The following is a 57,671-nucleotide window of genomic DNA, read 5'->3' as shown; positions in this document are numbered from 1 at the left end:
ACGGTGTAGCCCATGCCGTAGGATCGCGTAGCCAGGAAAGTGCCGATGAGTTTGCCCAAAAGCACGGTATCCCGCATGCCTACGCTACCTATGAGGAATTGGTCAACGATCCGGCGGTGGATGCCGTGTACATTGGTACTCCACATCCGTTCCATAAGGACAATGCGCTGCTGGCACTGCGTGCAGGCAAGGCGGTGCTCTGCGAGAAGCCGTTTACTGTGAACAGTGTCGAACTGGGAGAGCTAATCTCTTATGCCCGTGAGCAGAAGCTGTTTCTTATGGAGGCGATGTGGAGTCGTTTCCTTCCGGTGCATGCCAAAATTCGGGAGTGGATTGCAGAGGGGCGAATCGGTGAAGTGCGTCTGGTGAAAGGCGATCTGGGCTTCCGCGCTGACTGGAACCCATCCAGCCGCCTGCTTGATCCCAAGCTGGGCGGGGGTGGACTGCTCGATGTCGGCATTTATCCGATTTCCCTGACCTCGATGATCTTCGGGCCGCACCCTGAGCGTATTCAAAGCACGGTCCATATCGGCGAGACAGGCGTAGACGAGCATTTTTCGCTGCTACTCTCCTATGGAGATGGCAAGGCGGCGTCCATCAACGGGGGCGTTCGATTGAAAATGCTGGAACAGGCCTATATCTTCGGCACGGAGGGTTATATTGTCATTCCCGACACACTGGTCAATCCGAGATCTGTCGAGCTGTATGTCAATGATGTTAAGGTGGAGACCTTCCAGGACGATCGCGCCTCCAACGGCTATGCTTTTGAGGCTGAGGAAGTCGGTCGATGCCTGGCAGAGGGACTGACAGAAAGTCCGATTCTGCCATTGGAAGAATCATTGGCGATTATGAAGCTGCTGGATGATATCCGCGCCCAGTGGGGTCTCAAATATCCGAGCGAATAAGCAAGTAGGAGCAGAATCTTAAACATCCCTTGGGGCAGCTATTTGTGCGGCCTACGACGGATGTTGTTTGTTGTATATAGTCCACCAAGAAGAATAGATCATAAGACTGTACAAGGAGGGAATGCATGATTGCCAAAATGGACCGTTATCTGGGTTGTTTGACTGGACTCGCTGTGGGGGATGCGCTGGGCACAACTGTAGAGTTCAAACCACCGGGAAGTTTCGAGCCGCTGCAGGATATGGTCGGCGGCGGGGTCTTTGGCCTGACAGCGGGTCAGTGGACCGATGACACGTCGATGGCTCTCTGCCTGGCAGAGAGCCTGCTGGAGAAGGGCGATTTCAATCCCGGAGATCAGATGGAACGGTACGTAAAATGGTTTCGGGAAGGGCATCTCAGCAGCACAGGAGAATGCTTCGATATCGGTAATGCAACGCGTGCGGCATTGCTGCATTATGAGGCGACAGGCGAGGCCTTTAGCGGTTCGGTGGACCCTTCAACAGCCGGCAACGGACCTATTATGCGGCTGGCCCCGGCCGTGATGTACTATGCGGAGCGCCCGGAGGAGGCGATAGCGTATGCAGCGATCAGTGCAAGGACGACGCACCAGGCCCAAGCTTGTCTGCATGCGTGCCGCCTGATGGCTGCCATCCTTGTAGGGGCGCTAAGTGGGTGGAGCAAGCAGAAGCTGCTAGCTCCTGAATCACACCGGGATTGGCTGGAAGAGGGTTCATTGGCACCAGCAATAGAGGAAATCCTACAAGGTTCATACCAAACCAAGGAACCGCCAGCTATCGAAGGGTCCGGTTATGTGGTGAAATCGCTAGAAGCAGCCTTGTGGGCTTTCCATCGATCCACAAGCTTCGCGGAAGGCGCACTGCTAGCAGTGAATCTGGGCGACGATGCTGACACTACCGGCGCCGTCTATGGACAGATTGCCGGAGCCTACTATGGGCTCTCCGGCATTCCTGCAGCGTGGCGAGACAAGCTCGCCATGCGTGAGGTCATTACGGACTATGCCGAAAGGCTATACCGTGAGCGTGCCTGGGCATAAGCGCGGAGGCCGAGAGAATGGGTGTTGATCTAGCAACTGCCAGGCAAACCCAGCACCCGCATTTCACAGTAATACTATCCGTCGCGCCAAAACAAACAGCCAGACCCCTTTAACGGGGCCTGGCTGTTTGTTTTTTATCCGATATATCTTAAAACTGGAAGTCTTCGTCTCTCAAAGGCTCCACGTTCATGGCGCGAACGTAGCCGTTACCTTTTTTGGAGAAGAAATCATGCTGCTTCGTATGGGTACTGATTCCGTTCTGAACAATCGGGTTGATCTCCTCTTCATCGAAGAGCGGATCATGTCCGAGGTTCATCATGGCCTTGTTAGCGTTGTAGCGAAGGAAGGTCTTCACTTCTTCTACTAACCCGATGGAGGCGTAGATCTCCTCGGTGTATTTTTCCTCGTTCTCGTGCAGGAAACGTACTAATCCCACAAGGGTCTGGTGCAGATCGCGCTGCTCGTCTTCTTCCAGCTCCTCAAAAATCTCCTGGGCCAATACGCCGACGTATACGCCGTGAATGCTCTCGTCACGCAGGATCAGGTCGATGATCTCGCCGCTGCAGGTCATTTTGCCTTGACCGGCCAGATAGAGCGGATAGAAGAAGCCGCTATAGAACAGGTAGCTCTCCAGTAGCACGGAAGCCGCCATGGCGAGGTAGAGGTCTTTTTTCGATTCGATAGCCTTGTAATATTGGGAGATTGTCTCTGCTTTGGTCTGGAGGCGAGGATTCTCTTCCACCCAGCGGAAGACGGAATCAATCTCTTCAGTGCTCGCCAGGGTTGTGAAAATACTACTGTACGACTTGGCGTGAATCTGTTCCATCATCCCCATGAAGCCTAGCACCGCTTTGCGTTGCAAGCCGTCCACATGCTCCATAATCTGTGGCATGCCCACGCCGCCTTGTACGGTATCGAGCAGGGTCAGTCCGCCGAGCACCTTCATGTAGGCATCCTTCTCCAGCTCACTCAGGGTCAGCCAGGACATTTTATCATCGGATAGCGGAATTTCGTCATCGGTCCAGAACTGCATAATATTCTGATTCCAGAACATCAGGGTGAAATCATCGTCCGGTCGGTTCCAGTTTACGGCTTGGATAGCGCTCATATCTTGTAATCTCCTTTTCTGTTCACAAAAAACCTATGGTTACACCGAGCAGGTGATACATTCCTCGACAGATAGCTTCTTGGTCCGTGTGTAATACAGCGACTTCAGTCCTTTGTGTGCCGCGTAGAGATAACAGCGGGCCAGTTCGCGGGTGGTAACATCACTGTTCACGTGCAGGACGGTGGAAATCCCTTGGTCAATATGGGGCTGGATCTCGGCAATCAGATCAATGACCTTGAACTGGTCCATCTGATAGGCGGATTTATAAAAGAACACATTGTCAGGCTGCAAATAAGGCATCGGATAGTATGTAGTGGAGTTGGCATAGGTCCGGGTCTCGATTTGCTCCACAATTGGCATTACGCTGGAAGTAGCGTTCTGGATATAAGAAATGCTGGCCGTTGGCGCGATCGCCAGACGGTACGCATGGTACAGACCATTTTTGATAACAGAATCACGTAATTGCGCCCAATCCTCTTGGGTAGGGATATAGATATCCTTGAACAGTTCTTGCACCTTAGGTGTCACCGGACGATAATCCGTAGTCAGATAACGCTCGAAGTAGACGCCTGTGGCATAATCCGATTCCGCAAAGCCATGGAAGGTCTCACCAGTCTCAGCGGCAATCTCCATACTCTTCTCCAGCGAGTGGAAGTTCATGGTCATGAAGAAGGTGCGGGCGAAATCGCGGGCCTGTTCACTCTCATAGGCAATCTTGTTCTTGGCAAAATAACCATGCAGGTTCATAACGCCCAATCCTACGGAGTGCATCTCCTTGTTCGCCTTTGCCACGCCTGGGGCATTGGAGACGGTGGTCATATCGCTGACAGCCGTCAGGGCCAGCATGCCTTCATGTACGGATTCACGGATTTTGCCATGCTCCATAACGTTGACGATGTTGAGAGAAGCCAAGTTACAACTGATGTCCCGGCGGATGGTGTCTGCCTGACCGTAATCCGTGATTTCCGAAGTCTCCTGCAATTGGAAAATCTCTGTGCAGAGGTTCGACATCTTCACTTGGCCGATATTTTTCAGTGCATGTGCCTTGTTGGCATTGCTCTTGTTCATAATGTATGGGTAACCTGATTCTAACTGAATCATGGCGATCTTGGTCAGCATTTCGCGTGCGCCCATGGCGACTTTTTTCTTAACGCGCGGGTCAGCAAGCAGCTTGTCGTACATTTCGTCCAAATCCATATCGTCCAGATGGGTGCCGTATGCCTGGTACACACTGTATGGCGCGAATACATGCAGCGGCTGATTATCCTGAGCCAGCTTGTAGAAGCGGTTCGGCACGATTAGCCCGATGGATAATGTTTTGAGCCGCAGTTTTTCGTCAGCGTTGATTTTTTTTGAATCCAGGAACTCTAGTACATCCCAGCCAAAAATATTATAGTAAGCCGCCCCGGAGCCTTTACGCTGCCCCATTTGGTCGGCATAGGAGAATCCATCTTCCATGAGCTTCAGCACGGGTACGATACCTTTGGCCGCATCTTCCACGCCTTTGATCGTCTCGCCGCGCGAGCGCAGCTTCGAGAGGTTAACCGCCACACCGCCACCAATTTTGGAGAGCTGCATGCAAGTATTGAGTACATAGTTGATCGAATTCAGCGAGTCATCCATTTCCAGCAGGAAGCAGGAGACCATCTCGCCCCGGCGGCTCTTGCCTGCGTTCAGGAAGGTCGGCGTAGCGGGTTGAAGACGTTGCTCCATCATGGAGCGAACCAGCACACGGGCGGTGGCGGCATTGCCGCGGCCCAGGTGCAGAGCTACCACTGCTACACGGTCTGGATAGTGCTCCAGGTATTGCTTCCGGTCGTTGGTCTTCACCGCGTAGTCTGTGTAGAACTTGGAAGCTGCCATATAGGAAGGGAACTGGAAGCCATATTCATGCGCGATTCGGTAGACATCCTCGATCTCCTCAGCACTATAGCGTTCGTACAGGTTCTCGTAATAGTCATTCTCTATCATATAATCCACTTTGGATTTAGTATTTGCAAAAGTAAGACTGCGCCGCTCCACTTCTCGCATAAATTCTACAACCGCCTCGCGGTCCTTATCCAATTGGAAGAATCCTTGTTCGTCTCTCTTCAAAAGCATGTTGTTCAGCTCAATATGCCGCAACTCGGTTCACCTCCTGTTTAATCCGTTCTACATCGCCAAAAGTTCCCGACAACTCGAACTTGCCAATTACCGGCACATTGTACCGCTCTGCAATCAAATCTGCGCTATTCGCGAACAGTTGACCCCAGTTTTTATTGCCGCTGGCGGCGATTCCTTTTAGCCTTGTATGGTTGTTCTCCAAAAAAGAAGACACCTTCTCTGGAATTTGTCCAAATCCGGTGGTGTATGTAACAAGTACATAAGGCTCGTCTATCGTCATATGCTCTTCGATCTGTACGGCCGGCAGCTTCAGCTTGCCGATGAACCGCTTGACGTTGCCTGTTTTGGAATCATAAGCGATCAGCATGGTTGTTTTCCTCCTTAGTGGAAGCATTGTTCCAGCTTATTAAAACTAGATTTTGGGACAAACCGCGCCCTGATAGGGTTTATCCTGTATATAAACCGTTTTCCTGGTAATAACACTATATTTAGAGACGCTTAATCATTTTATCACTAGATATGGATAAGTCAATAGATCTCAAGGGGTAGGGAGAACGCGCAAATCGCAAGATTTTATACTGAAAAAAGCGCTAGATTGAGAAGAAATATCAGCGAAAGAGCAGGTGGAATAAGGGATTTGGATCAGGTCCAGAATGCGCAAAAATACGAGATCCAGAGGGTAAAAAATTTTTAAAAGTAATCCTTGTCTCTTTTGTGAATGGAGGGAGTGGATTTGGCAATAAACACCCCCCTGAACGGAATTCAGGAGGGTGCCTGTGCTATCTTGATTCACTTAGTTCACTATACTCAGACTCCCGACAGAAGTTACCACAAACACCGGAACGCTCTCCTCACCAGTTTCGGTCTGCAGTATACCGTAGCCGCTCTGGAATTGACCGCTCAGCAGTACGGAGCCTGTTACGTCGGCTTGATAGCCCTGAAGCAGGAGGAAGCGACCATCGGTGTATATAATGAAATTGCCCGAATTGTCGAATTGAATTTCACCTTTTATCGATACATTCTGGAAAGGATGAAGCTCCAGTTCCGAAGCCTGAATTAGCGGATACTGTTGTACAATCTCTGAGAATTGGTAGGTTTCCCCGAATTTTCGATAGATGGCTGTCTGCCCCACATTGCCATTTCCGGCATCAGCACCAACATTGTGTACAAGAATGGAACCGTCAGGCTGAAGTTCGTAGCTATCTCCGCTAAAGGAGAATAGTTGTGAAATTCCTTGCATCTGCAGCGCATAACCTGTAAAAAGTGTCCTGCCATTATCGTCCGTGCTATCAGCTTCAGCGACGACTACAAGCTCTCCGGTGACTGTCTCAAAAGCTTTCTCAAAGAAGAGCCGGTGCAGAGAGGAGAATCCGGGAATAACACCCATAGAGAAAGATGACACAGCGTTGTCCTTGTTCATAACAGCATAATGGAGGGAGCCGTTGCTGTCAGTTGCCGCGACATAGACCTTGGCTCCATATTTTCCTTTACCGGAAATTACATTATTGTAGCGCCCCTGATCCCCACCTCCAGGGAGTAAGCGTACAGGTTCAGCTATATTCCAGGCAAGACGGACCGCCGATATCTCTTCGGAGTGGTCTTTTAATGGAGATAGCTCGGTGTAGAGCTTAATTGCGTCCTCGTATGCTCCGTTTTTGGCTTTGCTTGCGGCATTTTTAAGTAGTTTGGCATTTTGAGTATCTATGTACTTCAGCACTGGGGTAGCCGCGAAGCCTGCGCTGCTTACGAACTTGCGGTAGGCGGCAGCATGTTCTGCGAAGGCGGCGATGTTCTTGCCCTCCAGGTCCTTCTTCAAGATAGTACGTCCGCTGCTTTCCACCTGCTCCTTGAGCCAGGGGGCTGCATACTTATGGCTGCCGTACGCCTGTTGCATGGACAGGGTGCTTTCCAGCAAGGGACCGAAGCTTCCGGCGGCAGCCAAGGCCTTTAGCTGAGCGGTATCGTGGCTGCGAAATGCCTTGTTCAGTTGCTCCTGCTTGGCGGCCGAACCGCCGAAGAAGGCATCCGGTATCTGCAGCAACTTCCATTTCACTTCCTCCCCGCTCCCGTCACTGTTTAGGGCAAGAGTGTCCAAAAACTGTTTTTTGAAACGCTGAAAGAAAGTTGTCCATTCCTCTGAAAGACCCGATGCCGCAGACAGCTTCCGATAATAGGCTTCGTAAGGGCCTCCGGGCTTCATATACTGAGCTTTTAGCTTGAGAAGATCATCATAACTTTTCATAAATCCTTCAAAATCAGCTGCCAGAGCTTGTGAGCTGGCGTAACGGGCAACGCTGTCCAGGCCAGTACGGATGGCTGTGATCGGGGCCAATCGCTCCAATTGGGCTGCTATCTCTTGCTCTTTGTATTGAAAGGAGTGGTTATCCCTCGCCTGACGATACTTTTCTTCTGCGCCGATAAGGTCGCCTGCTGCATACAGACGGCTGCCTTCCTGCAGGGCATTCACCTTGTGGGACATGTGCTGGGCCTTCTGTCCCAGTAGCACAACCATCAGAATACACAAAATGATCATAAAATTTCGCAGTGATATTACTTCTTTGATCGTCATATAGTATAGCCTCTTTTTTGCCATGCGATGGTTTATTGAAATTCAGGGTCCCAGCGGTACTTGAATTCACGAATTTCGGCTACGGTCTGGTCAAGCCCGTTCCATGGCTCATAAGGATTGGCCTCGATCAGCCTTGATAATCGCAAGAAGCGATCCTTGGGCAGCTCATGTACGTATCTCCCGATGAAACGGGAGTGCAGCAGCGCATAACGTTTCATGCGGACAGCTGCCCCAGCCACACCGGTCAGGATAGCGATCCCTTTATCCATTTGCCGGATCTGAGTCTCATAGGCCTGAACATAACGCAGCGTACGATCCTTAATTAAATCCCGGCGCACCTTGGCAATCTCTCCTATGTATTCGGCTAGAAGCGGCTCGAACTCTCTCAGTAGAAGCTGCTCCATTTCAAGATCCATATCCTTGCGCAGCTGAAAGCCATGCAGGAGGGCAACCCGCTGCCGAGCTACCCGATCGCCACGCAGGAGAATCGCAACCTCGCGCAGCTTCTCATAGGCCAGCACATCATTTTCGCGAAGGACAGATACGGCTTCCTGGCGGTTAAGCTCCAGCCCCTCCTTGATGATTCCGATGTTGTAGGCCAGCAGATGCTCTAGTGCACGCAAATTTTCGTTCTGCCGGACTTTTCGCTGCGTATAGTAGAGAAGCCCGGTCAGCAGGAGTCCGCCTGCACCACAGAGGGCCATTTGCAGCGTACTATCGCCAAAATAAACCGCGACCAGGGTAAGCAGTAAGACCAGCAGCAGCCGGGTGTGCATTTTGCGTCCTGCACGGGCGCTGGCATAGTTCTCCACCGATACAAGAGAGGCTTTGCCACATTTCGTGCAGCGTTCTTCGTTAAGAGCGGTATAGCGGCCACAGCGCTTGCAGATGCGAAGCTTGTCGAAGGAGTAGCGGGGCGCCTTGAAGGGCCGGAACGTGACAGGTTTCTTTTTACTCATGGCCCTTGTCACCTCCATTTAGGGTGGCGAGCAGCATCTCATCCATATCATCGCGGGTCAGCGGGTTCCGCTGGCGAGAGGCATAGATAGCAATGTGAATTACGACATATAGGAACGTAACTCCAAGAATAACGTATGAAATCATGGGACTTTTCCTTTCTTATGGAAGATAGGGTAGCGAAAAAAGTGAATTACAGCGTTTTTCGTTAACGGTCCATCAGTCCTAAAAGTTGAAGTTTACAAGGTTTAATTATATCATAATGGCATACTATTTACAGATTTTAGCTTTTTGGCTGATTCCCCATATTTGCCTACTATAACACAAGAGGAGCCATCTTTATGCTTCATAACTATCACCGTAGAAAAACATCGAGGATTGTCTTTTGGCGCCTGATTCCGGCGCTGCTGCTGGCCCTGTGCATTGCGGTTGCCCCACTAGGAGCAGGTCTAGTCCATGCCGCAACCCCAGCGCCTTCTCACATTGACGCTGTGCTGCTGATTGATGTCAGCAACTCCATGAACAAGAGTGACAAGAACAAGATTGCCAATGAAGCGATGAAGATGTTCATAGATATGCTGTCCGCGCAAGGGGATAAGGTCGGGATTGTGGCCTACACCGATAAAGTGCAGCGGGAAAAGGCGCTATTACAGATAAATTCGGCGACCGACAAGCAGGATCTGAAGGACTTCATTGATGGGCTGGACCGTGGCGCTTATACGGATATTGCCGTAGGCGTGAAGGAGGCAGTGAAGGTGCTGCAGAATGGCAGCGACCCTTCCCATGAACCGCTAATCGTCATGCTTGCCGACGGCAACAATGATTTTAACAAAGCCACTGGGCGGACCCAGAGCCAATCGGATCAGGAATTGAATACAGCACTGGATGAAGCCAAGAAGAGCGGCTATCCGATTTATACCATTGGTCTGAATGCGGATGGCAAGCTGAACAAGCAATCTCTGGCTGACCTGTCCACGAAGACAGGAGGGAAGGCATTCTCTACAGATTCGGCAGATGATCTGCCGCAAATCCTGAGCGAAATTTTTGCCAGCCATCTGAAGCTCAAGATTGTACCGGTGCAGTCGATTACAGGGAACGGCAGCTTTCAGGAAGTAACGGTGAATGTTCCGAACGCCAGCGTGCTGGAGGCCAATATTTCCATTATGTCTTCACAGCCCGTAACCGCGAAGCTGAAGGATCCCACCGGGAAAGAAGTAGCTATACCTTCAGGCAATGTCCTGCTCTCGAAGTCTAAGACCTACAGCCTGATCAAGCTATTGTCTCCGCAGCAGGGAGATTGGAAGCTCCAGATCAAAGGGGTACCCAAGGATAAAATTGATATTAATCTCGTTTTCAACTATGACCTGGAACTTAAAATAGATGCGCTGCCTTCTGTCTCCTATAAAAAGGGCGACAAGATCGATATTGCATCCCACCTGTTCAGCAACGGCGCTCAGGTAACGCTCAGCAATTTGTATCAAAATATGAAGGCCGTGCTGATAGCCAAGGACCTGGATACAGGCGCTACCGAAGAGATTCCGCTGGATAACACCGGGGATGTCTTCAAAGGGACTTTTGAGGTAAAGGAGAGCCATGATTACGAGCTGAAGGTGCGTGCAGAGGAAAGAAGCTTTTACCGTGAGAGTGATCCTGTGACAGTCAGTGCTAAGAAAAGCACCGCTGGAACTGGCGGCGCCACAGCGGCCCCGGATAGCAGTAACCAGCTTACTGACAAGCCGAAATCCATGACTCTTTATTATATTATTGGCGGAATTGTGCTGCTGCTGGCGGCTGGAGTAGCCCTGTGGCTGCTGCGGAAGCAGGCAACACGGGGCTTTACCGGCCAGATTGTCATCGAAGTTCGGGACGAGAATACCGGGGAGAAGACTTATCCGCAGTATAAGAAGCTGGCTGCGTTCAGAGGCAAGTTCAACTTGCATCAACTACTCCAGCTAGCGCCCGAGCTCAAGGAAAGTGAGAAGCTCGTCTTCACTCCAGGCAAGAACGACAGACTGCTGCTCCGCAGCGGTGAAGGCATTACCGTGGAGAGATCCGGACGCGCCGCCGATGCATCGCGCGGTCTGGAACTGAAGAGCGGTGACCGCGTTTCGGTATCACTGCATAGCGTGGACAAAACGATTTTACTGGAATACCTGGTTTAGCCAGATTCTTTAGTACAGTTCAGGAGGAACGCTTATGAAACCGGTAGTACGAGAGCATATTCAGCAACTGGATGTATCGCTTGGCGGGGGAATTGTCAGCGATAAGATCAGAGTCGATACGATTGATAACCCTATACTCATCATCGGGCTGGGGGGCACGGGCATTGACGCCCTCCTCCGCCTGAAATACCAGATCAACCGCCGCTTCAAACTGCCGGAAGATCCGTTGTCCAAGAAGAAGCGGGACAAGCCGGATAATGTGGAGTTTCTAGCTTTTGAGACCAATGAACAGGATCGTAATAAAAAATATAAGGGCATCGGACTCGATTCGCAGAACGAATTCGTGCTCTTGGCCAATGCCGAAATCGGGGGACTGCTGCAGAACCGCAGTATTTTGGACCCGTATATCACGGATTGGCTGTCACCTGAACTGAGCATTACGGATGGTATGAACGGTGCTGCCGGTGTGCGTCAGGCGGGACGGCTGCTCTTGTTCACCAAGATCAACCAAGTGGTTGGCGCCATTGATAAGAAGATCAAAACACTGTCCGTAGGCACCAACAAGAAGCTGATGGTGTTCCTACTGACAGGATTGTCTGGCGGAACAGGCAGCGGTGCTTTCCTGGATATCGCCTATATCGTGCGCGGAATTATTGAACGCGACTTTGGCTCTGCGGGGATCGACCGGGTGAACACGCTTGGTTATCTGTTCACACCGGACGTGAATCTCTCGAACAAGAGTCTGAGCGAACACACCCGCGAATATATCCGCAAGAACGGATATGCAGCGCTGAAAGAACTGGATTACTGGATGAATGTCGACAGCCGGGGCGAACGATTCCGCCAGCAGTACGGCAATATTTTAACTGTAAATTCGCCATTGCCTCCATTTAATCTGTGCCATCTCATCTCCGCAACCAATACCGAGGGCAAGCTGCTAGAGAACGCCTATGATTACTGCATGAATGTCACAGCGGAGAATATTACGAACTTTATGGCCAGTGAAGAAAAGCAGTCCGGTGAAGAATTCGCCATTCATGACTATATCAGCAACATCCGTACCAATATTGCCCAGATGAATAAGGCTTATCCGGCCAATTATGAATACAATATTATCGGGGCTTCATCTGCCGTTCTGCCGATTGAGGAAATGACTACCTATCTGGCTTATCGCTTGTTCGACAAAATGGAGAAAATGTTCCAGCAAGGGCCGGGGCAGGAAGACGTGGAGAAGTTTGCGCGTAAGCTGGGCATTGATCTCGATAGCATGGTCAAGACATTTGAATCCCGTGTGCCTGAACCGTTGCCAGGCTTCGAGAACAGCGAACGGCTAAGCCATGCCAATGTGATCAAGAATCAGGTCGTCAGTATGGATACGGAGCTGGAGCAGAACTTCCTGTCACGCGCGCGTGAGGAGTATATCAAGGCGAGAAAGCAACTGCCAGGTGAAATTGTTGGCCGGTTTGGCGAGGAGCTAGAACGGATCTTTCTCCATCCGGAGCAGGGGCCATTCTATGTTTCACGGCTGTTGTATACGGAAAAAGGCTTTTGCATCCTGAAGTCGATCCAGTCATATATTGAGACGCTTCGCGAAAGCCTGTTGCGCCTGCCACGTGATATTGAGACGGCGCAGGACAGTGCGGACGAGAAGCTGGGCGATGCCCGGAGCGCCTTTGTCTCCAAGGAGAAGAAGAAGAACGCTTATATTGAAGCGAAGATCAATGAGTACTGGCTGCATGCCGATGTAGAGCGTACCGAGCGGATGATTGAGTTTTACGAGGATCTGTACGAGTTGTTGAACGAAGAGAACAGCCGAATCTATGGTGTGTTCACAGAGATTCTGAGTGCGCTCAGCTCGATTTTTGCCAAGAATGGGGACATCCTCATCAACGGTGAAGAGCAGTCTGATCATAAAGGTAACAAAACCTATTATTGGAATATCGTCAATGTACCGGACATTTCCGCAACCATCTCCAAGATTATGGACCAGAAGGATGGCGACGATCTGATCCGTGACTTCACCCGGGAAATGCTCAAGCATTCGGGGCGCTGGGTCAGAGAGCAGGAGATTGATGTTGTTCGTTCCATCTCTGATTTCCTAAGTGATAAGTTCGGCGATTTGATCACCCGTTCGATGGAAGATTTCCTTGTGATGAAATACGGCCATGAGGAGCCGCTCGACAAATTCGTGGAGCGTATTATCGCTGGTAAGCTGGACGAGGAGGCTGTGCCGACCTTCCATCTTAGCAACAGTTCCGGTAATCTTCATTTTCCATCCTGGGGTTTTGTCTCCGTGCCGGTTAAAGCGCCGGGCATCCTGAAGGGTATTCGCAATTATCAGAATAATGCGCTGGGTAAATCGCACTTTACGATCAAGGAAAGCGAAGTCAAGAACCGTATTTTCTGGCTCAACACACGCAACGGGGTGCCGCTCTTCGTATATACACCGCTGCGCGTATTTGAGGAGAACTATGAGCGGACCATTCTGGACAAGGAAGGTATTGGCCGCCATTTGGTAATGACGGACAAGAACAACTGGACTTATCTGCCATCACCAATTCCGGAAAAATCATGGGGCGACACCTATGTCAATGCCCGTGTCCGTGATTACAACGCTCGCGTTCGTGCCGATTTCGACAAGGCGCTGGCATCAGGTGTGATTGTCGAGAAGGGAACGGATGAGAACACAAGCAGCCGCTATTCGGTTATCTTCACGAAGCCGTTTGATATTGAAACCTTCTTGAAAGGTTTCGATCTTCAGCTGCAAGCGCCGCGTCCGAATCTTGGCGAGGTGAAGAAGGCTGCGGATGAACTGCGCTTGCTGCGGGAGAAGGGACTGGAACGCGAGATCGTCAAGGATATCTTCGGCAGTGTCAACCAGGATCTGGCGAAAGAGAATCTGATTCGCACTCCGCAGCTCATTACCCGTGTCCGTGAAGAACTGGCCAAGGTTGCCGAATTGGAGGCCAAGGCCGCAGAACTGGATGCACTGCTGCACCAATACCTGGACGAAGAGAAGTGGATGGACCAGTTCCTTGAAGCTTTATATACAGACAGCATCATCAAGAAAGGTGCGCTGTATGTCTATGATCGTGATGAAGAAGAAGATGCTTGGGAGCCATTCGCCAATCTGATGAAGGAGCGCAGTTATGTGGAGTATGCGGTGTATCGTCATTTCCGCAGTCTGGACGAGAAGAGCCGCAGTGTGCTGCTGCGCAAGGCAGCGCGTCGTGCAGGCGAGATGACTGCTGCTGAAGATGTATCTCCACTGCTGTATAAGCTGGAAGGTCTGTATGTCTCCTTCTTGGAGGCTCGCGACAGCCTAGAGTATGAGCGGGTAGAGCATGCCAATGGCGACGAAATGTACGGATTCTACAAGAGCATGACCGGCAAGCTTGGCAGTATCCGCAGAAAGCTGAAATAATCCTATGATTAAATCATTAGCATTATCTTATGGAGAACAATATGCGCAGCAGGAGGAAGCGCTGCGCAGCAAGGGGGATGGGCGCAGCAGTATCCATTACCCCGCTCTGTTTTTGTTTGTAGGTGACAAGATTGCCCCAGCCATCGCTCCGGTGCTGGACAGCTGTGAACGCAAATGGGATAACGCCGGAGGCGTTATGGCTATGCACGCCCTGCCGGAAGGGGGAAGTCCGGTGGGGTACGGAGCCAGTGGGAGCGCACGGGTTATGCCCTTGGCCCTGCCCTCTGCGGCAGGACATGATCCACGCACCGTCCGGGCGGATATTTATCGCTCCTTTCAGGAGGATAGCCGCTATTTGGCGGAGATGAACCGATCCTTGCGGCGGATCAGTAACAGCATAGCGGATTACGGTCGGCTGTATTCTTCCTTTGACGTCATCCATCTTTCTATCATTACGCGGGTCGATGACCCGCTTAATGTGTTCTTGCCGGAAATTACGCTGCTGGCCCGCGCTGTGCTGGGCCAATCGTTCAAATCGGTGCAGACAGACCTGTACGCTCTGATCAACGAACGTGAGCAGGGTGATAACTTCGGGTATTCCAGCTCGGTCGGGCTAGCCTTTATGCGTGAGCTGGAAGGAATGCAGTTACCAGACTACACGTTCCGTGCACCGCTGCTTGTGACTGAAGACGGGCTGTCCATTCCGGTGAGCCATGGTCCTTCCCAACTGTTTGATCTGGTCTATCTGCTATCCGACAAGAATGAGCGAGGCATGATGCCTACAGGCGGCATGCAGGACAATTACGAGATCATCTCCCACATCAGCCTGCTGAAGAACCGGGTTCGGCCTACCTCCGATGAGGCCAGCGGACATGGCGGCTATAACAATATGACGTTTAAAAGCGGCATTCGGGGCAGTTCCGGTCGGCAGGGCTATGCTACCGCAGGCTTCGCCGGCGTAAGAAGACCCAATATGCAGATTGCCCTGGCGGTTCTGTACCATGGCTTCCGGCGGCTGGCGGTGAACATGCGTGAAGGCAGTGCACCTGGTGTTCGTGAGCGGCAGGCCCTGTTCGGACTTGGCGCTGATACCCTGCGGGAGCGCTCCCTGCTGCTTCTGCCGGATGAAGCAGGGCTGCAGGAGATGACTGGACTGATGAGTCACGGTCGTCCCTCCTACAACGAATTGAAACATCTGTCGCTGCGGGAGGCAGAGGATCTGTTGTTCGGCAGCGGCGGTAGCGACTATTTCCGCAGCAATTTCACTGCCGCTGCAACAGGACGGCTGGAATCGATAGAGCCGCTGCGGGAATGGCGGCCGCTCCTGGCTGCGCAGGAAGGGGCCGTTCCAGCGGTGACCTTCTATCAGCTGGCAGAGTGGACGGCCGACCGTGACAATGCCGGCAGCCTGCTATACGGACTACGTCAGCATATGACCGGCCTCCGGTCCGTGCTGGGCAGCGCCAAGGCTGAGCTTGAGCAGCTCTATAGTGACACTGTGGAGCGTCAGCCTTTCCAGCGTGTGCCGCTATTCGATAAGCGTACGGTACGCAACTTTATCCAGTATCTTTTTACAGCCGTCTACGGCAAGAAATATGAATTGCTACAGCTTGAAACCGAACTGGGCCTATGTCAGCGCTTGGAAGCTGCGCTGGAACGGATTCATGCGGAGAGCATCGCCCGCGTAAAAATTATGGAGACGCTCGAGGAAGAGCTACGTGGAATTGCCCAGGAGAGCATCCAGCGGACCCGCGACGATATCGGGCAGAACATCATGGAGTATTATGGTGTAGTTACCGAAGAGGTGATGAAGGAGATTGAGACCCGGCGTGGTCCCGGCGTCTTCTTCAGTGAACGGTATCTAGGCAGTCTGTCGCAGCTATTGGATCAAGGTCAGGAGGCGGTTGTGGAACGCATGATCGAGCTCTGTCGGCGGGAGCTGCTGGCGGCTGAAGCCTTCGCACTTTCTTTCGAAGAGGAGCTGCTCCGGCGGGCCAATGTGGCTGTCGCTTACGACAACACGCAGGTGTTGTCTAAGGAAGAGCTGTTCAAGCGGCTCTACCGCAGCCTGGAAGAAGGGGCTGTTGTCAATGTGCGGCTGTTCGAGTATACGCAGGAGCATCGGCATGAGGAGAAATATTTCTTCGGTGACAGCACCTCCGAATTCCTGCGCTATGTCTACGGTGTGGATGAGACGACCCGGATCTACCGGTTGGGCTTTGTGCATGAGCAGCGCAGGAGCGGGGTAGAGAAGCTCAATCTTATGGGCGGCTTTCATCTGGAGGATCTGCTATATTACCGGAATGGCCGAGTGTATTACGAGACTTACGTCCAGAACGGTTACAAGCTGCATGCCATCGAAGAGGAACGTCTTCCCGAGCTGCGTTAAAGATGCATGCGTTAGTAAGGAAGAGAGAAGAACAGCTTCAAACTAGGTTTCACTTATGTTCCACCGGAAAGGATGAATGAACATGCAGCGTAAAATTAATATGCTCCTGCTCTTCTTCGCATTGATCGGGGGGGCCGTAGCTTTTCTGATCGGAGAATGGCTGCTGGGTCGCTGGCTCACAGACCTGCCATCCATCTTGCTTGTCGGCATTTACTTCGCGGTCGTAGCGTTGGGAATCGGGGTAGGCTGCCTGATCGCCGAGATCATCTCGCCAAGGCTGAACGGCGCTTCTTGGAAGCAGCGTTACTTGGGATTATCCTGGAAGCTGCTGCCCCTGACACTGGTGCTGGCCTTTGGCGTCGGTGCAGTGTCAGAGTTCGTGTATGAACTGAACTTTGGCGGCATCAGACCGATTAAAGATGTCGTCATGGTCATCGACGATTCCGGCAGTATGAACCAAAGCGATCCCGACAATCGCCGTTATTCGGCTGCCCAGAGCCTTGTCATGCGGATGGATAAGGATAATCAGGTGGCCGTGCTGACCTTCAACCAAGAAGTGACGGTCGCTCAGCCGCTTACACCGCTGTCGAATTCGGAGAACCGTGAGAAGGTGTCAGCGGCCATCCTGAACCTCAAGACAACAGAAGGCGGCACGAATATCAGCAGTGCGCTGAACGAGGCGCTGAACGTCATTAAGAGCGACAGCAGAAGCGATCGCGGCTCTATGGTCATTCTACTGTCAGACGGCTTCAGCCAGATGGATACGGCTCGGGAGTTACAGGACTTTGTGGACCGGGGCATTGCGGTCAATACGATTGGGCTGGGCATAGAGGACCCGTCTGGTCCCGCGTTGCTACAGGAGATTGCCCGCGTGACCGGGGGCCAGTATTATGATGTGACCGATGCGGGACGTCTTGGCGATGTGTTTCAGCAAATCTATGATCGCCTCGGCGACCGGACGCTTCTGACGGAGCGTAGCGACGCTACAGAGAACAGTCCTTATTATGCGGCGGTCCGGATCTTGTCGTTGCTTCTTATCGGGACTGCACTGGGCTTGGGACTGGGCATTGTCTTCGACAACCGCCATCTGGCCAAGAGCTTCGGGATCGGCGGCGCCGCATCTGGTCTGCTGGCAGGTTTGATTCTGGAATACGGTCTTAGCGGCCACACCTTCAGTGATGCGCTCATCCGCCTGCTGGCTGTTTTGGTTCTGGCTGCAATCATTGGGGTGTTCACCGGAGTCATTCCGGTTGGCGAAGGCCGATTGACCCGGAGAGGCACGAGATCGCCTGCCGCGGTTACGACATCGGACAGCTTTGAGCGGCCACGCAGAAATCGGGGAAGCAAGGGATTCTAGGAGAAGTGGAAAGGAGCTATTGTCATGAGGTATGCTGAAGCAGATTCATCCACACCCCTGATCACTGAGATCACAACACAGGTGGAGGATCGGTTCTGCACGCTGAGATGGCGCTGGCCGGATGGTGTGCAGGCCGTATGCATTCATAAAGGCCCTGCGGATAAGCCTGTGGCCGGAGACATTCCGCCCGGCGGAATGAAGCTCTATACACGTGAAGAATACAAATCTAATAACGGTTATCGTGACCGGCTTGATGATATCGGGCTGGTCGCTTACACCGTCTATGCTCGTCATACGGAGAACGGTGAGACCGTGCTGGTACAGCAGAGGGACGACGCCAACCGCGTGCTTGTCAGTGCGGGCAAGGCACGGATCTATTACTCTATTGTTCAGAAAAAAGGATTGTTCGCCAAGCAAAAGACCGTACATATGTCCATTACGGCAGAGGTCCCGGTAGCAAGAGATGTGCTGTGTTATGTTAAGAAACGTGGCGGTCATCCTGCGGGCAAAGACGATGGCATTCGCTTTCCGTTCGTACAGGACTTTGCCGCCGGACGTAACCAGCTTCCGCCGATTGAGATCGGCAAGGATGATTTTGTACGTATCTTTTTCACAGATGGACGGAAGTATGGGCTTGTCTATGAACTGGTACCGGAGTAAGGCGCTTTGCACCAGGAGCAAGGTGATTTGCAATACTTCACGCAGTCCAGGCTGGCCAGTGTGAACGAAACGGGCTTTACTGCGTAAAGCTTTAAGGAGGATGAAAGATGTCTTTTTTTAGCCGCTTTATGAAAAAGAATCAGTCGCAGCCGCGACCGCTCTATTACGATATCGTATGTCCCTTCTGCTTTACCAAATTTGCGCCGGAGGACGTGGTCTTTCGGGCTATGCATAGCCGGGAGGACGATGAGAATTACGCTCTTGGCGAGGATGATGCGCTCAATAAATACCGTGAACGCTTCGGGCTGGATACTGTGGATGACATTGAGGCTATTATTCGTCCAGCCGATATCCCTGAGGAATATCATCATTACACAGACAATGTGCTCACTGGTCTGACGGACCGCTATGGGGTGCTTACACGTAGACGGTTATGCCCATCCTGCCATAACGAGCTTCCGGTCACAGCAGGCAAGGTACCAAGCAATATTATCTCTATTATCGGTGCTTCCCAAGTAGGGAAGTCAGTGTACATGACGGCGTTGATTCATACGCTCCAGCACACCACGGCCGGGCATTTTGATGCTGCCTGCATGCCGCTGAATGCCGAGATTAGCCGCAAGTTCCGCACGCTCTATGAAGAGCCGCTGTTTGAACGCGGGGATCTGCTGGCTTCGACACAGAAGGAAAAGATGCAGGAGCCATTCATCTTCCAATTTGTCTTCAAGGATGAAAGCAAACCACCGCTGACGCTGGTCTTCTTCGATGTTGCGGGTGAAGGTATGGTCGATCAGGATTATCTGGGGCTGCACGGACAGCATATCAAGAACTCTGCGGGTATCCTGTTTATGGTCGATCCGCTACAAATCCGTTCGGTGCGTGAGAAGATTCGCATCAACCTGGGCGATCGTCCGGGGGAATGGGTCTCGCAATATGATGAGCCGCGCGACGTTGTGCTGACCATGTTCGGTGATTTTATTGCTTATCAGGAGAAGAGCAAGACGGACATTCCTACCGCAATCGTTCTTGCGAAGAGCGACATGCTGCATTCGTTAAAAGATGAAGACGGCGATTACATCAAGTCCAACAGCAACGTTTTCAATAACTATGTGCATCGTAAAACGTTAAATCTGGACGAATTTCACAACATTGACGGGGAAATTCGCCGGTTTATCGGCAAGGTGGACCGCCCGTTCAAGGATACGATGGATGTGTATTTCTCCAACACTGCTTATTTTGCCGTATCCGCACTCGGCAGCAATCCTGTGAATCAGAAGATTGAAGGAGTTGTCAGCCCGATTCGGGTGGACGAGCCGTTCATCTGGCTGCTTCACAAGCTGAAATACATCGAGGGGAGCGACGGCCCGTGAAGAATCATTCAGGGGCGATGATCACTCAGCAGATGTACACCCGGGAGCGGCGCGGGATTTTTCGCTCCACAGAAGGGTTCGATACGGTAGCAAAGTCGGAAGGGCTGGACGGCGGTTTTATCAAAAAAATCCTTCATCCCTTCTGCCTCTATGATGCTCCGGCGGAACTTACGGCGCGCGGGGAGAAGGACGAATCAGCCTACCCCTCGGCCCTACACCTGTTCCATACGGAGAACGGGGAGACCGTCATCGGCAACAGCCGCTATCAGTCGGCAGATTTCACGGGGCAGCGGAGTGCTTTTTTCGCCCATAACTTTGTTGTTCCGGCTGCTCGTGCAGAAGAGATTGTAGAGCGTTATGGGGATTGGCTGCATGCGGATTTTGCGGAGAGTTACACAGGTGAGCTGGGTGGCATTTTGCCAGAGCTGCCTTCTATTCTGGTGGCGGGGAGAACACAGGTCGACCCTGTGACAGTGCTATCTTCTCTGAACATTGGGGAGGGCTTGTTCAAGGCACTGCTGCAGGCGGTGATGACTTCCGTGGCCGGCAAGAAGAAGATCTATGTGTCGCTGGATGTACCGATTGGAGAGCTGTCGAAGCGGGCAGCAGAGCTAACAGAGGTTATTTTTGGCGCACTACCCAATGAGTTCCGTCGCAGACTGGGTGTCATTACGTACGCCAATGAGCCAAAGAGCCGCAAATATATTCATTTGACCTTTGTAGAGAAAGGTTCACTTCGCCCCGGCGACCGCACTGTGGAGAAGGATTTTACGTTCGACCTCGTCTCCGGGCGCAGCAGTAATGTCGATTTCGGGGATTCACGGCAGCCATATGCTGATCTGGCCTGGAAGGTGACGAGCAGCGGCAGTAGCATGAATGACTTTGGTCAATTTGCCGACCGGATGTTGGACGGGGAAAGCTTGGATCGCAAGCTATCGCTGGGGCTATATAACGAATTGGCTGTATTTTACGAGATTGAACAAGGCAATGAAAGCTTATATGAACAGAACAAATATGCCGTTCTCGGTGGATTGCTTGATTATCTCAAAGGGGATGGCGCGCTACAGTCGCGAGTCCGGTTGAATGATATTTTTCTAGAGCGATTTGACCGTGAATATGATCTGATCAGGCAAGGGGGGCCACTGATACCTGCGGTAATGGAGAGCTTCAAGGCTTACTATGTGCTGCCGGGACATAATTACAGGGACCGTATCGTCGATTATTTCATTAACGGGATGCTGAATAACAGCAACCAAGGGCGCGAGGACGACCTGAAGGCAGCGTATACCATTATCGAGAGTGAAGAAGAGCTGAGTGCGGCCTTTTTCAAAAAAGTGCTGGCCCAGCCGATCTTTCGCCGGAAGCTTCTGGAGCCGTATTTGGAGAATCGTCTGGCTGCCGCCACATCGGCAGCGGATATTGCCGGTTTTGTCCTCTATTGGGGGCGTACGCTGCCCGAGGTGCTTCAGCAGGCCTTTATTGAGGACAAAACCAAGGATTATTTGCTGGAAAAGCTTCAGCGTGAAGCCGATCCTGTTGCCGCTGCGGCCGGGATCCATGAGCGTGTGGAGAAAGCCGAGAAGGAACGGCGGCGCAGCGGTGGTATCCAGCCTGAGGCGCTTGAACTTCTGCGCGGACTGGCTGCAGCCGCTGACCGTTTTCTGCTGAACCGTTTGTCCCTGGCGGAACTAACAAAGGAACAGCTACTGGATATTGCCTTCCTGCGTTATCCGAAGGGTGCTGCTAAATGGTATCCGCCGCTGGATCAAATCAGCAAGCAGAAGCAGAATGCACTGCGGGCCGCTTACCGCTGGTTCGGGGAAGAGAAGCCGGATGAAGGAATCTTCGCGGAACTGACTCCAAAGGAGCTAGATGATGTGCAGCTCCTTGGACGGCGCTGGCTGAAGGAGGCGAGGTCCGTTGAACCTTTCGAACGGCTGCCGCTGGGCTTTTACTATAGCAGTCGCCGTGAGGGGGGACCGCTGGATTACGAAGCGCTGCTGGAGCTGGTTAACCAGAAAGCAGGTTCGGATAAAGAGACCGTCTACCGCTTCCTGGCTTGGACACAAGGCAATCCATTGTTTGTAATCTCGAACAAGAAGCTGCAGCCGGGGTACCGCCGAGCGATTCTGAAATATTTCCTCAGTAATGACCGAGAAGCATTCAAGAATCGCGAATTCCGCAAATCCTATCTTGCAGCTGCACATCCTGCTCTGCAAAATGTATATAATGAAGCCCGCTCCCAATTGGCTTCACCGCTGGCGCGGTGGGTCAGCCGCAGCCGATTTCAAATCCTGATCTCGGGGCTCGCGATTGGAATTGTCCTGATAATTGCAATTATAGCTGTTAGCATGCTGAGACCGGACGGGAAGGATAGTACCCTACCGGAGATTAGTCCGCAGCCAAGTCCGGCCCAAACTGCTGGTACCGACCAGCGGCCGGTCATGGCCTATCTGCTGGCACCTGACGGAGAGCAGGAGGAGGGTAGCAAGCTGCAGTTTATTTTCCCTACTGCTGCTGATTGCGAAAGCTTCAAGCCGGCTGAGATTAGTCTGCTCAATACCGATGACACCAAGAGTACGTATAAAGTAACAGCTACGACTAGTACGTGTTCATTGCCTTCATCGGATTTAGAGTCTTCCTCCGGGCAAGAAAATTCTGCTGCTGACCATGCAACTGGAAATGCAGATGGAACGGGAACGGATAATTCTCCGCATTCATCTGCTAATGCCAAGGATGCAGTGTCTGATCAAGCTAATCATGCTGCGAATCAGCAAGAGCAGTCTTCTTCAACAATTGATCCTGCCGCTTCACCTTCGCTTACGCCAGAAAGTGGACAAGTAGTTCCGAAAGAGGGCCAATATCAGGTAACCCTTGCGCTGGAGCCTGGGGCTGCGCTGGTACCGGGCGACACCATTGAGGCTGGGGACTATAAGCTGAAATTGTCCGACAAGGCTCTTGCACCAACCTCTGATGAGTCTTCGGTGAAGGACGACCCAAGCCCTGAGCCGACGGCTACAACAAAACCAAAAACGAAAAAATAGTTGCTACTCCTGAACAGCTGCTGAGTTATGACTTGGACAAGTTATGGCTATACAGCATTCAGGAGTTTTTTTCGCTGTCAATATGGAACAATACCGATTCTGGCAGTTTTTCTATGGACATACCGGGGGATTATAGCTATTATTAGGAATATTAAAATTTAATAGTAGTATATTTAATGAAGAAGGTGCAGACTCAGATATCTGAGTTTGCTTAAAAGGGAAGACCGGTTCAAAATCCGGCGCGGTCCCGCCACTGTAGATGCGGAGCGACTTTTCAAATGCCACTGTTCCTATAAAGGAGTCGGGAAGGCGGAAAGAAGCGATGAGGCATGAGCCAGGAGACCTGCCTTGTTCAAAGTGTTCCCATGCCTTCGGGGGGTGAGGTCGGGAACCAGTTGCAGATGGATTGTACTCCGGGAAAGAAATTCCCGTACGTCTGCCCTCAAGCTAAGTTTGTTCTGACCACCCTTCATAATAGGGTGGTTTTATTTTTTTACCAGAATAAACCAAATTATAAGGAAAAGAGGTTCATGATGAAAAGAATGTTATCATCCCGAGCGCTTGCGCTTGGACTGGCACTACTGCTGGTCATCTCCATTCTTGGCTCTTCGCTGGTGCCGGCAGGACAAGCCTTCGCCGAAGCACAGCAAAGCCTTACTGGACAAGGAGTTACAGAAACTAGCGTAACAGATGCTACCTACGGCGCAGCGGCGTTTGCTGCGGCTGCACAAGAACCGGTAGATGTTCAACAGGCAATTACAGACGCTATAAAGTATGTACAGAATAAAGGATATACTTCTGACTGGATTGCGATGAGCTACGGGCGGCTTGGAATTAAGATACCGGATAGTTATATTACCGGACTTGAGAAGAGCGTGAAGAGTACGATGACTGCTTCTTCTCCTCCGTATGTAACCACGTATGCCCGGTTGGCTCTGGCTGTTACGGCAATCGGTCGTGATGCAACCAACTTCGGCGGCTATAATCTTCTTGAGCCGATTTATAATAGCAAGGACGTAGCGGCACAAGGCATAAATGGCCCTATATATGCATTGCTAGCTATTACAGCCGGACAATATAATGTGCCTGATGATGCAGTCTGGAGCAAAGAGCGGATTGCGAATAATCTCATCTCGAAACAAGATCCGTCAGGTGTCTTCTCGGCTTTTGGTTCCAATGCAGATATAACGGGGATGGCTTTACAGTCTCTCTACACTTACAACGGCTTTCCTGAAGTCGAGTCTGCAGGCCAGCGTGCCGTTGATTGGCTGTCCAAGAATCAGAACAAGGACGGCGGCTATGACAGCCGTTGGGGCGTGAGTAGTGAGGCTAACTCACAGGCTATTCTTGGCTTGACTACTGCTGGTATTGACCCGACAGGACCAGAGTTCACCAAGGGCCAACACAACCTTATCACCAACCTGTTAGCTTACCAATCTACTGATGGCGGCTTCCGTCATGCTATGTCAGGAACATCTGATAGCATTGCAACTGAACAGGCACTGCAAGCACTAATCTCCTATCAACTGTTCCTTAAAGGAGATAAGTTCTATAACTTAAAGCAACCGGCTTCACAAAAACCGGCCGTTCAGGCTTCAATTACAATTGAAGGCCCTGAAGGAAGGATCACTAGCGGGGCTGTGGAAGCGCCAACGGCGTTTAAGGCTTTGGTAGAGGTCACTAAGGCTAATAATATACCGCTGGATATACAAAACGGCAAACTTAATGGCATTAACGGAATTTCGCAGCAGCAGTACGGTGCCTCTGACGGCTGGAAATATGCTTTCCAACAAGACGGGCACTGGAGAGTGTCGGATGTAGATGCTGCTGATTATGCTCTTAATGCAGGCCAACAAGTTCTATTTTTCTACGGCGATGCTGATACAAGTCTGAATAATCATGTAAACGTATTGCCGGCCATCCCTGCTCCAGGAGAAGGCTTTACGGTTCAGGTCTATAATGATGCGGTAGATTGGAACACGACACCGTCCAAGACTGTTAGCAAGCCTGCCCCAGGGGTAAAGGTAGCTATTGGGGATCATGCGGTTACAACAGATAGTGAGGGGAAAGCCAGTTTTGTTGGCCTGCCTGCAGGCACTTATGATGTGGAGCTTACAGGTTACCGTCAAGGTGCAGCACCAAGTGTGTTACCAGTTCAATCACAGTTTAGCGTAGCAGCACAAGCTCATTCTTCTATAGCTATTGAAGGTCCGGAAGGTCCTTTGGCTTCTGGCACGGTAGATGCAACGAGTCCGCTTCAGGCTTTGAGAAAACTGGCGCAAACCAGTAATCTCTCTCTGGACGTTACGAACAGTCCCATGGGAGAGTATGTCTCTGCGATTAAAGAAATAGAAGCGGGACAATACGGTGGCTGGGATGGCTGGTTCTATGCTGTGAAGAAAGATGGAGGCTGGACCCTTCCGAATGTTGGGGCAGCGGATTACTTACTTCAGAGTGGGGAACAGATATTATTCTATTATGGTGATTTCGGAGTCACTTCCTTTATTGATTCCATCCAGGCGGAGCCAAAGCAGCCTGTTTCCGGACAGCCATTTACTATTCTGGTAAAGAAGATTGTCGATGATTGGAACACGGGAGGCAGTCTGATCCTGCCGGCTGAGGGTGTTCAGGTTACGATTAAAGGTGAAACAGTAACCACCAATAATGATGGCAAAGCGACCTTTGTTTCCGGTAAGACTGCCGGTGACTATGAAATTGAAGTTACGGGCTACCAAAAAAATGCTGCTCCAACAGTGGTTAGAACGGTAAGCCCAATATCCGTTGCTAAGGATAACGGTACTTCAACACCAACGCCTACACCTGCAAAATCGCAGGTCACCTTCTTGGTGGAAGGCGATGCCATTCGCGGTACAATTGTTCCGAGCACAACAGTCAATTTGAACCCGGGTGATACGCCTTATAGCTTACTGGTTCGTCAGTTGGGAGGTAAGGTGGTTGCTACCGGTTCCGGCATGAGTTTATATGTCAGATCAATTGATGGCTTGGCAGAGTTCGACCGTGGTGAGAAAAGCGGTTGGATGTACTCGGTCAATGGAGTATTCCCGAACTACAGTGCAGGTGCCTATACTACGCTTGCAGATGGGGATACGGTTGCCTGGCGCTATACAACAAATCTTGGAGTCGATTTGGGTGAGCCATCCTTTGAGAACGATCCGAAGGGGCCAACCACCGGTACTCCAGGAACGGGCACTGCGGTTGTCATCAGCCCGGATAATGCTCTGCCGCTCAACAAGGTAGGACAGACTACAACCGTAAGCAATGCCAATGAAAAAATGACGGCTGCCCAGGCAGCGGAACTAAAGCAGACTTTGGCGGCTAATACAGTGTCCTTGTCACAGGCGATTCCAGCCGGAGCAGCAGCGACATTGAAGGATAATGCCGGAGAAGTGCAGTTAAGCATTCCGGCTGGCGCAGTGTCCAGTGGTGTTACGATTAATGTAAAAGAACTCTCATCCAGTCGTTCCGAACTGGTATCCGGACTGTATGAATTTACTCCGGATGGCACGAAGTTCGCGAAGCCGGTGGATCTGGCCATTAGAGTACCTGTTACTACGGACCATCTAGATAACTTGACTATGGCTTGGCTGAACAAGACTACTAATGAATGGATTCCAGTTCCGACTACGGTAGATGCGAAGACTGGCATTGTTACAGGAAAAGTTAGTCACTTTACCGACTATGCAGTCATTGACCGCAGTCTATGGGAGCCACAGCAAGATCAGATTAAGAAAGATATTGCCGGGGCTGTAAAATACATTACATCCGCAGAAGCAATCAGTGATTGGCAAGCCATCGGTTTGGTACGCTCTGGCAACACAGTGCCAGCTTCATACCTGAGCGGCCTGAAAGCTCAACTGGCTGAGGCTAAAGGCGAGTTCCGCAAAGTGACCGATTATGAACGAATTGCGTTGGCTGCAGCGGCTCTGGGCAGTGATCCGCAAAGCATCAGCGGTTATAATTTGATTGAGAAAATTTACAACAATGCTAACATGACGGCTCAAGGCAGCAACGGCGTGATTTTCGCCCTGACTGCACTGGACAGCGGCGCTTACAATGTACCTGTAAATGCGCAGTGGACACGTGAACGTCTAGTGGATTGGCTTCTGAAGCAGCAAACGAAAGAAGGCGGCTTCCCGTTGTCAGTTGGCGGTGCTGCTGACATTGATATTACTGCCATGACCGTAACAGCTCTATCTAATTACAAGGAGCAAGCGCTCGTTAAAGCGGCTATCGACAAAGCACTCGGCTGGCTTTCCTCTCAGCAGTTGGAGAACGGCGGTTACAAGTCGTACGGCGATGAGAACAGCGAAAGTGTGTCGCAGGTAATAATTGCTCTGACGGCTGTGGGCACAGGCCTTAACGATCCGCGTTTTGTGAAGGCTAAAGGCGGTCTGCTGAGCAATCTGGCGACATTCAGACAAGCTGATGGCGGTTATGCACATGCTTTGAGTGACAAGAACAGTAATAGCATTGCAACGGAACAAGCGCTACTGGCGCTTGCAGCCTACGACCGTTTCTTGAATGAAAAAGACAAGTTGTATAGCTTCTCAGCTACACCGGTGACTACGACTCCGGTTCCAAGCGTGACCTTTGCCGATGAAGGGCAAATCTCAGCCTGGGCTCTGAAATCGGTGCATACCGCGTTTGACAACAAGCTGATGCAGGGAGTAAGTGCTGACAGTCTTGTATTTGCGCCAAAAGCAAACATTACACGAGCACAGTTTGCGGCATTATTGCTGCGATTGACAGGTAATCAGCCTGCTGATGCATCTTCAGCTTCGGTATTCAGCGATGTGAAACCGGGGGCATGGTACTACGGGGATGTCATCAAGGCGAAAGAGCTTGGCATCATTGATGGCGTCAGCAAGACGACGTTCAATCCGAACGGCACGATTACCCGTCAGGACATGGCTGTGATGATTGCCAGAGCTTACAAGCTTGATGCTTCGGCGAATAAGCCAAGCTTCAAAGACGAAGTGAAGATCAGCATGTATGCATTGGGATCTGTGCAGTCTGTGTCTGAATTGGGCTACATGACTGGCTTCAATGGATCGTTTGACCCATCCGCACCAGTAACCAGAGAAATGGCGGCGGTGGTTGCGGTAAGACTGCCTTAGGATCTTTCGGGTAGTGTCTGAAAAAGTATTTTGGATCATATAGTGAAAATGATGGAACGGGGGAGAAGTTAGTGCCCTCGTTCTTTTCCCTTTTCTATTCAAATTCTGTATATCACTACAAGTAGCGGGTGCCGTTCTGTAACAGCGGCGAACCCGCGTTATTCTATGGAGGTGCTTAGGTTCATGTCCAACCCTTCCAAGCGCTGGCTGGCTTTTGTGGCTGCGCTGTTGACCGCAGTGCTGCTGGTGGCCGGATGCTCATCCGGGAATCAGCAAGTCCCGGGGTCCAATCAAGTCTCACATGTAAATGACAAGGATAACAAGAATAGTGAAGCTGCCAAGAGCGGTAACACCAATGAGAGTGGCAGTGCTAACGATAGTGGCGCTGATAGTAGCAACGCTGGTAGCGACGCCGCAAATGAAGACGGTGCTGATAGCGGCAGTGCCGGTAACGTCGCGAAAGCTGGGGGTGCTGACGGCAGCAGCACTGGTAAGGCCGTAAATGCGGATGGCGCAGACGGCAGTAGCACCGGTAAGGCCGTGAACCCGGATGGTGCAGACGGCAGTAGTACCGGTAAGGCTGTGAATACTGGCGGCGCTCCAGGCAGCGCTGCCGCAGGTGAGGCCGCCGGCTCCGCAGTCGCCGGCGAAGACCACGCTGCTGCGGCCAATGGCCCGCAGCAGACCCCGCCGCCGGCAGCCGCAGCTGCGCAGGCTGCCGGCAAAGCGTCGCCGGCCCCTGCGGCTGCGGCGCCGTCAGAGCAAGGCGCTGCGCTTGCAGCAGCAGCGCCCGTAACCTCGCCGCCGGGTAAGGCCACGGCGGCTCCAACCAAGCCCGCTGCTAGCGTAGCGCCGGCAGCGGGGTCCACAGCTTCGCCGAAGGCATCGGCGAAGCCTGTAGCGACCGCCGTAGCCACAGCGCCGGCGGCAACAGCCAAGCCGACGATCAAGCCGTCGGCTACTGCTAAACCGGCTTCTACAGCGCCGGTGGAGAAGCCGAATGCAGCAGCTACGGCCACCATTTCTATTGTGGGCGATAAGGAGCTAGGTACGATTTTATCCCCGGTAGCTATGGAAGTAGAGAAGGGCGATACCGTGCTGGACCTGTTGAAGCGGATTACGCGGAAGAACAAGGTGCAGATGGAATACCGTGGGACGAAAGGTTTTGCCTATGTGGAAGGTATCGATAATCTGTATGAATTTGATCGAGGCTCGGAGAGCGGCTGGATGTACCGGGTGAACGGAGTGTTCCCAGATAAAAGTGCGGGAATCTATGATGTGAAGCCTGGCGATGTGATCGAATGGTTATATACACTTGATCTGGGCAAGGACCTGGGGTCCAAATTCCCATGAGTGGCGGCTTTCGCTCCATGCACCCTACTGTAGCGATTGTGTATTATGCCGGGCTGGTGCTATTCGCAGCGCTTTTGTTTCATCCCGTGTATCTGATGACAGAACTGATTGGTGTGCTGGGTCTATTGCTGTTGCAAGGACAGGGGAAGACCCTGCTGCGCGGGCTGCCTTTTTACCTGCTGATGGCAGGATCTGTAGCTGTACTCAATCCTTTTTTCTCACATAGAGGTTCCCATATTCTGTTCTATTTCATGGACCAGCCAGTTACGCTGGAAGCGATTCTGTACGGACTGATGATGATGCTGGTGCTCCTGACGATTCTCATTGTGTTTGTGTCTTATAACTACACAGTGACAACAGACAAATTCATGTATTTGTTCTCTTCAGTGGCTCCCAAAAGCGCCCTGCTGACCCTGATGTCGATCCGGTTTGTGCCTTTGTTTCAACGGCGGCTCCGCCAGATTACTGCGATTCAGCGAACAAGAGGTATTGATACACGTAAGGGCAGTTTGCGCAAAAGAATGAAGGACGGAATGACACTACTGAAGGTTCTTCTGACTTGGTCGCTGGAGGAAGCACTGCAAACAGCCGATTCCATGAAAGCTCGCGGCTACGGGGTAAGCAAACGCAGTAGTTACGCCAACTATAAGATGGATCGGCAGGATATTATCGTCCTGGTGCTGCTAGCAGTCAGTGGCCTGATTCCACTGCTGGGCTGGCTGCAAGGGTATGGTACGATGCAGATTTATCCGCGGCTGAAGCCGCTGGAATTCACTTGGCAGGAAAGGGCAGTATACGCAAGCTTTTGCCTGTTTGTACTGATCCCGTTAGGGCTGGAAGGAAAGGAGAAATGGATATGGAGATCATCACAGCGGACCGGTTATCCTTCCGCTATCCCGATGAAGCCGAAGACTCGCTTCATGAACTCTCGTTCACGGTAAAGGAGGGCGAATTCGTCGTGCTGTGCGGTCCCTCGGGCTGTGGAAAAACCACGCTGCTGCGCCATTTGAAGCGGGAATTGACTCCGGTGGGGACCGGCAGCGGCAGTGTGCGTTATAGAGGGCTTCCGCTGGGAGAATGGTCACCTCAAGTGGCCGCTGCCGAGATCGGCATGGTCTTTCAGAACCCGGAGGCCCAGATCGTGATGGATACGGTCTGGCATGAACTGGCCTTCTCTATGGAGAACCTGGGTTATCCGCTATCGGTAATGCGCAGCAGACTAGCGGAAATCGCCGGGCTGTTCGGATTGGAGCCGCTGCTGTACAAGCCGGTGCATGAGCTTTCCGGTGGGCAGAAGCAGTTGTTGAATCTGGCCTCCGTGCTGGTTCTCCAGCCGAAGGTGCTGCTGCTGGATGAGCCAACTTCACAGCTAGATCCGATTGCTGCCCGTGAGTTCATTCAAATGCTGCATCGGCTGAACGAGGAGATGTCTGTGACAGTCATTATTAGTGAGCATCGTCTGGAAGAGGTTCTTCCACTGGCGGATCGTGTACTGATGCTGGAGGATGGCAAGCTGAAGGCCGAAGGCACTCCGCGCGAAATTGCCGTGAAGCTTGGTGGGGAAGCAGCTGCCCCTTCTGATCTGGCTTATCTTCCCGCTGCAACAAGGATATATCTCGGTTTGACTGCTGAAGCAGCCTTGGAAAGTGCCACTTCCATCCCTCTGACCGTCCGTGAGGGCAAGCAATGGCTGCAAAGAGAATGGCATACAGATGGTGAAGGAGGGAGTGCCCGTCCGTCTGTAGAGCATCACGCAGCGGCCTTAGAGGCTGGTGATAGCCAGCGATCTTCCATCCCATCAGGTAGACCTTCAGCAGAATCTGTCTTACCAGAAGGGATACTGAAGGCCCGGGAGATTACGTTCCGCTATGACAAGGAAGGACCTGAGGTGCTGAAGAAGTTATCTTTGAGTCTTTTCCGGGGAGAGCTGCTGGCTGTGCTGGGTGGTAACGGTGCAGGCAAGTCTACACTGCTTCATCTCCTGAATGGGCTGGTCAAACCGCAGCGGGGACGTATAGAGCTGGCCAAGGGCAGTTCTACGGGATATCTCGCCCAGAACCCGCTGCTATACTTTAGCCAGAATACGGCGCGGGAGGAGCTTCGGCAGATGGCGGAATACGGGGGTCTAAGCGCTACGGAAGCTCAGGGGGAAATCGATGGGCTACTGGATATTTTTGAGCTTGGAGCGCTGCTGGATCGCCATCCCCATGATCTCAGCGGAGGTCAGCAGCAGAAGCTGGCCCTGGCGATGGTGATGCTGCTACGACCGGATATCCTGCTGCTGGATGAGCCAACCAAGGGACTTGATCCTGCGGCTAAAGAGAAGCTGGCGAATCTGCTGCTTCGCCTTCGCGAACTGGGCAAGAGCATCATCGTCGTTACCCATGATGTGGAGTTTGCGGCGAGCTATGCGACCCGCTGCGCATTGTTGTTCGATGGCGGGATTACAGCAGAAGGCCCGCCGGAGAGCTTTTTCAGCGCTAATTATTTCTATACGACGGCAGTGAACCGTATGGTACGGGACTGGCTGCCACAAGCCTTAACGGTAGAGGAGGTAACCCGGCAATGGCCCGCTTTCGTTTCCCGGTCCTGATCGCCCTGGCCGTATTCATTGTTGCCCTGGCTCTGACAGCCGCACTCAAGGATAGTCATTATATTCTGTTAAGTCTGGTGCTGCTGGGGGCCGCGTTGTTTCCACTGTTTGCAGGCCTGGAACGTCGGCCGATTGAGTCGCGGGAACTGGTGCTGCTCGCTGTATTGTCAGCGGTAGCAGCGGTCAGCCGCATTCCTTTTGCTGCGTTGCCCAGTGTCAAACCGGTATCGGCCATCGTGATTCTCTCTGCCTATGTCTTCGGTGCAGAAGCGGGGTTTATTATCGGTGCTGTAGCGGCGCTGGTCTCTAATATCTACTTTGGGCAGGGTCCTTGGACACCTTGGCAAATGTTCTGTTGGGGGATGATTGGTCTGACAGCAGGTTGGCTGCGGGGAACCTGGTGGATGCGTAAAAGGACGGGGATGCTTATTTTCGGCTTTGTCTGGGGCTTCCTGTTCGGCTGGATTATGAACATTTGGTATTTGATCAGTCTGCCGGATGCGTTTAGCTGGAAGCTGGTCGTGACAGCATATATCGCAAGCTTTTACTTTGACCTGGCCCATGCGGTGTCCAATGTAATTTTCCTGTCGCTGCTCGCCGGGGGCTGGATTAAAGTGCTGGAGCGTTTTCGCAAAAAATATGGATTATTGCAAAAGGAGTGAACGATTAGTTCCTCCTTTTTTTCTTTAGACACCAACCGACAACTAATAGTTGAATTCGACAAATTATTTAAACGTAACATCAAAAATTTGACGGTTTTCGCCGATAAAATAAGTTAGTTAGTCACCAAGAAGGCGGGATGGGATAATGAGAAATTTGAAAGTGAAACAAAAAATGACACTGCTAATGATCCTGGTCATTGCCATGCAGATTGTTGTAGGTATTCTGGGGATTGTTACCACGGATCGGATGGCAGACCGCTCCAAAGAAACCTATGAAGAGAATCTGATACCGATCTCAATCGTCACCCAAATCCGTGGGAATTCACGGGCGATTGATTCCTATCTTCTGGAGAATATGCTTACAGAAGTAAACGGGAAGAGCAAGGAGCTGTCAGACAGTATCCAAGCTACGATAAAAACGAATAATGAGCTTTTCGCTGAGCTCAAGAGTGTATCTTTTAAGAATGAAGAATTCACAGCTAAAATGAATGAGTATTCTTCCATACTCCCAGACTACCGGACGCAGCGGGAGAATATTCTTCATCTCGGCGACAAAAACCTGAATGCCGAAGCTTACCGTTTATTCAACGGAGCGGAGTTCAGTGAATCCCGGCAGAGGGTTATTTCGGTACTGAATGATATGGTAGATTTGCTGCTCAAAGAAGCCGAAGCTCACAAAACTTCTACAGCAGTAAACGCAAAGAATTTTAAACTGTTGAATGGGATCCTTATTGCAAGTATTATGTTGATCAGCGTTGTACTTAGTATAATTATTACTCGCTTGATCACTGTGCCGCTAAAACAGCTACAGGGGTTAATGAAGCGAGCGGAAGAGGGCGATCTGACAGCGATGGCCGTCTATGATTCCAAAGATGAAATCGGTATTATTAGCCGTTCCTTCAATAGTATGGTGGGCAGCCTGAGGAAGATGATGCAATCCGTTTCGGAGAGTGCAGAGATGCTGTCTGCTTCTTCTGAAGAGATGAGTGCCAGTGCTGCACAGACAGCTCATGCCTCACGGATGATTGCTGAGACTTCAGGTGAGATTGCCATCGGTTTTGATGAGCAGGTTAGCAGCATTAACCGTACCGCCCAATCTGTGCAGTCCATGTCAGCGGATATTTCAGCGGTAGAACGCAGCAGTGATGAGATGGCTTCACTTATGAATGTGGCTGCCGGCTCGACAGACCGCGGCGCGGAAGCAGTAGCTGAAATCATTGACCAGATGGACCAGATTGATACCAGTGTGTCTCAGAGTCAGGAGATCGTTAGCAATCTGGGACGTCTATCCGAGGAAATCAGCACCATTATTACAACGATCAACGCAATTAGTAGCCAGACCAACCTGTTGTCTCTTAATGCTTCTATCGAGGCAGCCAGAGCCGGCGAGCATGGCCGAGGCTTTGCAGTAGTTGCTGGAGAGATCCGTAAGTTGTCGGAAGCAACCGGTAGCAGTTCCCTGAAGATTACGGATATTATTACACACATTCAGCAACAGACGGAGTTAGCAATACAGTCTATGGCGCAAGGGTCCTTGATTGTATCCCACGGTGTAAGCCAGAGTAAGCTGGTCTCCGGGGCTTTTGATGAGATTCAAAGTTCCATTAAAGACGCTGCTTCGCAGACGCAGGAGATTCGAGATTCCATTGGGCATATCTCCAGGGAGTCCCAAGGCGTAACGGAATCTATGGAACAGGTGAATGCCATCTCGCAAAAAGGGGCTGGGGGCATTCAGGAGACAAGCGCAGCCAGCCAGGAACAGTTGTCAGCGATGGAAGAGATGTCGGCCTCAGCCCAGTACCTGGCGACATTAGCAGAGGATCTACAGAAGAGTCTAGCGAGCTTTAAGTTATAAGTCACGAACTGCAAGTGGTACAATATAAGCTCATATAATAGGTGCAAGAGATACTAAAGCCGCGAATCTCCGCTACGGGAGATCGCGGCTTTACGTTTATCTCAGGTCTAGTGCAACACAAAAGGAGTGTCCCAGAAGCCATTTTCATGACTTGTGAGACACTCCTTTTTAACTATCAAACTATACCGCTATTCCTTTTGCAGGAATTAAGCGTACCAGCCCCATACGAAGATGAACAAGGTTCCGAAGATCGTTACCAAGCCGACAAACAAGGCATAGGCGATATTGAGGTACAGTTCTTTCTTGGTGTCTGCCGACTCTCCGATGTGCATGAACAGGAAGAGCTGCAGGGATGCTTGTATAATCGCCGTAACGGCCAGAATTACCAAATTTGCTGCTCTGGACAGATCCAGGTAGATCACAGCCAGCGCTGCGGCAGAAAGGACGAGAGAGGCGATATAACCCAGCACATGGCGGATTGGAAACAGTTGCTTCATCATGTCACATCAGTCCTTTCAGGTAGACGTAGCTGAAGATAAAGATCCAGACAACGTCCAGGAAGTGCCAGTACAGAGAGAAGATAAATGACTTGTTCGCTGTAGCCGGGTTGATGCCGTGACGCTTCAGCTGAATCAGGATAGCCGATCCCCACAGCAACCCGAAGGTTACGTGAGCTCCGTGCGTACCGAGCAATACGAACAGACTGGACAGGAAGGCGCTGGTTTGCAGCGTTGCTCCTTCATGAACATAGGTGAAGAATTCCGTAATTTCAATTGCAAGGAAGCCGAGACCCATCAGCAGGGTAATCCCGAAAAAGACCATCATGGCTTTCTTGTATCCATGCCGCATGGCATGAATGGCAAGACCGATCGTAAATGAGCTTGTCAGGAGCAGGAATGTTTCATACAGCACCGGACCGATCTCAAAAAGCTCACTGCCGTTTGGACCGCTAGCAAAGCGGTTCACAAGTACAAAGTAAACCGTGAACAAAGTAGCGAAGAGGGCGATTTCCGCTCCCAGGAAGACCCAGAAGCCGAAAATCTTGTTACTGTTCTCTTCTGTTGAATATTCAAGCGGCTTGGACGCATCTATTTTCATACAGTCTCACCCCGCAGTTTCTTTTCAGTAGCGATAATTTCCTTCTCAGGGATGTAGAATCCGTGGTCTCTGTCGAAAGACATCGCACAAAGCGTAAGCAGAATCCCAACTCCCGATACAATCGCAGGAACCCACATGCTGAATACCATGAAGAATCCGAAGAAGAAGAAGATTACACCAAGGATGAATGGCTTGCCTGTATTACTAGGCATATGAATCTTCTTGATTTGTTCCTTGAACAAAGGAACGTTCTCTTGCTTGGATACCCAGAATGCATCACGATCTGTTACGGTAGGAACAACTGCAAAGTTGTAGGCTGGGATCGGGCTGTTAGTCGCCCACTCCAGGGTACGAGCATCCCATGGGTCACCATTGGTATCCCGCGGCATGTAGCGTGTACTCCAGTAGATGTTGTAGACCAGAATGACAAATCCGATAGCCATACCAAGTGCTCCTGCAAAGGAGAGCATATTAAGCGGACCAAAGCCCGTCTCTGCTGAGTAAGTGTACATCCGTCGGGTCATACCCATGAGTCCAAGAATGAACAGTGGGAAGAACGCGACGTTAAAGGAAATGATAATCCACCAGAAGGCGTGCTTACCGAGACGTTCGTTGAGACGGAAGCCGAATACTTTCGGGAACCAGTAGTGGAAACCTGCGATAACGGCGAAGACCGCACCTGGAATCAGAACGTAGTGGAAATGCGCCACCAGGAACATGGTGTTATGGTACTGATAGTCGGCGCTGGCCATTGCCAGCATGACGCCTGTAACCCCACCGATCGTAAAGATCGGAATAAACGCCAGGGTGTAGAGCATCGGGGTAGTGAAGGTTATTCGCCCTTTTCGGAGAGTGAATAGCCAGTTGAATATTTTAACCCCTGTCGGTACAGCAATCGCCATCGTAGTGATGGAGAAGAAACTGTTGACCATTACGCCTTGACCCATGGTATAGAAGTGGTGAGCCCATACCAGGAAGGACAGGAGCGAGATAACGACCATACTTGCAACCATGGACGTGTATCCGTACAGGTTCTTTTTGGAGAAGGTTGAGATGATATCACTATAAATACCGAAGGCCGGCAATATAACGATATATACCTCAGGGTGTCCCCATACCCAGAAGAGGTTGGCCCATAGCATATCCATACCGCCGTTGGCCATCGTAAAGAATTGAGAGCCGAACAACCGGTCGAACATCATCAGCGCCAGTGCTACCGTAAGCACCGGGAAGGCGAATACGATGATAACGTTGGTGATCAGAACAGACCAGGTGAACATTGGCATACGCATCAACTTCATGCCTGGGGCACGCATCTTCAGGATAGTCACGATGAAGTTGACCCCTGTTAGCATTGTACCGATACCAGAAATCTGCAGTGCGAGCGAGTAGTAGTTGTTACCTACCGTTGGGCTGAACTCAATGCTAGCGAGTGGGAAGTATGCGGACCAGCCGGCATCCGGTGATCCCCCGATAACAAAGGAGATATTCAGCAGCATCGCTCCAAAGAAGAAGAGCCAGAAGCTGACAGCGTTCAGACGCGGGAATGCCACGTCTCTTGCGCCGATTTGCAGCGGTACGATAACGTTCATCAGACCGATGATAAACGGCATGGCCATGAAGAGAATCATGATCAGTCCGTGTGTGGTAAAGACCTCGTTATAGTGCTGTGCGTCGAGAAATTTCATATCTGGCGCTGCGGTCTGCAGACGCATCATAATCGCGTCGATACCGCCGCGGAATAGCATCAGCAGGGCAGCCAGGATATACATGACCCCGATGCGCTTATGGTCAACTGTAGTCAACCATTCACGCCACAGGTAGCCCCACTTTTTGAAAACGGTTAGTCCAATGATAATCGCTAGCGTGGCCAGCGCAATACTGACCATTGCTCCGTAGATTAGGACCCCACCGTGAACCTTAAACTTTTCCAAATCCATTAGGGATGACTCCTTTCAGGTATTCACACTGGCAATAAAGCCTAGTGGTGTCCTTCGTGTTTACTCTCGGCTTCCGAAGAGGTTGGCACTGGCTGAACCTCCGTATCAGGTTTGCCGTCAAATATGGTCTCACTAGAAGGCGCTGGAGATGGATGAACTTTCTTGTTCTCCTTATGCTCCATATTGCCGTTATCCATATCCATTTCCATGCCGTCATGGCTCATATGATCACCATGATTGCCTGGCGGCGGACTGAAGTCTAAGTGGGTGGAAGAGTAGGTTTTGCGTCCAACAAATTCGGTCTTCAGCAAATCCTTGAATTCATCCTCTTTCAGCGGCTGTGCGGTTTCTTTAACATCTTTTACCCAGCCATCATATTCTTTCTCTGTCATAGCCAGAGCTTCGAATTCCATGTGGGCAAAACCTTTACCGTTAAAGTTCGAGTTCTTTCCGATAAAAGAGCCAGCCGTATCAGCTACTAGATTAAGCTGGGTTAACATGTCGTTCATCGCATATTTCTGTCCCGCAAGCTGTGGAATCCAGAAACTTGAGATCGAAGTGAACGAATACAGGCGGAATTCAACCGGACGGTGTACAGGAATATTCACGTAATTCACCGTTTCGATACCTTCTTCAGGATAGCTGAAATGCCATTTCCAGTTGGAAGAGGAAGCATAGATGACCAGCGGCTTAATATTTTTATAGTCCTTAGGGACATTTTCTACAGCGCTGGTGGATTTTACTGTGATTACAGAGAGGATAGTGACGATGACGATTGGAATGGCGATCCAAACCGCCTCCAGCCATTTGTTGCCCTCTTCATGCGGTGGAACGTACCCCTCGTTGCTCTTCTTTGCGCGGTACTTCACAAGGACAAAGACGTATAAAATGTAGACAACAGCCAGAACACCGAGCATCACCAGTATGGAGAGGATGATCGTGTCTGATAGCGTTCTCGCAGCCGGACCTTTCGGGTTCAATACAGTTAGCGAACTGCAACCCGGCAGGAGGAGAATCAGGCTGAGGAACAAAGCGTATAACGGCCCTTTTTTGTTCATGTTGAACTCCTTCCTTCAATAATTCTTATCATTAGCCGAAATCATTAACCTCTATATATAGTAAGAAGTCCGAGGGTAGATTGCAAAAGACATATTTTATCATTTTTCCTATTTAAGTCCTCAAATATGGCGATATCGTTAAATATTTGTGTTAGATTTGTTACAATGTTTCTAAGGTGTGATATAGATCACTGTAGTGACGCTACTTTAGGGAGATTTTTAATTGTTCGAAATTTGTTCAATAATTCACTAATGTTACTAATTTCGCCACAATTATTTTGCTCCAAATATGCGGTTTTTAACCGCTTTTTTATTGCTGTGACAGGATTCGACGAAAGTTGCGTTATTTTTTATGAAAATATAATGAATCCGATATAGTGTCTAATTGGTAACAATTTTTTATGCGGTTGGTTACAATCTCTCAAATTTCATTCTATGTATCTATGGTACAGTAATAGAAAATATACATAGATAGGGAGATCCTGCCGGTGTCTACTAAAAAGTTGTTGCTATTATTTATTGCATTTTTCGTAAGTTTGGGATGGGTTCGTGAAGGTGAGGCCGCTGGCATGCAATCCCTGAAGCTAGGGGTTAATGATAAACTGACCGGAATCGAGGCTGTATCAGTAAAAGATTCTTATTATGTTCCGCTGCGCGATTTGGCGCAGGAATTGGGCTGGACGCTGAACGGACTATCAGATGGAATCAGTGTGGTTGCCAGTGGCTCTTCGCTCAAGCTGCTGAATAACCATACTACAGCTACTCTGAACAATGGAAGCAAGGTCGCAATGGATACCTTCGAGCGTGCTGGTAAGCTCATGGTTCCAGTACGGATTTCAGCACTGCTAGGTTATACTATTTCCTATGTGCCGGAGCAATATTTACTGAGAGTACAGAACAGTACAGCCAAACTGAGTGATACGGCATTTATTAATCAGTATAAGAAGGAACTGCAGCCGAAGACAGGGACTGGTGCACAGACCCCAACAGCTACACCTGACCATTCAGGAAAGCCGGGAACAACAGTATATATGACCTTTGACGATGGACCATCGGCTACCACTACTCAGTTGCTTGATATCCTGGCCAAATATAAGGTAAAGGCCACATTCTTCATGCTGGGTCCCAAAATGAACACCTATCCTGCACAGGTTAAGCGTACTGCGAAGGAAAGCCATGGCCTTGGTCTGCATGGAATGACGCACGTAAAGGAGAAGTTCTACGCTTCCCCGGCAGCTGCTCTTGGTGAGATGAACAATGACAATGCTATCCTGAAGAAAATCACTGGAACGGGTACTTCACTGATTCGTCCGCCTTACGGCAGCAAGCCTTATTTCACCAATGCGTTTAGAGACAAAGTGCTGACTCAAGGCTATCACCTCTGGGATTGGAACGTAGACTCCGACGACTGGAAGTACAAGGAGAATAGCGCCAAAATCTACAACACCGTTATGAGCCAGGTTCATAATTTGAAGAAATCACAGAGCAACCCGATCATTCTGATGCATGACCAGAAGGCTACACTGAAGGTGCTGCCACAGATTCTGGAGACGCTGAAGAAGGAAGGGTACTCCTTTGAGATTATTACCAAAGATATGCAGCCGCATAACTTCTGGAAGGATTATCGTTAAACAATAGTTCAGAATAAATAGGATGTTCCTGGCCATTTACAGGCTGGGAGCATCCTTTTTGTTTTAATGACCACATTTAATCGTATAAATACTTTGCAATCATATTGACCAGCTCAGATTTCAGGCGTTCCGAGGCAATGCTTTGGCTGGAATAGACGATGGCATCTACAACCGTGCTCACTGATTCGAAGACCACTATAGCAGCAGCCTCTACATCCTCGACATTGACCTCTTCCTTGTCCAACTGCAGATATCCGAGTGTAATCTGACGGCCCACTTCGTATTGCTCACCCATTAATCGGTTGATTTCATAGTCACTAAGTTGCATGATGGACAGTTCTTTATGAAATCCATTATAGACCTGGTGCGATAAAATAAGGCTGTCAACAAGGTGGTTGATGACTGCCCTTTTGTCCGAGAAATCAAAGTTAATCTCTGCGAGGGAAGCATCGACACGGCTCAGCAGTGCTTCGTTGTAATGCTTTAGAACGTCTATAAACACAGCCTTCTTATCTGTGAAATAAGAGTAGAAGCTTCCTGTAGAAACGCCTGCAGCGGCGGCTATTTGCTTGGTATTGGTTTGATGGTACCCCTTATTTGAAAACAGCTCCATAGCTGCTGTAACAATGGCTTGTTTGGTTTTGATGCTCCGGCCCTGTTGGGGCGTTCTTGTTTTATCGTCTGTGTCCTTCATAGCTTAAATTCCCTCCTGTTATAACGATTGTAGTAGAGGGGAATTAGAGTGTCAACGAAAGTTGAACTTTGGTTCAATTTTCGATTGACAAACGTGAACTATAGTTCATATAATCTTAAATGTGAACTATAGTTCAGTTATTCGGAGGGATGAGGACGATGAGTATACGAACAAAAAGGATTTTTTCTTTTACAGCAATCGTATTGGGATTTTTTATGGCCCTGCTGGACACGACGATTATTAACGTTGCTTTGCCAGAGATGACGAAGCATTTCGGAGGGAATGTCTCGCAAATTTCCTGGGTAATGAATGGCTACAACCTGGCTTTTGCCGCGCTTATCCTCACTGCTTCGCGCCTGGCGGATCAATTTGGCCGCAGAAAGTTATTTTTGCTCGGAATAGCTGTGTTTACCATAGCCTCGCTTCTAGCAGGCTTTTCCTCTTCGCTGGAAATGCTGGTTGCGATGAGAGTTATTCAGGGACTGGCCGGAGCCATTATTGTGCCGGTGACGATTCCGCTGACGACGACAACTTTTCCCAAGGAGATGCATGGTCTGATTATCGGGATTTGGGGGGCGGTAGGCGGTCTGGCGGCGGCGAGCGGCCCGGCCCTTGGTGGTATTCTTACGGAGAAATTGAATTGGGAATGGATATTCTGGGTGAATGTGCCGTTAGGCATTCTTAGTATTATTCTTGTTCTTCTCTTCATCAAGGAATCCAGAGATAGCTCGGCTGGACGCACGCTTGATTTTGCGGGAATGGCAGGGATTTCGGTAGGTATGTTTTTAATTACGTACGCGTTAATTAAAGTCCAGGATTATGGCTGGCAGTCGGGTGCATTCTATGGCCTTTTAACCTCAGGTATTTTGGTGCTGTTCTTCTTCTTTGTCACACAATGGAAGGGGAAGGAACCGATGATGCCACTGTCGCTGTTTAGAATACGTGCCTTTAATGGAGCGGCATTGACATTGTTGATCGTAGGGGCGGGGCTTATGAATCTCTCCCTGCTGACCTCCTTTTTCCTGACTCGTATTATGGGCATGACAGAGTTGAAGGCGGGTCTGGTCTTGTCTGTAATTGCTCTGGGGTCGATCTTGAGTTCAGGGGGGTCCGGACCGCTCTCAAGTAAATATGGAAGCCGTTGGTTCTCTGTTGCAGGCGTAACCGTGATGGCCGGGGCTACGTATGCTTTGAGCGGTCTTCATGGGGATGCTTCACTGTCGCAAGTGCTAATTACGCTTGGGATTGCCGGGCTGGGAATGGGGCTAGTTATGGCTCCGGTCATGTCCTCCGCCATCCGCAATGTCCCCGAAGAGAAGGTGGGGATCTCTTCAGGGATAACGAATATGACGAAAGCCCTTGGGAGTGTCCTGGGGGTAGCCATCATCGTGACGGTGTTGCAACAAAATTTCAATGATAGGATCGGGACGGCTGCTGAGCATGCTGCGCAATCTATTCGTGAGGATGCTATATTACAGCCCTTTGTGAAGCAAAAACTTGGGGAAGAGTTAGGCACTATGGTTAAAGCAGGTAAAATTTCCGCCTCAGATGGAGCAGCGGGTGGAGCAATGACACAAAGGCTTAGCAAAGATCTGGAGCAGGCAGTCTTAGCCTTGCCTGAGGAAGAACGTTCCGCTTTCAAGACTGACCAGCAGCGACAGCTAACCGAAATTCAAGTCCTGCTGCAGCAGGCGGGCGGAGGGCTGCGCGAAGCGTCGGTAGAGGCTTTCAGCCGCACTTATGCTTTTGCGAGCATTCTGCTGCTTCCCGGCATTGCCTTTGCTATGTTCAGTGATCAACGTAGAAAGCGCAGCGTGCTGAATGAGGAGCCTCTTGGAAGTGAGATTTGAGAGAATCGGAAAGGTCTATATAACTGCAGACTCAAAGGCTCTTGGCAAAAAATCTTAGTCTGCTGTACATTACAAAGGCAGTGTCTGCCTTATGTCGCTTATATACGAACACCGCCTTATGCCGTATACAATGAAATGAACTGAGGGTTTACCAGGGCCTTATCGAAAGCTTGAGCTGAGAACAGACTGAACCGGGGGGAATCTCCAGAAACAGACTGGACTGGCAAGTTAACCTCTTCAACGTTTGAAATAACGACATTTTTGCACCTTATATTCATCGTTTTAGAGTGAACAAGGAAATTAAGTGCATTATTGCACCTTATTTTCCTGATTTACCCGCGAAAGTTGGTATGCCAAGAGAATTAACATACAAAAATGCCCTTAATTTACTTATTCCTATATTTTCAGTTGAATTAAGGTGCAAAAATGCGCTTATTTTCGTATTCGTCAGGCGGGAATGATATAACTTCAATGTGACCGAAAGTCCACGCATCCACCGTAGTGACGACAGAGCCTTAAGTTTCAATCGTCAATTCTGATCGCAAGTTCGGATCTTCTGTACCGATCGTAAGTTTCAATCGTCAGCTCAGATCTCCCGTTCCGATCGCAAGGGCCAATCGTAAGTTCCGGTCTTAAGTCGCTTTATATACAAGCAGTGCAGCCTTCCTCAACGGATTGCGGCACTGCTTTTTCTTTTTTGACACAGATCACTGACTCAACTCTATCGACGACATTCATAGGCTATGTTATCATGATACTCTAATAACGTATTAACGAATTAAAGCAAAAGATGCTTTCATTTACTAGGGGGAGAACAAAGATGAAGAGAATGGGATTATGGATGATAACAGCGATGGCGGCAATTGTGCTTTTGGCGGGTTGCTCCTCATCGAATGGCAAAGCTGATAGCGGCAAGCTGGTGATCGGGATTGATGACAAATTCGCACCGATGGGCTTCCGGGACGATAAGAATGAGATTGTTGGTTTTGATATTGATTACGCAAGAGCGGCTGCTGAAAAAATGGGCAAGGAAGTCACTTTCCAGCCTATCGATTGGTCGGCCAAGGAATCAGAGCTGAACAGCGGACGCATTGATATGATCTGGAACGGCTATACCATCACGGATGAGCGCAAGGAGAAGGTATTATTCACTAAGCCTTATTTGGAGAACAGTCAGGTTGTTGTAGTCTTGGCCTCTTCGCCACTTACTAAGCTGGAGGATCTGGCAGGTAAGGAAATCGGACTGCAAAGTCTGTCCTCCGCAGCGGATGCCTTGGATGCTAATCCGATTAAGGATAAAGTTGCTGGTATTTCTGAATTCCCGGACAATGTGCTAGCCCTCACAGATCTCAAAACCTCGCGTCTGGCCGGTGTAGTCATTGACGAGGTTGTGGCTAGATATTATATGTCCAAAGAGCCTGGCACCTTCAAGCTGCTGGATGAATCTCTGGCGCCGGAGCAATACGGGGTTGGTATCAAGAAAGGCAATGAAGCGCTGTTGGAGGAGCTGCAAAAGGCGCTTGATACGATGAACAGTGATGGAACAGCAGCAGAGATTTCCACCAAGTGGTTTGGAGAGAACAAGGTGCTAAAATAAGCAGGGAGCGGGTACAATGAGTCTCGATTATATAATTAAAATCGCCGGACCTATGCTGGAGGGCGCGCGAACAACGATTCTGCTCTTTCTAATTGTTATTGTGCTGTCCATCCCGTTGGGACTTGTAGTGATGCTGATGGCCAAAAGCACGATGAAGCCGCTGGCCTGGATTGCTCACAGCTATATTTATGTCATGCGCGGAACACCGCTGCTGCTACAATTACTCTTCTTCTGCTTCGGTCTGCCGCAGATCCCGGTCATCGGCGAGTATCTGGTTATGGATCGGTTTACGGCTGCCTGCCTGGGTTTTATCCTTAATTATGGTGCTTACTTTGCTGAGATATTCCGCGGAGGCTTGCTGTCCATCGACAAGGGGCAGCATGAAGCGGCCAAAGTGCTGGGGCTTAGCAAATGGCAGACGCTGCGTAAGGTCATTCTGGCGCAGATGTTCCGGGTCGCGCTGCCTGCGGTGGCGAATGAGTCCATTTTATTGGTCAAAGATACGGCGCTGTTGTATGCCGTAGCGGTCCCGGAGCTGTTGAACTACGCTAAGACGGCGGTGAATCGTGATTTTACGGTGACTCCGTTTGTGGTGGCAGGCGTGATTTATCTGCTAATGACGTTGGTATTAACGCTGTTCTTCAAGGCGCTGGAGAAGCGTTTCAAATTCGAGTAAAGGGAATGTCCATTTATGAGCAGTATGATCGAAGTAAAAGAACTGCAAAAATCATTTGGCAAGCTTGAGGTGCTGAAAAGGGTGACGTTCGCCGTAGATCCGGGAGAGACGGTGGCAGTGATCGGCCCGTCCGGCTCCGGGAAGAGCACCATGCTGCGCAGTTTGGTGCATCTGGAGGAGGTTACCGGCGGGAGCATCATCATTCAGGGGCAGGCGCTGGTGGACAACGGCAGCTACGCCGGGCATGCCCAGATCAAGGGAATTACGGCCAAGATGGGCATGGTGTTCCAGCACTTTAACCTGTTCCCGCATCTGACAGTGCGGGGGAACCTGGAGCTGGCTCCTCGGACGCTGAAGCGGGAGGGTAGTTCGGAGATCGCAGCGAGAAGCAAGGATCTGCTAGCCAAGGTAGGCCTTGCCGACAAGGCCGACGTCTATCCTTCGATGCTGTCTGGCGGACAGAAGCAGCGGGTGGCGATTGCCAGGGCGCTGATGCTGAACCCGGACATCCTGCTTTTTGATGAGCCGACCTCGGCACTGGACCCGGAGCTGACAGGAGAGGTACTGCGGGTCATTCGCCAACTGGCCGAAGAGAAGATGACGATGATCATCGTTACCCATGAGATGAACTTTGCCCGTGATGTGGCGGACCGAATTATCTTTATGGACAAGGGAGAGATTGCCGAGTCCGGGACCCCGGAGCAGATTTTTGGTAATCCGAAGCTAGAGCGGACCCGTTCTTTCCTCAAGCTCTAGTCTGGATAAGTTTGCGCTACTCATTACTTCACAATAGAAATTAAATAGAATAGCGAGCGATGGGAAAAAGTGCATAGATTTCTGTGCGCTTTTTTCATTGACAGCTGTTAGGGTGGTAACAATAATTATAGTACAGTTCATACAAGCAGGGGGACAGCGAAATGATAGAGATACGGGGAGTCAAAAAGTCCTTTCGTGGTGAAGCCGCCGTTGATGGCATTTCGCTGACTATACATAAAGGGAAGATTTACGGGCTGCTAGGCTCCAACGGCGCAGGTAAAACCACGCTGCTGAAGATTCTGGCCGGCATCATGCAACCGGAGTCCGGAACCGTCAAGCTGGACGGTGAACCGATCTTTGAGCGGCCGGAGGTCAAGCAGCGGATTATATTTATGCCGGATAGTCCTGCCTTCTTTCCGCAGGCAACGATCAAGAGCATGGCCGATTTTTATCGCTCAGTGTATCCACGCTGGAATCAGGCATATTTCGAGCAGCTCCGTGATGTGTTCCGGCTGGATATGAACCGCAAGCTAAGCCGCTTCTCCAAGGGAATGCAGCGGCAGGCCGCATTCTGGCTGAGTCTCAGCTGTATGCCAGATGTGCTAGTGATGGATGAGCCGCATGATGGACTGGACCCTGTGATGCGGCGCCAAATCAAGAATCTACTCTTTCAAGAAGTGGCCGAGCGGCAACTGACAGTCCTGATATCCTCGCATAATCTGCATGAGATCGAAGATTTATGCGGCCCTGTTGGCATTATGCACGGCGGGAAAATGCGGGTAGAGATGGATCTTAATGATCTCAAGGCGGATACTCACAAGGTACAGGTCGCGTTCCGTGACGAACGCCATGAGCGGGCAATATCGGCCAAGCTGCAGGTACTGCACCGTGAAGTCAGAGGTAGCGTCAGCCTGCTCATTGTCCGAGGTGACCGCGAGCGGATCAAGGCAGCCTTCGGAATTTATCAGCCTTATGTATTTGATCTTCTGCCGCTGACACTGGAGGAAATCTTTATCTATGAAATGGGGGATGCCGGGTATGATACGCGCCCGCTACTTCTTTAACCTTGCGCTGATCCGCCAGAACTTCCGGCAATACGGGTGGATCGGCATCATTTATACACTTGGCTTGATCTTTACAGTACCGCTGCAAATGTTCATGACTGGCAACCCCAGCCTGTTCAATCAAAAGGTAACCAGTCTGTTTCAGCTTGGTGCCGGGATGCAAGGGCTGCTGATTGTCTGCATTCCCTTGTCTGCGGGACTTATGCTGTTCCGGTATCTTCAAGTCAAAGCACCGGCTGATCTGCTGCACAGCTTGCCACTGCGCAGAGAGCATCTGCTGACCTCCCATTTGGGAAGTGGGATAGTACTGGTGCTTGTACCGGTTTGGCTCTGTGCAGCCATTACGGCAATTACTCGGCCGTGGACCGGGGATCTTTATGATTTTACGGGCAAGGATATCTGGACATGGGCTATTACAGTTAGTGTGCTTTCCATTTTCCTGTTTTGTTTCAGTGTCTTTGTAGGGATTTGTACAGGACAAACTGTAATCCAGGGAATCGCAAGCTTTGTATTGCTCATCCTGCCTTACATGCTAATGCAGCTGATCTCTTATTACTTCTCATTGTATCTGTATGGATATCCTTACGCGATTTATACGAACAGCATCCGCAGTGATCTCTGGTCTCCCCTTGTGCATCTGTTCTCAGTAAGCAATCAGGCGTTCGAATTCAGTGAATTATGTATATATGTGGGGCTGACTGTTGTTGTCGTTGTCCTGAGTTATTTGTTGTACCGGAGGCGTCACGTGGAGATGGCCGGACAGGCGATTGCTTTTACTTACTTCAACCCGTTCTTCAAAGCCGGGGTGATGCTGTGCTGCATGCTGATTGCTGGAAACTATTTTTCAATGAACATGAGTGGCAAACTGGTCTGGACCTTTGGGGGCTATGCGATTGGAGCAGTAGTTGGCTATATCGCATCCGAGATGGTTATCCGCAAATCGTGGCATATCATGAGTCGTAAAATTCCGCTCGACTTTGCGGTCTATACGCTGCTGTTGAGTCTGCTGCTCTACATCCCTGTCTCCGGATGGACGGGATATGAGGCCAGAGTACCGGATGAAGAGCAAATATCCCAGGTATACGCTGGCAGTCTGTATAATCTATACACACAGAAGCAGAACTCTACGAATCCCTATGAGGCATACAATCCGTTCAATAAAGTCGATCCGTTCTCGGGCGACAAGGACTATATCAGGGCCGTTCAAAAGCTCCACAGTACGCTCTCAGTGATCCGTCCTACAGCGCCCACCGGGGACTCCTTCTATAAGGATTCCAGGGTGCGCAGCATGAGCATTGTATACCGACTGAAGAGCGGACACACATTAACCAGAGAATATCAGGTGCCTATTGTTGGCTTCGAGCCGGAGCTGAGAGCAATTATGGAGACGGAAGGCTACAAGAAGACGGAGTATGTCCTGTCCCAGCTTGAGCATGATGTGAAGACCATGAATATCAGCACAAGGGAGGGCGTAGTCGTCCTTACCCATTCTGCGGAGATCAACGAATTCAAGGCGTTGTTGCGCCAAGAAATTCTGGGTATGTCGTATGCTGATCAGATCGGGGATGATGTTCCGCTCGCGAGTGTCGATATTCCGATTACGATGGAAGACAGGAACGTAGTTTCCTTTTACAGCTATAGCATACTGCCCTCCTATCACAAGCTGCTGAATTGGCTGGCGAACAAAGGATATTCCGATAAAATCATGATAACGGCCAAGAATATTGACTCTGTAGAGATTGCCGCCTTTGAACCGAAAATCGTATCGGGTGACCGTTCGTACTATTACGACCCTGAGCAGTACTTGGCGATTGCCCGTAAGGAAAACCGCTCGGTGGTAACGCAGGACAAGGACGAGATTGCAGATGTTCTGAAATGCCAGAAGACGTATATGATCCGCAAGGGCACTTATCTGGTGAAAAAGAATTATGAAGATGGTTCGCCGGAATATGTCCTGATGGAAGCGGACGATTTGTCGCCTGAATTAAGAAAGCTGCTTCGCTAGAATCATAACTTGTACGGGTTAAGGAGGAATGCTGGATGAATGAAGTTGCTGACCATCTGGATGATGGACTGCAGATTGTATTTATCGGTTTTAACCCGAGTCTGCGGTCGGGAGAGGTGGGCCATCACTATGCCAATCCACGCAACAATTTCTGGCGGATTCTGCATCAGTCGGGACTGACACCGCGATTGTATGATGCCTCCGAGGACGGGGAGCTGTTGAAGCTGGGGTATGGTTTTACGAATATTGTTGCCCGTCCCACGCGTGGAGCCGAGGATATTGCCCGTGAGGAATACGTTACAGGACGCGAGCTACTGCGGGCCAAGCTGGAGAAGTACAGGCCGAAGGTTGCCTGCTTTGTGGGTAAAGGCGTCTACACGGAGTTCACCCGGAGAAGCAAAGCGGATTGGGGCTTCCAGGATGCTGTGGAGCCTGTAGTCGATGGGGTGCGGGAATTCGTGGCCCCGTCCTCCAGCGGTCTGGTGCGGATGCCGATGCATGAGATCATTGGCATCTACCGGAAGTTGTTCGAGTTCACAGAAGAGAACGAAGCTTGAACGTTAAAAGAGTAGCCCAGTAATGTAAAAAAGCAGCCCATCTCCGAAATTGGAGATGGGCTGCTTTGTCTTGGATCGGGTCTTCTTCCCCGGGTACCGGGGAGTGCAACTGCTGCCTTAAGTCTGGATCAGCAGTAGAATGATGGATGATAGCGACAGGCAGATGCTGATCAGGCACAGCACTGCAACAACCTGCTTCTGGTTCAGACCTGCTCTGAGGAGGCGATAGTGAACCTGAGTGGCGTCTGCCTCATAAATGGCCTTGCCCTGGATGAAACGGCGAATGACAACAAAAATGTTGTCGAAGATGGGTACGCCCATCGCCAGGATCGGTATAAAGATTGATAGAACAGTGGCCTGCTTGAAGGCACCGTCCAGTGCAATCACGGCCAGAATGAAGCCGAGGAAGGTGGCCCCGGCATCGCCCATAAAGATTTTGGCAGGCGGCTTGTTATAGCGCAGATAAGCCAGTGTTACGCCCACCAGTGCAATGGCCATGATGGCGGAAGACGATTGTCCTTTGGCTAGAGCCACTACGAACAGGGTAATGGCCGAGATGGTCGTCAGCGCGCCAGCCAGTCCATCCATCCCGTCTGAGAAGTTAATTACGGTCGTGACGCCAAAGATCCAGAGGATCGTCAGCAGGAACTGCAGAATCACCGGCAGCACAATATAATCGCCGGAGAATGGATTGTAAAAGCCGGTAAAGGCATTACCGGAGAGGTAGACCAGAATCGCTGCGGTGACCTGCACCAACATCTTGGGAAGTGCAGGGAAATCCTTGCCTTTGGTCTTGTACCAGTCGTCTATTGTTCCTATGGTCAGTAGCAGAACGCCTCCTGCGAACAAGGCGACGGTCTCCATGTTGAATTCACGGGCAAATGCTAAGTACGTAATAAAGAATCCAAGGAAAATAGCGTAGCTGGCAGTAAGTGGAATGGGCTCCCTATGTATTTTGCGTTCAACATCCTTCCTCGGCTTGTCCACAAAATCAAGCCTGAAAGCCAGCCTGCCCAGCGGAGGAATCAAAAAATAGACGATGAGAAACGACACCAGAAACGAAAAAACGTATAAAATAACGCTCACCACCGTTGATTATTTTGAAAACACCCATCTTTTCGAAGTATACCGTAAAAAGGGACAAGTTGTCGATTATATGCTTCATTTGACATCATTTGTTACCTTCGAATGTTGTCCAGGACCCTCGTCATTGACTTGCCCGGAACCCTATAGTACCTTTGGAAAAAGACATTTCGGGAGGACTATATGAACTACGAGGTTATTTTATTCGACGCGGATGATACGCTATACGACTACGGAATGGCAGAAAGCCATGCACTGAGTCATACCTTCACCCACTTTGGTCTGCCGACCGGAGCGCAGGATTATGCGGCCAGTTACCAGGAGATCAATCATGCATTGTGGAAGGATCTGGAGCGGGGAGAAATCAGCGCTGCAGCGCTGCGGGTAGAGCGATTCAATCGGCTGTTCACTGCTCATAGCCTGGATCTTGACCCGGAGGCGTTCAGTGAAGCGTACTTGCGTTATCTAGGGGAGGGTACCTTTCTGATTCAGGGAGCGGTGGAACTGTGCGAGGCACTTAGAGGTTGCCGTCTGGCGATTATTACGAACGGTTATAAAGAGGTACAGACGTCCAGAATTCAGGGGTCGCCGCTAAACGACGTTTTTGAGGAGATCATTATCTCCGAAGAGGCTGGATGTCAGAAGCCGGAGACAGGTATTTTCGATTACGCTTTTGCCAAGCTTGGTATTACTGATAAGGCGTCCGTACTGATCGTTGGAGATTCGCTGACCTCCGATATCCAGGGCGGCATTAATTACGGTATCGATACCTGCTGGTTCAACCCGCTGGGCAAGCCGAATACTTTAGGTATCACGCCCAAGTTCGAAATCAAGGATCTATCAGAGCTGCTGGCGATTGTTGGGCATAGCGGGTCACCTGCCATCCTCTAGCGGACGGTGTGTGGCTTGAGACACGGAAGACAAGGGGGAGAATCGACATGCATACGAAAGAAAGTTTGATGAAGCAGCTGCAGGAGCTGGGAATCGACCCGCGGGGAACTGTTCTGGTGCATTCATCCTTAAAAAGCATCGGGCAGGTTGAGGGCGGTGCCGATACCGTCCTGGATGCCTTGAGTGAATATATGTCGGATGGGCTGCTAGTATTGCCCACCCATACCTGGGCTTACATCAACGCTGACAATCCGCATTTCTCTGTTGCAGATTCGCCGTCCTGCGTCGGTGTGCTGCCGGAATTGTTCCGGAAGCGTCCCGGCGTAGTCCGCTCCTGGCATCCGACCCACTCCGTTGCAGCGCTGGGGACGGACTCAGCTGAATTCACCGCTGGAGACGAGCGGTGGGATACACCTTGCGCTCGCGGCTCTGCCTGGGGCAAGCTGCTGGACCGTGAGGCGGATATCATGCTGCTAGGCGTAGACCTGCGGCGCAACACATTCATTCACGGTATCGAGGAATGGCTGGATATCCCGGGCCGGATGACTGACGATCACGAGGACCTAGTCACTGTAACGCCCGGCGGTGAGAAAATCGCCGTACCTTCCCGCAGACACTGCGGCCTATCTTGGTCGGAGCATTTCTGGAAGGTGGAGGGGGTGCTCGAGGACGGAGGGGCCCTGCGCAGGGGCAGCTTCGGCGATGCTGCGGTAATGGTGTGCGGGACTGTAGAGACCACTGAACTGCTCAGCCACATGCTGCGTGACCAACCTGACCTCTTCTCGGACAACGAGCCGCTGAACGGGGAGGACAAGCCCGTGCCGCTGCCCAAGACCAAACGTACACAACCGGTGTACCGCTAGATCCCGCGAAAAAACATCGCTCGTCCGTTTTCGATCAGGGAAACCAACTGGCTAGGCCCTATCATTGTATGGTATATTAATCTCACAAAAACCAAAGTAAGGAGATTGGAAATGGAAAAAACATTGATCTTTGGACACAAAAATCCGGACACGGATACAATCTGTTCGGCAATTGCCTATGCCGCACTGAAGAAAGAACTGGGCTGGGATGCCGAGCCGGTTCGTCTTGGAGAGGTTAATGGCGAAACCCAATATGCGCTGGACCATTTCGGAGTACAGGCTCCTCGTCTGGTAGAGAATGTTGCTACCGAAGCCAAACAGGTTATTCTGGTTGACCACAACGAGCGCCAACAAAGCGCCAACGATATCGATCAAGTGCGCGTTGTCGAAGTTATCGACCACCACCGGATCGCCAACTTTGAGACTGCACATCCGCTCTACTATCGTGCAGAGCCAGTGGGTTGTACCGCGACCATCCTCAACAAGCTTTACAAAGAAAACGGTGTTGCCATTCCTAAGGAAATTGCTGGCCTGATGCTGTCTGCCATTATTTCTGATTCCCTGTTGTTCAAATCTCCTACTTGCACGGCTGAAGATGTAGCTGCAGCCCGCGAGCTGGCTGAAATCGCCGGTGTGGATGCAGAAAGCTATGGCCTGGACATGCTGAAAGCTGGCGCAGATCTTAGCGACAAGAGCATTGCCCAACTGATCTCCCTGGATGCCAAGGAATTCAAGATGGGTGAATACAAAGTCGAAATCGCACAGGTGAACGCGGTCGACACCAATGATGTCCTTTCCCGTCAAGCTGAGCTGGAAGCTGCACTGACCGCTATTATCGATGAAAAGGGACTCGATCTGTTCCTGTTCGTAGTTACAGATATCTTGAATAACGATTCCATTGGGCTGGCCCTGGGCCGCGTAGCCGGTGCTGTAGAGCAAGCTTATAATGTAAAGCTGGATGACAATAAAGCTGTTCTGAAGGGCGTTGTTTCCCGCAAATCGCAAATCGTACCTGTGCTGACAGAGGCGATTGCCAAGCTGTAGGAAGCGGTAGCTGTACAAGAACAATGTGCGTGTATATAGAGGCTCTGCCATATCCTTTTTGGGTAATGGCAGAGCTTTTATTTTGCCAAAATAGTGATTGAAGCCTATACTTAGAGCATAAATAGGGATCACATCAGAAAGAGGGCAATCATGACAAAGACGAGAAATACAGGATCTCTGCAGTACAAGTCATTCGGACTGGCGCTTCAGGCCATGGTTATTCTCGCCCGCAAAGCTACGACCTGCTCCAGTTGTGAAATGGCAGAGCTATTAGATTCAGAGGCTACCGCGTTAAGACGTATTTTAGCGAGTCTAGTCCGTGACCAATTGCTTGTGACAAGGGAAGGACGGGACGGCGGTTATATACTGAACAAGGCTCCGGAAGATATTACGCTGGCAGAGATTTACCGGGCACTGGAAGTAGGCGAATCACGCAACAAAGCTGTGAGCGAAACTATATGTGACTCTAAATTTGGCAACCGAATGAAGGAGGCATGCGATGATATTCTGGATGAAATGGACCAGAGTGTAGTCGCGGTGTTGGAGCAACATACACTTGCAGATTTGGCAGCCAAAACCGATTGTTGACAAAGGCGTTTTTCCTGAATTATACTGTGCATATAAAATTACAGTTAAATCTGATGACATAGATTCAGGCGCAGCAGGGGAAGCATACCGGGATAAATTTTTTTGTGATAAACTGTGCATTTAATAACACAGAAATAGGATAAGAAGAGGAGGAGCTACTATGACAACAGAATTAAAGGTAGGGCAAGAATTTAAGAAGGTGATATCCGAGCGGCGCTCCGTGCGGAAATACGACCCATCCTGGAAAATTTCCAGGGAGGAGATCGAGGAGATTTTGAATGATGCTATACTGGCCCCTTCATCCTCCAATCTTCAGCCATGGCGCTTCATCGTGATTAATGATCAATCGGTGCAAGAAAAATTGCTGCCGATTGCCTTTAATCAACAGCAGACTGTGGATGCATCGGCTATAATCGCTGTTCTGGGCGATACCGAAGCTTACCGCAATGTGCATACAATCTATGATAAGGCGCAGGCTGAGGGATTCATCACACCAGAGATCAAGGAAACGATGGTTAACAACACCTGGAATAATTATTCCAGCTTCAGCCCGGAACGACGCAGTAATATCGCCCTCGTAGATGGCGGTTTGATCTCCATGCAGCTCATGCTGGCAGCAAAGGCTAAGGGCTATGACACTGTTCCTATGGGTGGATATGATGCCAACGCTTTCCGTGAGCTGTTCCAGATTCCGGAGCGTTATGTTCCCGTAATGCTGATTGCGCTAGGTAAAGCCGCTGCTGAAGGACGGCCAACGACAAGATTGCCGCTCGAGCAAGTGACATTCTGGAATGAATTCCAAGGGGAGAAATAATTCTGCCTGTGCAAGTATAAATAAGGCCGACCGGTGAAAGCCGGCCGGCTTTTTTGAGTTTTTAAATTTGCCGGACCTTCTGCTACAATATTCGTAGAATAGAAGGGCAGCAGAACTAAGGAGGCGATCATATGATTCAGGTCTATACCGCGGATTCAACCCATCGTTTTGACCACGGCTGGGTGAAAGGTAGTCATGTTTTTTCGTTTGGAGAATTCTATGATCCTGACAATACAGCATTTGGCCCCATGCGGGTCTGTAATGATGATACCATTGCTCCCGGCAAGGGCTTCGGGGCCCATCCGCATAGCGATATGGAGATTGTCTCGATTGTCCTGTCCGGCAGGCTTCGGCATGAGGATAATCTCGGCAATGTTGCTGAAAGCCGCTTCGGAGGCGTTCAGCGAATGTCGGCTGGCACCGGTGTGATCCATACCGAGCATAATCCCTCAGAGGATGAACCGGTACGGCTGCTGCAGCTATGGTTCATGCCGCGAACCCGTGGTACGGCGCCTTCCTATGCCAGCGGTGTCTTTGACCTTGCGAAGCTGGAGGGAAAATTGCTGCCGATCGTTGCACCGGGTGGATCAGAGGAGATCATGGCGATCGGTCAAGATATGACCATTTATCTTGGTCGGCTGCATCAGGGACAGGAACTGACATTTTCCCAAGAAGAGGGAAGACGAATTTTTATATATCTGGTAGAGGGTGAGCTTGGGGTCGGAGCGGACGTTGTCCTGCATCCTGGGGACTCGGCACGTATCACTGAAACGGCGTTGCTTGAATTGAAGGCGGGTAGTAACGTCTTGGTTATGCTCGTGGATCTGCCCTGAACGGGGAAGTGAACGGATATCCTTAAAGATGGAATTCAAAGGAGGGATAGATATGACACAGCAGCAGGAAAGAGTGCTCGTGAAGCATTCGGTAACAGGCCGCATGTTGCTCAGCAGTACAGAGGGGCTGACCTATACGTTTGATCAAAAAGGGGCATTAACGGTAATCACCATCTACGGTGTACCTGCGGACAAGGGACAAGCGGTAGTAGAACTGAAGGCTGAGCTGAACGTGTTCCGCTTTGAGGAGCCGACTGGCGGACCTGTAGTCAAGCACTGGTATTATGTAGGTGACAATCCTGTAGTGTACGATGAAGCATCCCAATCCCTGAGTTTGTCGGTGCAGTCAGAGATTGAATACCGACCAGACCACTATTGGGTGTGACCGACGTGTGGTATCACATTGACAATTTTCTCCGCTTATACTAGCTTTGTAGGGTAGCTTGGAACAACCAGATCAAGAGACAGGAGATTTGAAGAACATGGAATGGTTTGCAGCAATGGAGCGGGATGACTATGAGGAATTGTTGTTCTGTCAGGATAAGGCCTCAGGCCTGAAAGCGATAATTGCGATTCATGACACCACCCTGGGTCCAGCACTAGGCGGTACACGGATGTGGACGTATGCTTCCGAAGAGGAAGCCGTTGTGGACGCCCTTCGTCTTGCTAAAGGGATGACCTACAAGAATGCTGTATCCGGCCTGAATCTGGGCGGGGGTAAGACTGTAATCATCGGCGATCCGAAAAAGGATAAAAGTGAAGCTATGTTCCGCGCCTTCGGACGATACATACAAGGATTGAACGGCCGTTATATCACGGCTGAGGATGTAGGCACAACAGAAGAGGATATGAACATCATCTACCAGGAGACGGATTATGTCACCGGTACGTCGCCAACCTTCGGTTCCTCGGGCAACCCTTCGCCTGCTACGGCATTTGGCGTTTATCAGGGAATGAAGGCAGCAGCCAAGGCTGCATTCGGCACGGATTCTTTGGAGGGCAAGACAATTGCCGTTCAAGGTGTTGGTAATGTCGCTTTCAATCTGTGCAAGCATCTGCATGAGGAAGGCGCACAGTTGATCGTAACGGATATCAACAAGGAGGCAGTCAGCCGTGCTGTTGAAGCTTATGGGGCGAAGGCGGTTGATCCTGGTGAAATTATCGGTGTAGCGTGTGATATTTATGCACCGTGCGCACTGGGGGCGACTCTTAATGACGATACCCTGCCGCTGATTAAGGCCAGCGTTATTGCAGGAGCGGCCAATAATCAGTTGAAGGAAGCACGGCATGGTGAGGCGCTGCATGAGATGGGCATTGTGTATGCACCGGATTATGTGATCAATGCTGGCGGTGTCATTAACATTGCCGACGAACTGAACGGCTATAACCGGGATCGCGCCTATCAACAGGTTGCAAAGATCTACGACAACATCACCAAAGTACTGGAGATTTCGCGGAACCATGGAATTCCGACATACGCCGCAGCCGACCGGCTTGCAGAGGAGCGGATAGCCTCTCTCAAAAATACCCGCAGCACATTCCTGCAGAACGGGCATCACACCCTCAGCAGAAGAAATCTGTCGGTAAGATAATCATAGCCTAGTAGATAATCGAATTACCGTTTTAAAAATAGAGGGGGTCTCCAAAGCCATGAAATGGCTGACTGGGACTCCCTTTTTTGACTCTGTGCTGGCCCACCTCCCCAACTAACAGCATTTTTGTACCTTATATTTTTAAAACATAGTTAAATTAGGGGAATAAGAGCATTATTGTATCTTATTTTCGAAAGAATACCCTGGAAGGCCCTATTTTGGAATATTTAAGGTACAATATGGACCTCTGTCAAGAAAGTGGACAGTCACGCAACGGATTTTTTAGTAAATTGCTGTGCAAAGCGAGCGGGAGAGAGATACCCTAGCGCACCGTGC

Annotated in this window: 43 protein-coding genes and 1 riboswitch (1 of these 44 running past the window's edge); of the genes, 31 read left to right on the top strand and 12 right to left on the bottom strand. The window is 50.6% G+C overall.

The genetic code is table 11. From position 1 onward, the window contains the following. On the top strand, nucleotides 1–905 hold the 3' portion of the coding sequence (locus ACFORK_RS26365) for a Gfo/Idh/MocA family protein (protein ID WP_379204769.1). The gene continues 94 nt to the left of window position 1, outside the view; only the last 905 of its 999 coding nucleotides appear in the window; its start codon lies beyond the left edge, outside the window; it ends in the stop codon at nucleotides 903–905. 125 nt (nucleotides 906–1,030) lie between these two features. Next, nucleotides 1,031–1,957, top strand: a complete 927-nt coding sequence (locus ACFORK_RS26360) for an ADP-ribosylglycohydrolase family protein (RefSeq protein ID WP_379204767.1) — start codon at nucleotides 1,031–1,033, stop codon at nucleotides 1,955–1,957. Nucleotides 1,958–2,105: 148 nt separating this feature from the next. Here the strand turns inward: ACFORK_RS26360 and nrdF are convergent, their stop codons facing one another. The 6 genes from nrdF to ACFORK_RS26330 form a co-directional block, all read right to left on the bottom strand. Then, entirely contained in the window at nucleotides 2,106–3,065 is a 960-nt protein-coding gene (gene nrdF, locus ACFORK_RS26355; RefSeq protein WP_379204764.1) for a class 1b ribonucleoside-diphosphate reductase subunit beta, read from the bottom strand. 39 nt (nucleotides 3,066–3,104) lie between these two features. Continuing rightward, nucleotides 3,105–5,189, bottom strand: coding sequence for a class 1b ribonucleoside-diphosphate reductase subunit alpha (gene nrdE / locus ACFORK_RS26350; protein WP_379204761.1), 2,085 nt, complete (start codon nucleotides 5,187–5,189; stop codon nucleotides 3,105–3,107). Continuing rightward, a complete protein-coding gene (gene nrdI, locus ACFORK_RS26345; RefSeq protein ID WP_379204759.1) occupies nucleotides 5,176–5,535 on the bottom strand; it encodes a class Ib ribonucleoside-diphosphate reductase assembly flavoprotein NrdI in 360 nt (119 codons plus the stop codon). The genes nrdE and nrdI overlap by 14 nt, the downstream gene beginning before the upstream one ends. Nucleotides 5,536–5,961: 426 nt before the next feature. Then, complete coding sequence (locus ACFORK_RS26340; RefSeq protein WP_379204757.1) at nucleotides 5,962–7,737, bottom strand: hypothetical protein; 1,776 nt, start codon at nucleotides 7,735–7,737, stop codon at nucleotides 5,962–5,964. Between the two features lie 32 nt (nucleotides 7,738–7,769). Beyond that, a complete protein-coding gene (locus tag ACFORK_RS26335) occupies nucleotides 7,770–8,696 on the bottom strand; it encodes a hypothetical protein (protein ID WP_379204755.1) in 927 nt (308 codons plus the stop codon). After that, nucleotides 8,689–8,841 (bottom strand): hypothetical protein, encoded by a 153-nt coding sequence (locus ACFORK_RS26330; protein ID WP_379204753.1) that lies wholly within the window; start codon nucleotides 8,839–8,841, stop codon nucleotides 8,689–8,691. The genes ACFORK_RS26335 and ACFORK_RS26330 overlap by 8 nt, the downstream gene beginning before the upstream one ends. 194 nt (nucleotides 8,842–9,035) lie before the next feature. On the opposite strand from ACFORK_RS26330, the gene ACFORK_RS26325 reads away from it, so the two are divergent. From ACFORK_RS26325 to ACFORK_RS26265, 13 genes are all read left to right on the top strand, one after another. Next, nucleotides 9,036–10,856, top strand: a complete 1,821-nt coding sequence (locus ACFORK_RS26325; RefSeq protein WP_379204751.1) for a vWA domain-containing protein — start codon at nucleotides 9,036–9,038, stop codon at nucleotides 10,854–10,856. Between the two features lie 34 nt (nucleotides 10,857–10,890). Then, on the top strand, nucleotides 10,891–14,280 hold the full coding sequence (locus ACFORK_RS26320; protein WP_379204749.1) for a tubulin-like doman-containing protein: 3,390 nt from the start codon (nucleotides 10,891–10,893) through the stop codon (nucleotides 14,278–14,280). Between the two features lie 4 nt (nucleotides 14,281–14,284). Beyond that, complete coding sequence (locus tag ACFORK_RS26315; protein ID WP_379204747.1) at nucleotides 14,285–16,669, top strand: transcription initiation factor TFIID; 2,385 nt, start codon at nucleotides 14,285–14,287, stop codon at nucleotides 16,667–16,669. Between the two features lie 82 nt (nucleotides 16,670–16,751). Continuing rightward, a complete protein-coding gene (locus tag ACFORK_RS26310) occupies nucleotides 16,752–18,026 on the top strand; it encodes a vWA domain-containing protein (protein ID WP_379204745.1) in 1,275 nt (424 codons plus the stop codon). A gap of 24 nt (nucleotides 18,027–18,050) precedes the next feature. After that, nucleotides 18,051–18,686: a beta-mannanase gene (locus ACFORK_RS26305; protein WP_379204743.1), complete on the top strand. Its 636-nt coding sequence runs from the start codon at nucleotides 18,051–18,053 to the stop codon at nucleotides 18,684–18,686. 107 nt (nucleotides 18,687–18,793) lie between these two features. Further along, a complete protein-coding gene (locus ACFORK_RS26300) occupies nucleotides 18,794–20,056 on the top strand; it encodes a TRAFAC clade GTPase domain-containing protein (RefSeq protein WP_379204741.1) in 1,263 nt (420 codons plus the stop codon). Then, on the top strand, nucleotides 20,053–23,100 hold the full coding sequence (locus tag ACFORK_RS26295) for a GAP1-N2 domain-containing protein (protein WP_379204739.1): 3,048 nt from the start codon (nucleotides 20,053–20,055) through the stop codon (nucleotides 23,098–23,100). Before ACFORK_RS26300 ends, ACFORK_RS26295 begins: the two co-directional genes overlap by 4 nt. Before the next feature lie 166 nt (nucleotides 23,101–23,266). Next, nucleotides 23,267–23,465, top strand: a riboswitch (cobalamin riboswitch). A 177-nt stretch (nucleotides 23,466–23,642) separates the two neighbouring features. After that, on the top strand, nucleotides 23,643–28,238 hold the full coding sequence (locus tag ACFORK_RS26290; protein ID WP_379204737.1) for an S-layer homology domain-containing protein: 4,596 nt from the start codon (nucleotides 23,643–23,645) through the stop codon (nucleotides 28,236–28,238). A gap of 183 nt (nucleotides 28,239–28,421) precedes the next feature. Beyond that, on the top strand, nucleotides 28,422–29,591 hold the full coding sequence (locus ACFORK_RS26285; RefSeq protein WP_379204735.1) for a DUF4430 domain-containing protein: 1,170 nt from the start codon (nucleotides 28,422–28,424) through the stop codon (nucleotides 29,589–29,591). Then, nucleotides 29,588–30,532 (top strand): energy-coupling factor transporter transmembrane component T, encoded by a 945-nt coding sequence (locus ACFORK_RS26280; RefSeq protein WP_379204733.1) that lies wholly within the window; start codon nucleotides 29,588–29,590, stop codon nucleotides 30,530–30,532. The genes ACFORK_RS26285 and ACFORK_RS26280 overlap by 4 nt, the downstream gene beginning before the upstream one ends. Further along, the gene (locus ACFORK_RS26275; protein WP_379204731.1) at nucleotides 30,448–32,184 is read left to right on the top strand and encodes an ABC transporter ATP-binding protein; all 1,737 of its coding nucleotides are present in this window, start codon (nucleotides 30,448–30,450) and stop codon (nucleotides 32,182–32,184) included. The genes ACFORK_RS26280 and ACFORK_RS26275 overlap by 85 nt, the downstream gene beginning before the upstream one ends. After that, a complete protein-coding gene (locus tag ACFORK_RS26270; protein WP_379204728.1) occupies nucleotides 32,157–32,846 on the top strand; it encodes an ECF transporter S component in 690 nt (229 codons plus the stop codon). Before ACFORK_RS26275 ends, ACFORK_RS26270 begins: the two co-directional genes overlap by 28 nt. 145 nt (nucleotides 32,847–32,991) lie before the next feature. Further along, nucleotides 32,992–34,701, top strand: a complete 1,710-nt coding sequence (locus ACFORK_RS26265) for a methyl-accepting chemotaxis protein (protein ID WP_379204726.1) — start codon at nucleotides 32,992–32,994, stop codon at nucleotides 34,699–34,701. A gap of 206 nt (nucleotides 34,702–34,907) precedes the next feature. On the opposite strand, the gene qoxD is transcribed toward ACFORK_RS26265, so the two are convergent. From qoxD to qoxA, 4 genes are read right to left on the bottom strand one after another with little or no spacing between them, the layout of a single operon-like run. Beyond that, nucleotides 34,908–35,201, bottom strand: a complete 294-nt coding sequence (gene qoxD, locus ACFORK_RS26260) for a cytochrome aa3 quinol oxidase subunit IV (protein ID WP_175373854.1) — start codon at nucleotides 35,199–35,201, stop codon at nucleotides 34,908–34,910. Between the two features lies 1 nt (nucleotide 35,202). Further along, nucleotides 35,203–35,799, bottom strand: coding sequence for a cytochrome aa3 quinol oxidase subunit III (gene qoxC, locus ACFORK_RS26255; protein ID WP_379204723.1), 597 nt, complete (start codon nucleotides 35,797–35,799; stop codon nucleotides 35,203–35,205). Further along, the gene (gene qoxB, locus ACFORK_RS26250; RefSeq protein ID WP_379204721.1) at nucleotides 35,796–37,739 is read right to left on the bottom strand and encodes a cytochrome aa3 quinol oxidase subunit I; all 1,944 of its coding nucleotides are present in this window, start codon (nucleotides 37,737–37,739) and stop codon (nucleotides 35,796–35,798) included. The genes qoxC and qoxB overlap by 4 nt, the downstream gene beginning before the upstream one ends. Before the next feature lie 41 nt (nucleotides 37,740–37,780). Then, nucleotides 37,781–38,797, bottom strand: a complete 1,017-nt coding sequence (qoxA, locus tag ACFORK_RS26245) for a cytochrome aa3 quinol oxidase subunit II (protein ID WP_379204719.1) — start codon at nucleotides 38,795–38,797, stop codon at nucleotides 37,781–37,783. A 488-nt stretch (nucleotides 38,798–39,285) separates the two neighbouring features. Here qoxA and ACFORK_RS26240 point away from each other — a divergent pair, with 488 nt between their 5' ends. Then, nucleotides 39,286–40,428 carry a polysaccharide deacetylase family protein gene (locus tag ACFORK_RS26240; RefSeq protein WP_379204717.1) on the top strand — a complete coding sequence of 381 codons (1,143 nt, stop codon included), beginning with the start codon at nucleotides 39,286–39,288 and terminating at the stop codon, nucleotides 40,426–40,428. 76 nt (nucleotides 40,429–40,504) lie between these two features. Here ACFORK_RS26240 and ACFORK_RS26235 read toward each other — a convergent pair whose 3' ends face one another. After that, the gene (locus tag ACFORK_RS26235) at nucleotides 40,505–41,122 is read right to left on the bottom strand and encodes a TetR/AcrR family transcriptional regulator (RefSeq protein ID WP_379204715.1); all 618 of its coding nucleotides are present in this window, start codon (nucleotides 41,120–41,122) and stop codon (nucleotides 40,505–40,507) included. Nucleotides 41,123–41,280: 158 nt separating this feature from the next. Between ACFORK_RS26235 and ACFORK_RS26230 the strand changes: the two genes are divergently transcribed. The 7 genes from ACFORK_RS26230 (at nucleotide 41,281) to ACFORK_RS26200 (ending at nucleotide 49,627) form a co-directional block, all read left to right on the top strand. Beyond that, complete coding sequence (locus ACFORK_RS26230; RefSeq protein ID WP_379204713.1) at nucleotides 41,281–42,972, top strand: MFS transporter; 1,692 nt, start codon at nucleotides 41,281–41,283, stop codon at nucleotides 42,970–42,972. An 820-nt stretch (nucleotides 42,973–43,792) separates the two neighbouring features. Next, nucleotides 43,793–44,569 (top strand): amino acid ABC transporter substrate-binding protein, encoded by a 777-nt coding sequence (locus tag ACFORK_RS26225; RefSeq protein ID WP_379204711.1) that lies wholly within the window; start codon nucleotides 43,793–43,795, stop codon nucleotides 44,567–44,569. 16 nt (nucleotides 44,570–44,585) lie between these two features. Next, complete coding sequence (locus tag ACFORK_RS26220; protein ID WP_379204709.1) at nucleotides 44,586–45,245, top strand: amino acid ABC transporter permease; 660 nt, start codon at nucleotides 44,586–44,588, stop codon at nucleotides 45,243–45,245. Between the two features lie 15 nt (nucleotides 45,246–45,260). After that, nucleotides 45,261–46,001, top strand: coding sequence for an amino acid ABC transporter ATP-binding protein (locus tag ACFORK_RS26215; protein WP_379204707.1), 741 nt, complete (start codon nucleotides 45,261–45,263; stop codon nucleotides 45,999–46,001). A gap of 161 nt (nucleotides 46,002–46,162) precedes the next feature. Continuing rightward, the gene (locus ACFORK_RS26210; protein ID WP_379204705.1) at nucleotides 46,163–47,065 is read left to right on the top strand and encodes an ABC transporter ATP-binding protein; all 903 of its coding nucleotides are present in this window, start codon (nucleotides 46,163–46,165) and stop codon (nucleotides 47,063–47,065) included. Continuing rightward, nucleotides 47,019–49,070 carry a DUF6449 domain-containing protein gene (locus ACFORK_RS26205; RefSeq protein WP_379204703.1) on the top strand — a complete coding sequence of 684 codons (2,052 nt, stop codon included), beginning with the start codon at nucleotides 47,019–47,021 and terminating at the stop codon, nucleotides 49,068–49,070. The genes ACFORK_RS26210 and ACFORK_RS26205 overlap by 47 nt, the downstream gene beginning before the upstream one ends. A gap of 35 nt (nucleotides 49,071–49,105) precedes the next feature. Next, on the top strand, nucleotides 49,106–49,627 hold the full coding sequence (locus tag ACFORK_RS26200) for a mismatch-specific DNA-glycosylase (protein ID WP_379204700.1): 522 nt from the start codon (nucleotides 49,106–49,108) through the stop codon (nucleotides 49,625–49,627). A gap of 117 nt (nucleotides 49,628–49,744) precedes the next feature. On the opposite strand, the gene ACFORK_RS26195 is transcribed toward ACFORK_RS26200, so the two are convergent. Beyond that, nucleotides 49,745–50,713: an MraY family glycosyltransferase gene (locus tag ACFORK_RS26195; protein ID WP_379204698.1), complete on the bottom strand. Its 969-nt coding sequence runs from the start codon at nucleotides 50,711–50,713 to the stop codon at nucleotides 49,745–49,747. A 180-nt stretch (nucleotides 50,714–50,893) separates the two neighbouring features. Between ACFORK_RS26195 and ACFORK_RS26190 the strand changes: the two genes are divergently transcribed. The 8 genes from ACFORK_RS26190 (at nucleotide 50,894) to ACFORK_RS26155 (ending at nucleotide 57,335) form a co-directional block, all read left to right on the top strand. Continuing rightward, on the top strand, nucleotides 50,894–51,601 hold the full coding sequence (locus ACFORK_RS26190) for a YjjG family noncanonical pyrimidine nucleotidase (protein ID WP_379204695.1): 708 nt from the start codon (nucleotides 50,894–50,896) through the stop codon (nucleotides 51,599–51,601). A 47-nt stretch (nucleotides 51,602–51,648) separates the two neighbouring features. Continuing rightward, nucleotides 51,649–52,464 carry an AAC(3) family N-acetyltransferase gene (locus ACFORK_RS26185; RefSeq protein ID WP_379204693.1) on the top strand — a complete coding sequence of 272 codons (816 nt, stop codon included), beginning with the start codon at nucleotides 51,649–51,651 and terminating at the stop codon, nucleotides 52,462–52,464. A gap of 111 nt (nucleotides 52,465–52,575) precedes the next feature. Beyond that, nucleotides 52,576–53,508, top strand: a complete 933-nt coding sequence (locus ACFORK_RS26180; RefSeq protein WP_379204691.1) for a manganese-dependent inorganic pyrophosphatase — start codon at nucleotides 52,576–52,578, stop codon at nucleotides 53,506–53,508. A gap of 150 nt (nucleotides 53,509–53,658) precedes the next feature. Beyond that, entirely contained in the window at nucleotides 53,659–54,096 is a 438-nt protein-coding gene (locus ACFORK_RS26175; RefSeq protein ID WP_175373867.1) for an RrF2 family transcriptional regulator, read from the top strand. A gap of 160 nt (nucleotides 54,097–54,256) precedes the next feature. Continuing rightward, entirely contained in the window at nucleotides 54,257–54,910 is a 654-nt protein-coding gene (locus tag ACFORK_RS26170) for a nitroreductase family protein (RefSeq protein WP_379204688.1), read from the top strand. A 131-nt stretch (nucleotides 54,911–55,041) separates the two neighbouring features. Next, on the top strand, nucleotides 55,042–55,743 hold the full coding sequence (locus tag ACFORK_RS26165; RefSeq protein WP_379204686.1) for a pirin family protein: 702 nt from the start codon (nucleotides 55,042–55,044) through the stop codon (nucleotides 55,741–55,743). 52 nt (nucleotides 55,744–55,795) lie between these two features. Then, entirely contained in the window at nucleotides 55,796–56,128 is a 333-nt protein-coding gene (locus ACFORK_RS26160; protein ID WP_379204683.1) for a hypothetical protein, read from the top strand. Nucleotides 56,129–56,225: 97 nt separating this feature from the next. Then, nucleotides 56,226–57,335 (top strand): Glu/Leu/Phe/Val family dehydrogenase, encoded by a 1,110-nt coding sequence (locus ACFORK_RS26155; protein WP_379204681.1) that lies wholly within the window; start codon nucleotides 56,226–56,228, stop codon nucleotides 57,333–57,335. The last annotated feature ends 336 nt before the right edge of the window (nucleotides 57,336–57,671 follow it).

This window comes from Paenibacillus sp. GCM10012306, assembly GCF_042649265.1.
Classification (GTDB): Bacteria; Bacillota; Bacilli; order Paenibacillales; family Paenibacillaceae; genus Paenibacillus_AQ.
Note: the sequence above shows the minus strand (reverse complement) of the source record. Positions and strands in the feature narration are given on the sequence as shown.

Bases quoted from the DNA above. Each gene is read 5' to 3' on its own strand.
- ACFORK_RS26310 (WP_379204745.1), top strand. From the start codon at position 16,752: ATGCAGCGTAAAATTAATATGCTCCTGCTCTTCTTCGCATTGATCGGG.
- ACFORK_RS26200 (WP_379204700.1), top strand. From the start codon at position 49,106: ATGAATGAAGTTGCTGACCATCTGGATGATGGACTGCAGATTGTATTT.
- ACFORK_RS26360 (WP_379204767.1), top strand. From the start codon at position 1,031: ATGATTGCCAAAATGGACCGTTATCTGGGTTGTTTGACTGGACTCGCT.
- ACFORK_RS26160 (WP_379204683.1), top strand. From the start codon at position 55,796: ATGACACAGCAGCAGGAAAGAGTGCTCGTGAAGCATTCGGTAACAGGC.
- ACFORK_RS26220 (WP_379204709.1), top strand. From the start codon at position 44,586: ATGAGTCTCGATTATATAATTAAAATCGCCGGACCTATGCTGGAGGGC.
- ACFORK_RS26190 (WP_379204695.1), top strand. From the start codon at position 50,894: ATGAACTACGAGGTTATTTTATTCGACGCGGATGATACGCTATACGAC.
- ACFORK_RS26325 (WP_379204751.1), top strand. From the start codon at position 9,036: ATGCTTCATAACTATCACCGTAGAAAAACATCGAGGATTGTCTTTTGG.
- ACFORK_RS26290 (WP_379204737.1), top strand. From the start codon at position 23,643: ATGTTATCATCCCGAGCGCTTGCGCTTGGACTGGCACTACTGCTGGTC.
- ACFORK_RS26340 (WP_379204757.1), bottom strand. From the start codon at position 7,737: ATGACGATCAAAGAAGTAATATCACTGCGAAATTTTATGATCATTTTG.
- ACFORK_RS26170 (WP_379204688.1), top strand. From the start codon at position 54,257: ATGACAACAGAATTAAAGGTAGGGCAAGAATTTAAGAAGGTGATATCC.
- ACFORK_RS26205 (WP_379204703.1), top strand. From the start codon at position 47,019: ATGAAATGGGGGATGCCGGGTATGATACGCGCCCGCTACTTCTTTAAC.
- qoxD (WP_175373854.1), bottom strand. From the start codon at position 35,201: ATGATGAAGCAACTGTTTCCAATCCGCCATGTGCTGGGTTATATCGCC.
- ACFORK_RS26275 (WP_379204731.1), top strand. From the start codon at position 30,448: ATGGAGATCATCACAGCGGACCGGTTATCCTTCCGCTATCCCGATGAA.
- ACFORK_RS26215 (WP_379204707.1), top strand. From the start codon at position 45,261: ATGAGCAGTATGATCGAAGTAAAAGAACTGCAAAAATCATTTGGCAAG.
- ACFORK_RS26320 (WP_379204749.1), top strand. From the start codon at position 10,891: ATGAAACCGGTAGTACGAGAGCATATTCAGCAACTGGATGTATCGCTT.
- ACFORK_RS26180 (WP_379204691.1), top strand. From the start codon at position 52,576: ATGGAAAAAACATTGATCTTTGGACACAAAAATCCGGACACGGATACA.
- nrdI (WP_379204759.1), bottom strand. From the start codon at position 5,535: ATGCTGATCGCTTATGATTCCAAAACAGGCAACGTCAAGCGGTTCATC.
- ACFORK_RS26300 (WP_379204741.1), top strand. From the start codon at position 18,794: ATGTCTTTTTTTAGCCGCTTTATGAAAAAGAATCAGTCGCAGCCGCGA.
- ACFORK_RS26335 (WP_379204755.1), bottom strand. From the start codon at position 8,696: ATGAGTAAAAAGAAACCTGTCACGTTCCGGCCCTTCAAGGCGCCCCGC.
- ACFORK_RS26265 (WP_379204726.1), top strand. From the start codon at position 32,992: ATGAGAAATTTGAAAGTGAAACAAAAAATGACACTGCTAATGATCCTG.
- ACFORK_RS26285 (WP_379204735.1), top strand. From the start codon at position 28,422: ATGTCCAACCCTTCCAAGCGCTGGCTGGCTTTTGTGGCTGCGCTGTTG.
- ACFORK_RS26270 (WP_379204728.1), top strand. From the start codon at position 32,157: ATGGCCCGCTTTCGTTTCCCGGTCCTGATCGCCCTGGCCGTATTCATT.
- ACFORK_RS26175 (WP_175373867.1), top strand. From the start codon at position 53,659: ATGACAAAGACGAGAAATACAGGATCTCTGCAGTACAAGTCATTCGGA.
- ACFORK_RS26305 (WP_379204743.1), top strand. From the start codon at position 18,051: ATGAGGTATGCTGAAGCAGATTCATCCACACCCCTGATCACTGAGATC.
- ACFORK_RS26210 (WP_379204705.1), top strand. From the start codon at position 46,163: ATGATAGAGATACGGGGAGTCAAAAAGTCCTTTCGTGGTGAAGCCGCC.
- ACFORK_RS26165 (WP_379204686.1), top strand. From the start codon at position 55,042: ATGATTCAGGTCTATACCGCGGATTCAACCCATCGTTTTGACCACGGC.
- ACFORK_RS26315 (WP_379204747.1), top strand. From the start codon at position 14,285: ATGATTAAATCATTAGCATTATCTTATGGAGAACAATATGCGCAGCAG.
- ACFORK_RS26225 (WP_379204711.1), top strand. From the start codon at position 43,793: ATGAAGAGAATGGGATTATGGATGATAACAGCGATGGCGGCAATTGTG.
- ACFORK_RS26230 (WP_379204713.1), top strand. From the start codon at position 41,281: ATGAGTATACGAACAAAAAGGATTTTTTCTTTTACAGCAATCGTATTG.
- ACFORK_RS26155 (WP_379204681.1), top strand. From the start codon at position 56,226: ATGGAATGGTTTGCAGCAATGGAGCGGGATGACTATGAGGAATTGTTG.
- ACFORK_RS26185 (WP_379204693.1), top strand. From the start codon at position 51,649: ATGCATACGAAAGAAAGTTTGATGAAGCAGCTGCAGGAGCTGGGAATC.
- nrdF (WP_379204764.1), bottom strand. From the start codon at position 3,065: ATGAGCGCTATCCAAGCCGTAAACTGGAACCGACCGGACGATGATTTC.
- ACFORK_RS26280 (WP_379204733.1), top strand. From the start codon at position 29,588: ATGAGTGGCGGCTTTCGCTCCATGCACCCTACTGTAGCGATTGTGTAT.
- ACFORK_RS26235 (WP_379204715.1), bottom strand. From the start codon at position 41,122: ATGAAGGACACAGACGATAAAACAAGAACGCCCCAACAGGGCCGGAGC.
- qoxA (WP_379204719.1), bottom strand. From the start codon at position 38,797: ATGAACAAAAAAGGGCCGTTATACGCTTTGTTCCTCAGCCTGATTCTC.
- qoxC (WP_379204723.1), bottom strand. From the start codon at position 35,799: ATGAAAATAGATGCGTCCAAGCCGCTTGAATATTCAACAGAAGAGAAC.
- qoxB (WP_379204721.1), bottom strand. From the start codon at position 37,739: ATGGATTTGGAAAAGTTTAAGGTTCACGGTGGGGTCCTAATCTACGGA.
- ACFORK_RS26330 (WP_379204753.1), bottom strand. From the start codon at position 8,841: ATGATTTCATACGTTATTCTTGGAGTTACGTTCCTATATGTCGTAATT.